Genomic DNA, 57,671 nt, shown 5'->3' with positions numbered 1-57,671 from the left:
GTTTTCCACAAAAAGCACTAACAGGATATTTACTTTTTGTAAAAATTGGTCCAAGAGGGAACTTTCTAATATCATCAACTGTATTATACTTTTCGACTTGAGCCCCTAAAACAGGTACCTGGCACTCAAAAAAAGCACCATCCTGATTCTTTATTAGCACTCCTGCTTTCCCACCCTCTACAGTCCAGGCACTATAAACTGAAGCATGCCTTTTAGTTTGTTGCAAACAGGTATGAATAGCTGGATATAAATCAGTAAAATTGGCAGACCAATCTTTATTATTTTCTAATTGAAACTGGCTTTGGTATTCATCTATAAAACGAATTGATGACGTCACACCAAGTAATGAAAATAACAACTGTTTTGTTTCATTAGCTTCGTTAATAAAGTTAACAACGGCTCTTTTTCCTAAAATCATATTATCAATCAGCCGATCAGCTTTATCTCTAGTCAACACAGTGTAATAAGATACATCCCCAAGCGGTTTAATCTCGTCCGGATAGTTTACATTGATGGCTTGTTTTTGATCTGTAACAAAAACTACTGACGAGCCTGCTTCAATACCACTATCTTTATTAACAACGGTTAGCTCTAAAGGTTGATTAAGCCGATGTTTAAATATTTTTAATTGATACATCTTTGACTGTTTATACTTCGACCATCTTGCTGAAGTCGTCATAGAACAACTTGGCTGGTCTGCCTCACACTGCACCTTCCAATCACGAAACACTCTAACCACTGGCTTGCTGGCAGCTTCTGCAGTAATACTGAACAGGCAGCATACAACAGTAAGATAGTATAAGCGCATCAACACTCTCCTTAGCCCTTAAATATAATGAAAACACACCCGACATAAGGCGGGTTAGCCCGAATACCCAGATCCGATGAAATATGCGGGCTAGTATGGCAATTTTTTATTAATAGCTTAAGGCCATCCTTTTAGAGTAGGAGAAATACATCACTCATTAAAAGTGATGTTTGCAATATATGTGCAAAATAAACAACCTGTGGCCAAAATGAATGGCCTATAAAAAGTCATTCACAAACAGTATGGCAGCTTTTGTCATTTTGAATACAACTCCAATAAAACAACCCACAAAATGCCGCTGCTCCAATAATTGTTAGTAGCATGTATTGCTGGGGCCACAGCAATAGCACACCACTTACTAATGCCATCAACCGCTGCATCCAGTTCAGTTTACTTTCTAAATACCCTTCTAATGCAGCAGCAAGTGCATAAATTCCAAGTACAGCTGTAATAAATATTGGCAACGCCTTGGTTAAGTCATTACTTAATAACGGTGTATAAGCAAACAACAAAGGCACAATATATAGGCCCTTAGCAATTTTCCAGGCAGCAAATCCAGTTCTCATAGGGCTGGTTTTTGCGATAGCAGCTGCCGCGAATGCAGTTAAACAAACTGGCGGTGTTACATTACTGTCTTGTGATAGCCAAAAAATAATCATATGGGCGGACAACAAAGCTAATGCTAACTGGCCAGGGCCAATTGCACCTTCAATCAAGGTATTTTTCATATCAACTGGAATCAGTGCCATTAAAGCTTGCGCTTCAACTAATGACATTGATGCCCCCAATTGCTGAATTTGATCAGGTGCCACAAGCATTAACATTGGTTTAATTTGTTCAGGTATTTGACCACTCACAAACAACTCAAGTAATTGAGCTTCAGCAATTAAATTATAAATTGCAGGAGCAGCCAACGTTGCAAGAATGATATAAGATGCTGTTACTGGTAATCCCATCCCAAGGATTAGCGATGCTAAAGCGACCAATACTAATGTGATCATTAAGCTGCCACCAGCCCACTCTGTAATCATTAATGAAAAAGTATTACCGACACCTGTCGTAGCAACTGCATTCACCACCAAACCAATGGTAACCAATAACATTGCTGTTGCAGCCATGTTTTTACTACCTAATACCATTGCTTGAATAACTTGAGGGAATTTCATTGGTTGGGAAGTTAGCCAAGTACTGGCAATAACAACCAAAATACTAAAGCCAGCAGCATATGTTGGGGTAAAACCATAGATTAACATAGCAACCAGGCTGGCAATAGGTAAAGTAAAATGCCAGCCAGACTTTAGCAACTTGCCAATCGGCTGCTGGCTTTTATCTCCCTCTATGGTTTCAGCTGTTTCCAAACCTTGTCGTTTGGCTTCTATTCGTACAAAAAAGGCGACAGATAAAAAATAGATTATTGCAGGTAATGTGGCAGCCCCCATTATTTCTAAATAAGACAGCTGGGTGTAGTTGGCCATAATGAAAGCACCGGCCCCCATAACAGGTGGCATTAGCTGCCCACCAGTAGAAGCTGCTGCCTCTACTCCTGCGGCAAAGCGTGCCGGAAAACCTGCCTGCTTCATCAAGGGAATTGTAATAACTCCTGTTGAAACCGTATTAGCCACTGATGAACCTGATACAGACCCCATTAACCCAGAGCCTAGTACAGCAACAAAGCCAGGCCCTCCAGTAAATCGGCCAGCCATTGAACGCGCTAACTTAATAATAAAATCACCAGCGCCAGACTGTACTAAAAAAGCGCCAAATAAAATAAACATAAAGACATAGCTCCAGGAGATTCTAGCAATAGGGCCAAACATACCTTCCGGGCTAAAATAACTGCGGTATAATAGGGTTTCCAAGCTTAAACCAGGAAAGTGAAATGGGCCAGAAATTAACTCCCCCCACCAAACTACGTAACTTAATGCAATTAAAGTTAATACAGGGATAAACCATCCCATGGTGCGTCGGGTTAATTCAAGCGCCGCTGCAATGGTTGCTAAGGACACCCACCAATCCCATTGGGATAACTCAACACCACGGGCATATAACTGATCTTCAAATAAAATTAAATAGGCAGCACTCATTACAACGATGCCAGCCAGAAAAATATCTACTATCCTCCAACCACTAACACTATTATCGACGTTTTTTACAATTGGCACAGTTAAAATACATAACAGGCCAAAACCTGCGAAATGAATGGCAGAAATCCAAAGTCCAGAAAGCGTGCTAAAAGTATTGAAATAAATGTGGGTAATTGAAAGCACTATAGCCAAACAATAAATAGCATAGTTGAGATACGATATCGAATCTTGTGTGGATACTCGGTATTGATCCAGGGGCTTATCAATGGCATTGTACATATATACACCTTAATTGGTACTACTGACCACTTATGCCCTTTTTGTAATCTACTATATCATTTGTAGTATTTCTGAGTATTTTATTTTTTTAACTAATTTAGGGCATTTACTAATAAATTAATAATAACTTCTCAATACTGGATACATTTTTAAAATGTATCCAGCTTACTATTTTTACTTTAAGTGATCAGGAATAGAAACCCCCTTCTCTTTAAAGTATTTTGCTGCTCCTGGATGTAATGGTATAGGCAGTCCATCAATAGCTTTATTTAAAGACATTACTGTGGTTGCTTTATGAATGCCATTTAAAAATGACAAATTTTCATAAACAGTTTTAGTTAACATATACACCGTTTGTTCTGGAACATCCTCTCTCACCGCCAAAAAGTTAGGTTGAGCAATTGTTTTTACTGGTTTAGATTGACCATGGTAAGTATTCGCGGGAATTTCATAACGGCTCCAAAGCTTATATTGGGCATTAATTTTCGCCAGCTGTTGATCAGAAACATCCAAAATACGCAAATCACTACCCAACTTTGCAAACGCTCTAGTAACAGCACTAACAGGCACACCCGCTGGTGTATTCATGCCATTAATTGAACCATTTTGTAAAGCATCAGCACTTGGTCCATACCCCATATAAGCTAAGGTAAAAGTGTTTGGATTAATGCCCAGCTGGCTCATAATATAGCGGCCAGAACCTTCAGTGCCTGAGTTTCGTTTGCCTATAGAAAACTTTTTCCCATTAAGTTGTTTCAAGTCTTCTAATGAGCCAGTTTGTGAAAGTTTTTTATCAACAATAAAATGCTCAACATTCTGCCATAACATCGTAATAGAGCGTAGTTTATCTTGTGGGCCTAATTTTTTAAGTTGTCCTTCACCTTTTTTTGCCCAAGCACCATATAAACCCTGCAAAATACCAAACTGCGCTTCATTATCATTCATTAGCTTTATATTTTCACCTGAACCTGCAGAGCTAATGGCAGATAAACTAATGTTATATTGCGGTTGTAATTTGACTTTAGTTAACGTTGCTAAAGCAACACCTACAGGATAAAAGGTTCCACCTGTTGAGGCAGTGGCTAAAATATAAGATTGACCTTTCTCCTCGGCAACAACTACACCTCCATGCAGTGCAAATAAGACAGCTACTGAAGTAACAGCTCTCTTTAAAAAACTCCGACGATCTGTGGACGCTTCTTTACAGAAGAAAACTCGCTTGTTAATTTTTATCATGTATCAACCTCTTTGTTATTACTTCCCAACTTCAAACTAAGGTACAGCTTTCGCTTTGCACAGTTGAAACTATGCTGTAGTTATATTAGGCATTTCTTACCAAATACCTATAACAAACATAGTAGGCAAAACTTACGCCAATCAAAGTCAGGCTATAACTAATTGAAAATTAAACAATTTTAAAGTCAGTCAAAAAGTATTGGCAAAATATTGCTGATAAACCCTCCTTGTATAAGCGGTTTTTTGCTTATGCTTAATTTCTATTGTTATACACAAATACTACTATTGTACTAACACAGGCCTTTATAAAAGTATAAGACAGCATAAGGTAGTTATAGGATTAATCAACTCATCAGCAAGTTTCTGCCTATCTATTAGCTTCTGGAGTGTTTAAAGAGGTGACGAGTAGTACTCTCAGTAGGCTTAAATGCATTTCGGTTGAATTTTATACACCATAGAGAGCGTTAGACCTGAAAGTCAGTTTCAATCAAAATACCAGGTCTTAATAGCAACTTTTAAATAGCTACAATTACTGAGGAAATTAGCATCAAGGTAATGTTTATTAATAGTTTTCAATATAAAAGCATTTAAATAAAGATCTGACTAATATCTAGACAAATATAGATGTAACAGATTGCAAGCTGCATTTACTTCTTTTGATAAAGCTCAGACCATGTAGAATCATTTAATTTTTCATCAAGATTTTTTTCAGGCGCGCATTGTTTACTGAAATAAGGGTGCTTTACATAATACTTTTCATAATAAATCAGTGCATTTCTTTTGGCAACATGGTCTGGCACCCCTAACAACTTGCCTGCTATGTAATCTCTTTGAATAGCTTGACAGTCGGTTTTTTGCTCATTAAGTTCTCCGCGCACATGCATAGACTCATGAGTAAACATATGCATGCTAAAGAGTTCTTTTTCTGTAGCGCTACCTGGGCTATCGAGATAATCCATTAAGTCATAGCACCAAGGATATTGAAAAACTATTTCTCCAGTCATTGGGTTTGCGTGTCCAGCTCTTCTAACAGAGTTATCGAAAATTGCATCCAAGGGACTATTACAATGTACATAGGCTGGACGAGGAAAAGAAAGGACAGATGCTTTTTCTGACAAGTACTGCTCAAATCGCCAGTGTTTAAATGGCATCCAAAATGAAGCTAATGCAAATAAGCATAATACACAGGTATAAATTAGAGAAAAATGATCGAAAGACTTAGGGCTTTTGAACTCTCGGTAAATTAGCCAGCAGAAAAATAGTCCGATAAGAGTTAATAGCATAATAGATTTAATTGTCAATAACAGGAATTCAATCCTAATTATATAAGGTTAGACCAGCTCTTTGAAATCCACCCTGTCGAATTAAAGCCTAAACCTCATACAAATACAGCTCCAGGACTTCCTTCTCTTCAATGCATAGGTATAATATTGATATCAGGACGTTATTGTCCTTGCGCTGACAGTAGCCCCACCCAGTATTGCATAGGATGTGGCTACCATATTTGCCCTTAGGTCCAACATTACGGCACCATTTGTTTACATTCGGTGAACGGCGGAAACGGTGATGAGGTCACGCAGGCCCTGGGGCATTCGCCCACTTGATCTAAGCTAGTGATAACAAAACATCACTGTATAGTATCAGTGACAGTTTAGTTTAAACAATACTTCTCAGTATTTTTTTGTATTCGTCTATTTATTCAAATAATCAAGACGATTTAATCCGTATTTTTGCATTTTTTGATTTAATGTTCGTCTTGGCAAATCGAGTTCAATCATTACCTGACTTATATTACCTTTATGTTGTATAAGTGCATTATGTATCAGTTGCCGTTCATATTGGTTAAGCTGCAGACTAAGTGATAGCAGCCCAGTTGATACTCTTTCGGGCTCTGTCACCAACTCTTTTTCACTGGGTGAATGAATTAAATCAACTACTGCTTTTTCCTTAGTTAATATAAAGCGAGTGGCAACATTTTTTAATTCTCGAATATTACCTGGCCATGCATAATGAGTAAGAACATCTGCATCACTTGGCGCTAATACTCTTACTGGCTGTTGATACTGCTCTGCAGCTAGTTGTGCAAAATAGGTAAATAACAGCGAAATGTCCACTGTTCGTTCTCTTAATGGCGGCAAAAATATTTCAGATACATTTAATCGATAATATAAATCCTGACGAAAATCCCCTGCATCTTTCAAGTTGATTTTCGTAGCGCTAATCACCCGAATATCCAAATTTATCAATCGGTTTGAGCCAAGCCGTTCTATTTCCCCTGACTGTAATGCTCGCAGCAATTTAACTTGTAGATGCAATGGCATGCTTTCAATTTCATCGAGAAAAACTACGCCTCCATCTGCATGCTCCAATTTACCTTTGCGTAGTTTTTGCGCACCGCTAAAAGCCCCTGCCTCATGCCCAAACAACTCACTTTCAAATAAAGCCTCTGGAATAGCGCCACAGTTTAAAGCAACAAATGGCTTATTAGCACGCTGACTATACTCATGTAAACATTGCGCCACTAGCTCTTTACCACAACCTGTTTCACCATAAATCAGTACTGGCGTATCAAGATTTGCAAGCGCTAGAATTTCATCATGAACCTGCTGTATAGCTTTACTTTCACCAATTAACTTGGCAGATATACCACTCTGCTCGGCTAATTGTTGACGCAATTGTTGGTTTTTTATTTTTAACTGGAGTTGTTCTTGAGCCCTTTGGATTCGCTCCTTTAAACGGTCAGGATCAAATGGCTTTTCAATAAAGTCATAAGCGCCTTTATGTAATGCCTCTACAGCCATACTGACATCTCCATGTCCTGTAATTAAAATGATGGGTAAGTCGGCATTAATTGTTTTAGCCTGTTCCAATAAAGCAAAACCATCCATGCCAGGCATTTTTACATCACTAATAACAATTCCAATAAACCCTTGCTGAAGTTCATTAATTGCTGCTTTGGCAGTATTACAGCAAATTACAGAAAAGCCACTTAACTCCAACCACTGTCTATTTGCCTTCAGTACTTGCTCTTCATCATCAACCAATAACACCTTGGGTGTAGTATTCATAACAATAGGCTCTTTTCGACTCATTAGAAGAGATTAACAAAATTTATGCTTGTGACAACCTACGATCCAAGATGAATGGTGACTTTCACCATAATAGTGTAGTGTTTGCCAGACTATTCGGGTGTCATGAAAAGCCTTCTGTTGTACAGGACGTTTAGCGAATGAATGTAAATCAAGCTCTAGCCAATGCACAAAAAGAGCTGGCTAACTTAGAAAAAGAAAAGATGGCTGAATTAGCTGTCACTGCTGTTGATGTGGCAGGTATGGTTGATCCTACCCCAGCTTCTGACTTGATTGGTGCTGGGATGAGTTTTGCTCGCGGAGATTTTCTAGGTGGCGCCTTATCATTAGTCTCCGTCATTCCCTATGTAGGTGATGCAGTTGCTAAACCAGCAAAAGCAGCCCGCACAGCACTTCGCGTTAAAAAAATTGCTGACAAAATAGCCAAAGCTAAAGCAAGGATTGCTCAGCTTAAAAAAATGGAAAAAGCTGCGAGAACCTCAAGCAAAGGGGCTGCTAAAGTTGGTGAGGCGGTAACCGACGCAACAAGTAAAGTCAAAAACCAATTCAAAAAACAAAAAAAAGGCAAATGTGAATCCTGCGATTTTAATGCGAAGCAATCTAAACAACAAAAAGCGGCGGCCGCCAAACAAAAACCGGAAGTAAAAACCAATAAAGCCTCGGGTGAAAACGGTAATGGCCAAAAAGTTCCCAGTAATGATAAAACCTGCACCAGTGGTTGTCCGATTAGTATGGTGGCAGGCGAAGAGCTGCTTGAGCAAACGGATTTTGTGTTAAGTGGGCCACTGAGTTTTGTTTGGAGCCGCACCTACCGTACCAGTAATAATAAAGCTGCCGAGTTAGGCACAGGTTGGACCACCCCGTTAGGTGAAAAGCTTCAACAAGCAGGTAGCCAACTGTTTTATTTCAATCAGGAAGGTCGCTCAATTCCCTTACCATTACCGCCAGCTAATGGCCAAAGTTATAACCAAACTGAAAAACTACGGGTTTTTGATTTAGGTAATGATTTAATTTCGATTAAACCCCAGCAAGGCCCAGAAAAAATCTTCCGACTTACCGGCGATGCTGCAAACAAACAGGGACAATTAATTGGACTGAGAGATGACTGTGATAACACCATTCATATCAGTCATGGTAATGCGGAACAGCGCACTAAATTGACCAGCAGCTGGGGGCAGGCCGTTTGGTTTTATCATGACCCACAAGGCCGGATTACGGCCATTACCCGAGGGCCAGATGCCGACACCCCACCAGATACCCAACCTGTCGTGCAATACCAATACGACAGTCATGGGGATTTAGTTGCGGTATTGGATGCCTTAGGCCATGGGGAAAAGTACGCTTATAACAATCATGTTATCACCCAACGTACCTTAAAAAGTGGCTTTAGCTTTTATTTCGAATGGGATCAATACACGCCACAAGGCAAGTGTTTACGCAACTGGGGGGACAATGGCATTTATGATTATCAATTTACCTGGTTCCCAGATGAAAACCGCAGCACTTCTACCGATAGTCGTGACGCCACCACTGAGTATCGCTATAACGACAATGGCCAGATTATCAGTGAAACAGATCCTCTAGGAGGGGTGACTGAACACCAATATGATGATGCCGGTAATGTCGTCAGCACAGTTGATCCGACAGGTAATACCACGCTTTATGAATATAGTCCTGATGGTTTATTGATAAAAGTCACCGACCCGGAAGGTAATAGCCACGCGATTGAATACGATGACGAAGGTCGGCCGACTACATTAACTGACCCATTAGGTAACCGTTGGAGCCGTCAATACGACGCGCGAGGGCTGTTAGTTAAAACCCTTGACCCAGATGCTAACCCAACCCAAATTGACTACAATCCCTTGGGCTTACCCGTACAAATTACCGATGCTATGGGGCATGTACGGCAACTACAGTGGAACGAACAAGCCCAGTTAATTAGCCAAACCGATGCAGAAGGTCAAATCACCCAATACCATTATGACGAACTAGGTCAGGTAGTTGCCAGCCAAGACAGTCAAGGGGCCCAAACTTATTATCAATATGATGCCTTAGGCCAGCCAATTGCGGCGCAACTACCCAATGGCAAACAGATTAAACTGGTTTATAACCCCGCAGGGCAGCTGACCGCTTTTACTGATGAAGTCGGTCGCACCACAAAGTATGAATATGAGGGGCTAGCTCAGGTTAAAAAACGCATTGACCCTGCTGGCCAAGTGTTTGAATACTTTTACGATACCGAACGTAATTTAACGGGCCTAAAAAACGAAAATGGCGAAACCTATCAATTAGTTTATGACCTCAATGAGAACCTGATTAAGGAGGTGGGTTTTGATGGCCGAGAACAACACTATGAGTACAACAAATCCGGTCAATTAATCAGACATATTGATGGGCCGAAAATCCCAACAACCGATGCAAATCCAAGGGAAGCAGCAAGCCCAACAAACCCCGAACAACCCAGTATTCCCATTACCGAATTTAAACGTAATAAACTGGGACTACTGCTTGAAAAGCACATCAGTGATGGTGAAGTCAGCACCTTTAAATACGATGCTGCTGGGCACTTAATTGAAGCCAATAACCCTCATCGCCAACTTAGCTTGGCATATAATGCTCTTGGCTTACTTACCCAAGAAAGTCAGGATAACCAAACCATCAGCCACCGTTATGACCCATTAGGCAACCGAATTAACACCACCCTGCCTGATGGTCAAAGTATTCATTACCGTTACAAGCCTGATGGTTTATTTACTGATGTAGCCTTAAACGACCAGTTAATCACGCAAGTAAGGCGTGATAACCAAGGGCGGGAAATCAACCGTATTCAAGGGGTAGTAGAAAGCCAGTTTGAATACGACATAATGGGAAGGCTTACCCGCCACCGAGTGGGTAGCCGAGAAACACGGCAGTTAATCATCCAGCGGGAATATGGCTATGATAGTGCAGGTAATTTAGCCTTAATCAAAGACTTGAAAAAAGGCGAAACCCAGTTTCAATATGATGCTCTAGATCGGCTAACCGTAGTTAATGGCATTATTAAAGAAAGTTTTGCCCATGACCCTGCAGGTACTATTTTAGCGCAAACAGATTACCTCAATGGTCAATCACAAGGTAACCGGCTGTTATTCCAAGGGGACCGCCATTTTGCTTACGACAGTCGCGGTAATTTAGCGGCCGAAAAACGCGGTAAGAACGGCAAACTGGTCACTCGCTACACTTACAATCACGCAAACCAACTCATTAAAGTTGAAAGCGCCAGCCAAACCTCTGAGTTTACATACGACGCACTCGGGCGAAGAGTCAGTAAAAAAGATAATTTTGGCGAAACCGCATTCCTCTGGAATGGGGATGTCCTGCTATCAGAAACCAGGCAAAATATCCATAAAACCTACCTATATGAACCAGAGTCTTTTCGACCACTTGCGTTAGTGCAGGATAACCAGGTTTATTTTTATCACCTGGACCACTTAGGCACTCCACAGGAAATCAGCGACGCCAGAGGCAACATCGTCTGGTCCGTTCAATACCGGGCTTATGGCAATGTTGTTAGAAAACAAGTGGAACATATCCAAAACAACCTGCGGTTCCAGGGACAGTACTTTGATGAAGAAACTGGCCTGCATTACAACCGGCACCGGTATTATGACCCAGGGTTAGGACGGTTTATTAATCAAGACCCGATTGGGTTATTAGGTGGTGATAATGTTTATCAATATGCACCTAATCCGGTAAGTTGGGTTGATCCGTTGGGATTGAGTAGTAAGCCAGAAGATTGTAATAGGTTTAAATATAGAGCTTTAACTAAGGATCAGGAACCCCAAGCATTAAGAAACCAACCTATTCAGCCAAAAGACTTAGATGCAAACTATTCTATTCAAGAGCACATTGACAATGGCTCATTAAAAACTCAATACAACTCTATGGGTAGTAAAAAAGCTGCTACTTTTTATGGAAGAGCAAATCCTAGAAGAGGAAAACATAAAAAGAGTGTGATCATAAAGGTTGATACACAAAAAATACCAAAAGAGAAAGTACATGATGTATCTAAAGGTATTGATCCTTCCACAGGGAAAGAATTAAATTTACCTGGAAAAGCCTATGCCCGAAAAGACAAAGAAGTATTAATTGAAGGTAGTATTCCTTCAAACGCTTATGAGGTTCTTGATGACTAGCAATATATCTAATATTTTAAAGTCTCTAAAAAAAGAAGTTGCTGAGAGTACAGTTTATTTGTCAGATGATGAGAATGAGCAGTTTTTTAGGAATAAAAATGCAAAATACAAAGTGCTGGACTTTATTCTTGAAAGGCATTCAATGTACCTTTCAAAAAAAGTCAATATTCATAATTTTGAAAGTGAATTTGATCAGGCAATAGAAATCTTACAGCTAAATACTGGATGTGCAGAAGATTTAGAGATATTAGAAATGATTCTAGATGAGTTATATGACAAAAAAATAATCAACGATAAAGAATATAATGATATAATTTCTGGAACAGCAGCAAGTAGATGGCTGTAACTGTCTTGTTGGCTTCAAGTCTACTACCTTTAGGTGATAAGTTGGTAACCTCCCCCTCATCCTAACCTTCTCCCACCAGGGGAGAAGGAATGTCCTCCGAAATATATATTGAAAGAGTATTACCCAAGTTTATTATTTTCCAAATATTTCTTAATTAGTGATGCATGAGACTAAAAAGGACTAAATTTTACCCACGGCATTTCTGCTTTTGAGGTCACATCAATAATCTGATAACCAGGGAATTCCTTTTCTATATTTTACAGTTTTTTCTCTTACTAGAGATATAAACTTTAGTTAACTTATTCATAAGAAGTCTTCATTTAATATCAAAGCAGGCTTAATATACAATAAATTTCACTTATAAAATACACCATAGTACTAACCCATACTTTTAAAAAATATAAATATAGGATAAAACACAATACCCTTTTTACTCTCCCATATATTTCTTCATTAATTCCTCAAGCTGGCCTTCCTTTATAATTTTATGTAACGTATTTTGAAACAGTTTAAACTGTTTCATATGCTCTGATTTTTTTGAAATACCAAAATAGAAAGGGACATCAGGCGTTGGTCGAAATAATGCCTTTTCAAATTTACCCTGAAATCCATTTTTATGGATTAAATAATCACCTTGTGATTCTGTATTCACAATGGCATCTATTCTACCAGCCTCTAACTTACGTAGATTTTGTATTACATCGGTGACGGGATTTTTTTTAATTTTAGCATCTTCATCAAACCTTTTAAAATACCTCACACCTCTTTTAACACCGACAGTTAATGGATAAATATCATCATACTTTTTAACTAAATGTCCCCTACCTTTAAGTAAATAGAATATTTTGGATGTTTTCTTATTAACGTAATACGGCTCTAAATATTGAATATAAACTTCCCTATCAGGTCTCTTTAACAGTCCAGTCATAATATCGACTAGGCCACTCTCCATTAAGGCAAGGCAACGCTTAAATGGACATTCAGTATATTTCACTTTTAAGTCTAAACGATGTGCCAACTCTTTAATAAGCTCACCATCAATCCCTTTTAATTCTCCTTTTTCAACAATCTTCCAAGGTGAAAACTCACTAGTAGCAACAACAAGTTCTTTACTCCATGCAGAGTAAGAAAGTGTAATAACAATAATCAAATTTAAAAAAACAAAAAATTTTTTCACAATCATAATATTTCCATCCTAAAATACGTCCATATATAGCAAGATATAATAGAACTTTTATATCAGCAACTCAACTGAGACTCCTTGTATACCCATCACAAGGCAAGCTCACTGTAAAACATGCCCCACCTTCAGAGTTATTAATTGCAACTAGTGATCCACCTAGGTCTCTGATAAAACTATAGGCAATTGACAAACCCAGTCCTAGCCCTACCCCAACTTCTTTAGTAGTAAAAAATGGATCGAAAATATGTTCGATAATATCACTATCTATACCAGGGCCATTATCCATTACTTGACATATAGCTTTCCCAGCTTGTTTATTTAATTTTATTTGAATATATGGGTTAGGTTTTTCTTTTACAGCACCTAAAGCGTTGCTAATTAAATTACTAACAACCTGCTCTAGTCGGGTTTTATCTCCCATTACAATTAGTTGCTGCATTTCTGGCATGATTTCTAGTTTAATTTTTTCTGATCCAGACTGTTGTTTAAAAATATTCATCACATTGTTCACTAATTCAACCAAATCAATTTTAGTTAAAGCAGAAGGCTGACTATAAGCAAACGTTTTTAGTTGTTTGGAAATATTGGTCATCCGTCCCGTCAATTGTTCTATTTGCAATAAATTATCTGCCAGTTCTATTGTTCGTTGATGTTTAAGCAATAAATGACAGCTTGATAAATACGTACGAATAGCGGTCAATGGTTGGTTGAATTCATGGGCTATAGCAGCTGACATTTCACCTAATGCTGCAAGCTTTTTCTTTTGCACCAGTTCTGCCTGAGCAACTTCCAATTTTTCAGTACGCTCTAATACTCGCTCTTCCAATTTTGCGTTTGCCTCCTGCAAAATTGCTTGCTGTCTGGCCAGATGTTCTTCCTGTGCTTTTTGCATAAACTGTTTTGCCAAACGTCGTTGTCTGATTAAAAACCCTATTAACAAAGCAAATAGCCCAAACAAACCCACCAAACCGGCAATTAGCCGACTATATTGTTTTGCCGAGGTAGTACTTGAAAGAAATACTAATGACCAGCTTAAATCCGGTAATTGCATTGACTGTAACAAGTAATCACCTGGACTGGTTGCTATTTTTACTCTTTTACCCTGTTTAGTTTCATTGACTATTGAAATAGCTAATGACTGTATTTGCTCATTACTAAATAATTGAGCCTCTTCAATTTCCTGCTTAACCTTGTTGCTTAAAGGCTTAAAACTGCGGTATTTCCAATTAGAGTTCGAGGCCAATACCACGATACCATACTGGTCTAACACCATTACCGATTCCTCTGCTTGACGCCATATGGCTTGTAATGGCTCTAAATCTACCTTTACTACAGCAACACCGATTAACTCAGCTTGCGACGACAGCACAGGAAAAGAGTAAAAATAACCTGGCTCACCAGTGGTTACTCCAATAGCAAAAAATTGGCCGGGTAAATTTTGTTGTGCAGCTTTAAAGTATGGCCTAAAACCATAATAGTTACCTATAAAACTCGACTCAGTCTTTGCATTACTAGCAGCAATTGTATAGCCGTCAGCATTTAGAATAAAAACTGCAGCAGCATTTGCAGCTTCTCCTATCCGATAGAGGTAACCATTGACCCATTGTTGCAAAGATTTACTCGTCGGGTATTTCAACAGCTGCTTAACTTGGCTCACCTGAGTAACCAAATAAGGTAAGTGCCTATATCTTGATAAAGCCCCATCAATACTGCTGTTATACAACACTAACCGGTTTTTCCCTACAGCTGCCAACTGTTGTAATTGTTGGTGAACAACCAGTTGATATACTATGACAACTAACAAGCCGCCAACCAATAGCGTAATAATGAGCCTAGCAGGTAAAATCCTAAAAATTGTACGGCGTAAGTCAGATTTGCTATAAACCACTCGAGGCGCCCTTGATTAATGCTCTTACTACCACAACAATGATACCCTAATGTTAACAGGTCCCATTTAGAGTTATTACCATGAGTGAGCCTTTTCCGCCACTACCTGACGAGTTTGTTAACCGCCTCGGCCAGATTATTCCTGAAACACAGTTAGCATCTGTACTGGCAAGTTTTCAACAAATAAAGCCCACTAGTTTTCGGCTGAATAGCCTTAAGGGCAACGCCGAAAACATAAAACAGCAACTAATGGCAGAGGGCTTTAGTCTACAACCTGTTTCCTGGTTTGATCAGGCTTTTACCATTCCTGATGAACAGCGCCGTGCCTTAACTGAGTCTGATGCTTTTTACCAAGGAGAAATATATATCCAAAGTTTATCCAGCATGTTAGTGCCAATTGTGTTGGCCCCCCAGCCAGGTGAAACAGTTTTAGACTTAGCTGCAGCCCCTGGTGGTAAAACACTGCAAATGGCTTGCATGATGAGTAACCAAGGAGCGCTTTCTGCAGTTGAGCCTGTTAAAAACCGGTTCTTCAAGCTTAAAACTAACCTAGAACAACAGGGTGCTTCTCTAGTCAAAACTTACCTGACAGACGGTCGCACTGTCGGTGGAAAATGCCCTGAACGGTTTGACCGGGTATTACTTGATGCTCCTTGCTCTAGCGAATCTCGCTTTAGTCAACTTGATCCTAGATCATGGAATCACTGGAGTATTAAAAAGGTTAAGGAAGTGGCCAAAAAACAAAAAAAACTATTACTTTCAGCATTATATAGCTTGAAGCCTGAAGGGATTATGGTCTACAGCACTTGCTCTTTTTCACCAGAAGAGAACGAATTAATTGTCAATCATGCGCTTAAGAAATTTGGTCCAGCAATCAGAGTAGAACCGATTCAGCTACCTGTTAACAATATACAACATCAAATGGATAGTGATATCGTCCAACCTGGATTAATAGAATGGAATAAAAAATCCTTGCATCCAGATGTTATAAATAGCATTCGGATTCTTCCAAATGATATTATGGACGGTTTTTATCTCTGTAAAATTAAAAAACTAACCAGCTTTAAGTAAAACTGCATTGATTCTAGCCAATACTGTTTTAATTATTATATAACATCGGCCAATCCAAGGATTAAAGTGCTGACCAAAAGCTTGGCTTTTCCGGGGGATTTCCCCCGGCAGCCTAGCCGAATATTTCAGTTGATATCAAAGATTCTAACTATTCAAGCTACAGTTTTTGCAGAATTCTACGTGCTTTAGCCGTTAGATAAATCAGCTTAAACCGCTTATCATCAGGGTATTGTTTGACCTTGATTAACTTGTCACCTGGATTTCCAGCTCTACCCTCCTCCAAACGACGTATAGTCGTGGCGACATTTTTTTCATTTACACCCATAAATTGAGACAACTCAGAAACTGAACAGCCTTCATTTTCACCAATTGCCATCAGGGTTGCCAGCGTCCGCACAGTTAGGCGGGGATATTGATTTGATAAGTTCACAAGCTTTTTCGTATTCATGGTATTACTAGTCTTGGCCCTTTAATAGTTTTTTAGAGTAGTGGTCTATCCCTTGCCTGTACATCATGAGTAGTATCCGCTCAACTCAACTTTTAGCTAATACACCGAACTATGCGTAATTAAGGTATTAACCAATTTACGCTGTAATAACTTTGCCGGCTATTCATTAACCATTGGCTATAACAAGCTTTTATCCTTATTTTGCTCTTGCTATCCTATTCACTTGTCCTTACCAAATGTTGCCTTATCCTTTCATATCCTTAGATAGGTATATCCCTCTTACCTAAATTGCTTTTCTATATCCCAACGCAATCTATAGCCAAATGCCTGCCTCCCCACAATTCGTCCTTTATACAGGCACACTCATGATACGTTCCAGTTTTCTCACAAGATGCTTCCTCACGACATACTTTCTCCATGCCAATAAAACTGGCAAATAATATTATAGCCGATTCAATACATGTAGTATGTTTAAAATTGCAAATAAACTGTTAGCCTTTCGTAGAAAGCTAGAAAACATCACATTCTTAACGCATTTGCAGTATTGATTTTTTACAAACAGGCGCAGACTGTCTTCTTAATAAACAGTAGATAGGTTGATACTGGCTTATAGGTTACCATTATTTATTTTTATATCGATCAATACCGTCTTTCAAATAATGTTGAAATGCTATTAACCATTATCAGCTTATCTATCAATTAGCTATAACATGTATTATTTTATTATTTACCGAGCCATCTTTATGCTTTTACATAACTAACCCAAAATTACTTTTTCCTTTAGGATTGACCATATGCAATAGAGCTAAGAATACAAGCAAAATAAATACGACTTATAATTCTTAATAAGCAGTATTGGTACTTGCTCAAGTTTTAATAGCCCGCTTTTCTTTAATCCCATATAGTAATCTCAACTCATAAGTACCACTACTAACCAATAACAGCAAAGTCGCAACCAGTAATACCTACTCACAGCTTACTAGCCTAAAACAATCTTCATAGATAATGGGGGTTTATAATGGAAGCAAACATCTGTACAAACATACAGTAAAAAATCTTGTGTAATAATTTAGGGCTCGCTATCTCATAAAGTTGAGACCAAAACATAAACGTAAACGTAGTTTTTGATCTGTATTGCTTATTAGTATTATATAACATGTTCGACCTTGGTTAGGGCTAGCCTACCTATACAGGTGATCAAATCCTGCTGGAGCCGCCGCGCCGTTTTACTTTTATTGTTTTTCTGTCAGTTGGCATCTAATTATTTGATGCTGATTGTAAATAATTATTTTTAAGTTAACAACTGTTGTATTTGAAATTTTAAGACTTCAAATACTGTGTGCAGCAAATAAAGTTTTTAAATAACCAATCAACTCATGAGCATTTGCCATAGTTATATTGGTTAATTTGTACAAGCTTTCAACTTAAAAGACTATGACATGGTAACCAAACTAGGTGCTGTATAACTTTAATTCGAGATACGACTATATATTCACTCCAGCTCATAGTAACTATATACAAAGCAGATACACGACTATAGTAGTATCTTAAGTATGGTACCAGACAATCTACATTAAAACTAAAGTATAAACTTGTCCAATAACCACTAAAACGGAAAGAAGACGAATGACGACTTTTATTTTCTAATGCTTTTGCGATAAAAAGAGTCCAACACTGTAGTTGCTCTCAAAGTCTAGGCCTTAAAGATCCTGTTCTCTATCCACTTATTTCAAGAATAACTAAACTTTTTTTGACTAATTAGTCACAAAGTCGTATAGGCGTATGGGAAAAAATAATATAAAACAATTACATAACAATAAAAAAGCACCTGCCAACAAACCCTAAATGTTATTCGCGAAGGGTGTATATAGGTGCTTTAACTAACGGAGTGACCCAATGTACCAACCTACTCGTGATCTATTTGCTGCCAGCATTCTATCCAGTTCCATGGTTTTATCGTTCGGCGTGCAATCTTCAACCAGCTTAGAGCCAACTATTACAAACGAGGCTTTTGGCCACCCTGGTAACCCTCACCAATGGACTTCGGCCCGAAAAGCTGGGGTAGGTACTGCTGTTAATGATCAATCTAAAGTTTGGTTTAGCCTTGTTGATGGTATCGTTTCTGAAGTCTATTGGCCTCAAATCGATATGGCCCAAATCACTGACTTACAATTGCTAGTTTCAGATAGCAAAAACTTCTTGCTTGAAGAAAAACAGCTACAACATCAAATTGACTATATCGACGATAAGTCTTTGGCTTACCAGTTAACTAATAAAGATTCACAAAACCGCTTCAGTATTACTAAAAAGATTATCACTGACCCTATCCGGGATGTTCTTATCCAAAACATAAAAATTACAGTAAATCAGCCCAATCTGAAATTCTATATATTACTAAATCCAGCAATCAGCAATACAGGTCTATATGATTATGCAGAAGCTACACAACAAGCCTTGTATGCTTGGGATGATAGAATTAAACACGCAGGCCAACAAGCACAAGCCGCTCAAGTAGTTGCTCTAGTCAGCGATATTCCCTACCGAAAAACGTCCAGTGGTTTTGTTGGTAAATCCGATGGCTGGCAAGACTTAGCTGATAATTTCCAAATGGACTGGCAATATCATACGGCCAATAACGGCAATGTAGCCTTAGTCGCTGAACTGGATTTACCAAGCAAACCAGGTAGCTACGAGTTTAATTTAGCATTAGGGTTTGGCCAATCTAAAAATGCAGCCAAATTGTTAGCCAAGCAATCATTAGCAAGTGGTTTTCAATCTCTATCTCAGCAGTATATTAATGGCTGGAATAATTACTGTGACAGTTTAGAAGACCTTAGTAGTATGAGTTTCGACAACGGCAAGCTTTATTATACTTCAGCCATGGTGCTTAAAGCTCACGAGGATAAAACCTATAAGGGAGGCATGATTGCTTCATTAAGTATTCCTTGGGGAACCTCTCAGTATGACTTTCAGTCAGGTGATGATCGTGGAGTTATACCTGGTTCCCCTGCTGATGGATATAAAGATGGCCCTGTTGGCTATCATGTAGTTTGGCCACGAGATTTATACCAGGTTGCGACTTCTATGATTGCCGCAGGTGATATTGAAACAGCAAAACGAGCCCTTAAGTACCTGACAGAAGTACAATTTAAAACACAAGATGGTAATTGGCAGTTTTGTGAAAATAGCGTTCCCAAGCATGGCTCATTTCCACAAAACTTTTGGCTATCTGGTAAGCCACACTGGTCGGGTATGCAGTTAGATGAAACAGCCATGCCAATTATTTTAGCTTGGCGTTTATGGCAATTAGGTGAGCTTTCTCCACAACAGTATTATCAATCATTTGTTAAACCTGCTGCCTCTTTTATAAGTCGTGTAGGACCCTGGACCCAACAAGAGCGTTGGGAAGAAAATAGTGGGATTTCTCCCTCAACCACCGCTGCAGCCATTACTGCATTAATAGCAGCAGCTGATTTTGCTGATGCAATAGGTGATAGCAACACCGCCAACCAATATCGACAACAGGCGGACAAATGGGTAATGGGAATGGACTATTGGTTCTTCACCCGATCAGGAATGTATGGTAATGGCAGCTACTATGAGCGAATTGATAGTAGTCAGCAATGTGCCAAAACCGCTAACCCTAATGATCAACAATTGCTTTATATTGCAAACGGTGGAGGCCAACATCAAGAACGAGCCATTTTAGATGGTGGCTTTTTAGAACTTGTTCGCTTTGGCATTAAGTCCCCACACTCTTCTCAAGTTTTAGATACCCTCATAGAATACGACAAGTTATTACAGGTAAGGACACCAAGAGGGCTTGGTTATTACCGATACTCCCATGATGGCTATGGGGAAACTTTAGCAGGCAAAGATTATACAGGAGAAGGTAAAGGAAGATTATGGCCATTACTCACTGGAGAACGAGGCCACTATGAATTAGCTAAAGGTAACAATGTTGATACATACATAAGATCAATGGAAAACTTTGCTAATGAAGGCAGAATGTTACCTGAACAGGTATGGGATCAATACACTGGCCCCTATAAAATGGGAAAAGGCACAGGTGGTGCAACGCCTTTAGCCTGGAGCCACGCTGAGTACATTAAATTATTAGCTTCAAAACAGGCCAACCAACCATTAGATACTATCAGTAGTGTCGTAGATCGTTACCAAGGGTGTATAACCACTATTAATGTTAATGCTGATGTAGGTTTTAACCATCAAATTACTATTCGTGGTAATCATGGACCTCTCAATTGGGATAACGGAATAGCCGCACATTGGCTACCTGGAAATACTTGGCAAGTTACATTATTTGGTATCAACGAACAGTTTAAGTTTAAAGCTTTAAAGGACGACACACATTGGCAATCAGGAGATAATAATATTGGTAAACCCTGTGAGGTAAATACAATTAATCCAAGCTTTTAAATTAATCTAGTTTGTAACAAAAAACAGCTTGGTCATGCTACAAACCAAGCTCTTTATCTCAAACAGACACCAGGACAAATAATTTTATTACATATAATTACTCATACTCTTTTTCAACAAATATTACAGCTACTCCCAATACTAAAAACACACCAATGAGTATTTGCAGCAATAATGGTAGATTCATAGATCCTCCATTGCTTTGTTTTACTACTGCCCTCAGTTGAGTATCTGTAATTTAATTATAGGGGAGGCATTAAACTGTACTATATTAATTCGCTCTATAGCCTTATCAAATAAGTTTTATAAATTTAATTGAGAGATTTTTAATAATAAACTTTGCAGTTTTTCTGAATCAGTATCCATTACTGCTAATTCTGCCTTAGTCAATATTTCATTTAATGGTGTATTAAAATATTTACACATATCTTTTAAATCCTCCAAATAAGATAGCAAAATATCAGTTTTATAAATAGACACACTCTCTAACTCCAGTAGTGAATTCCTTATTTTTCTCTTTATTTTATCTGACATTGGATTATTATTTTCTGTCTGTTCGCTTACATCTTTTTTTAAATCAAAGTCATCAACATGTTTTAAATATTTATGTAGTACTTCTGAAAGTTGTTCAATACTGATCGGTTTAGTAAGATATTCATCAATACCAGCATCTATTACCTGTTGCTGTTGTTCACGAAATGCCTCCGCAGATAATGCAACTATAGGCACCATTGTTTCTTTTAGTATTTTCCTAATAGAACGAGTAGCATCTAACCCACTCATTTCAGGCATATGCATATCCATTATTATTAGGTTATAGTGAGTAGATTTAAGCTGACTCTTCATCACTTTATCAATAGCAGCTTGGCCATTGTTCACACACTCTATTGTCAAGCCAAATTCCTTGAACATTGCTTTCATTACTTCTTGATTTAATAATGTATCTTCAACAACTAATATTTTGTTTTCTTTCACAAATTTTAAATTATAACTTTTGCGGGTTGACGATAGTGAATGCTTTCCATCAGCTTTCAAATAAGGTATTTTAACCTCAAAGGTGGATCCAGATCCCAATTCACTTTCTACAGAAATAGTACCACCCAACAACTTTACTAATTTACTGGTAATTGCTAGCCCTAATCCAGTTCCACCATAGTTTCTGGTAATCGAGTTATCAGCTTGCTGGAAAGATTGAAAAATTTCCTTTTGTTTATCTTTAGGGATTCCAATTCCTTCATCTACTACTTTAAAAATTATTTGGCTATTAGAAGAACTTTCCTTTTCAATAAGGACCATTATTTTTATGCTTTTATAACTTGGTGTAAACTTAATGGCATTACTGATTATATTAGTTAGTATTTGGTTTAACTTTGTCCTATCTAACCTCACAAACTCTGGCAATGACTTACCAAAGCTATAGCTATAGTTAAGCTCTTTACTATGCGCTGCGATTTTATTTATATGAAATATACCTTGAACCAACAACTTCAAGTTAACAGATTCATAATTAACTTCCATACGACCAACTTCAATTTTAGATAAATCTAAAATATTATTTATTAGCTCTATTAAGTGTTCACCACTGGACTTAATATGTGATATGAACTTATTTAATTCTTTATTCTCTTGATACTTTTCAAACCGTAAGGCCAATATCTGACTAAAGCCTATAATTGCATTAAGTGGGGTTCTTATTTCATGGCTCATATTAGCTAAGAATTGGGACTTAGTTTGACTAGCCTTCTCTGCTTTTAATTTCTCATGAACTAGTTTACCTTCTATTAGCTTTCTATTTTCAAACTCCTGCCTCAGTTTATTAACCATACTAGAAAAGCTTATTTCAAGTTCTTTCAACTCATTATTACTTGTTACTACAGAAATTAGTTTAAAATCATTCAAATTATCAAAGTTAATATTTTTAATACTAGCAGTGAACTTCTTTAATGGTTTACCTAACAATCTATCAGCAAAAAAAACTATTATAAAAAACAATGCAATCGTTTTAACTAAACCATTTATAATCAATAAAATAAAACCATATTTAACTTGATCAAGTATTATTCTATTACTTGAGTACAGTGTAAGATAACCCAGTAATTGTTCTTGCTCATCAATCAAAGGAAGTTGATAACTATATAATCTATCTAAAATAGTTTTACCTGAGTCAATATCAGCCTCTATCCCATCAACATTAACTGTTAATTTAATATCTCTTGAAATATCAGTATTTCCAACAATACCAATAAGTTGATTTTCGGTATTTTTAACTTCTATCCCAACTACTATTGGAATTTGTATTATACCAAACAGAGTTGAATATATTTGTTCATTGTTTAAGTGCCATAGAGCCTGAGTAAGTACAGGAGAAAAAATGTTTGTGTATTTAACTAAATCATTCTTAACATTTTCTTTAACTTCTTGATATTGGGTCACCAACTGAAAAAGTGTTGTAACTACTGCCACTATTACATATACACCAAATACAGACCTAATAAGAGAGTAACCAACTGTATTTTCACCATTTCTAGTTAGTAACCTCAACATTTAATTACCTACAATATTTAGTAATCATGCTAGAATGTATTGCTATCAGCTATTCATAGTGACTAATTTAGCTACAAACTAGTTTTTTGCAAATCCATATTTTTTTATTATTTCATTCCACTTATAATTATTACTAAAAGCAATTCTAGTTAAGAATTCTTCTATATCTTTTCTATTTTTTGGAATTAAAAACATACGATGGAATGTCGTATGTTTTTTAGGAGCAAGATAAACTTGATCATGTAATGATAACTCTTTAACTAAGTAATTAATTGTTGAGGTCGGTAATAATGTAAAGTCAACTCTACCTCTAAGTAATATCTTTAAGTTATTACGTTCATGATCACCATCAATTCTTTTCCTAATTATCACTATACCTAAGCCATTAACTGCTGTATATTTGAACAGCATGGAAACTTAATTGAGAAGGTATAAATAATGGCTATCAACAAAGTTCAATTTCAAAAAGGCCTGAGTTTAAACGAGTTTCTCAAACAATATGGTACAGAAGAACAATGCTTTAATACCTTATACAAATTGCGATGGCCAGAAGGTTTTCAGTGCCCCAATTGTGGATACGACAAATGCTGTCAACTCACTACTAGAAAGCTTCAGCAGTGCTATAAATGTCACCAGCAAACATCTGTAACTGCAGGTACTATCTTTGAATCAACCAAATTACCATTAAAGACTTGGTTCCAAGGGATGTATTTGATCTCCCAAGACAAAAAAGGTATATCAGCCATAGAATTACATCGCCATTTAGGTATTTCCTATCAAGCTGCCTGGAGAATGAAACATAAGCTCATGAAAGTGATGCAAGAAAGAGAAGGCACCAAGCAATTGTCGGGTTTTATTGAAATTGATGATGCCTATCTTGGTGGTGAGCGTACAGGTTGCAAAAGAGGTAGGGGAGCAGATGGGAAAATACCTTTTGTAGCAGCCGTAGAAACAACAAAACAAGGTCAACCGACACGAATTAAACTGAGCATTTTAAAAGGGTTTAATAAAGAAGAGATAACGGCTTGGAGTAGGCAGAATTTGGCCAAGGGCAGTACCGTAATCTCCGATGGACTGGCCTGTTTTAATGGTGTCATAGAAGCAGGTTGTCTTCATGATAAAATTGTATGCGGTGGTGGTCGTGCATCAGTAGAGGAACCTGAATTTTATTGGGTTAACACCATCCTTGGAAACTTAAAAAGTGCTTTACGTAGTACTTATCATGCTATTCGCGCTAAATATGCACAACGTTATCTTGCTGAATTTCAGTATCGATTTAATCGAAGATTTAGCTTAGTAGAATTTATTCCTAGGCTAGCATTTGTAGCACTGAGAACACCTCCACTACCAGGTAAGCTACTAAATATAGCTTAGGTATGATGATAATTAGGATTCTTTTTATTTCTCCTTTTCTAACAAGTTCATCTATTCCTAAATATTTATGCCCTGCCATAGCGCCAAATGTTAACCCCTTTAGCGATTGAGGGCCTTTATATTCGATAGAATCTTCTACACGAGAAATAACTGTACTAGCATCTTCTAGTATAGATAACCAACGGTATTTAGTTTTATAGTGATCATTAAACCATTCTGGATTAGCCCAAACTACTGTCCACGATCCATCATTAACAATTTTTTTATCCAATCGCTTTCTTGGAAGTACTTTTAATGTGAAGAGATATTTACCTTTGGACTCGATATTGAGTAAATTTACCAAATCATAGGTTAACCCATCATCTATACCATTAATAAACGGTGGATGATTATGATATGTATAAAGAGAGACAACTTCTGGTTTAGCTAAAATATGTGGAGATAGAATGATAAAAAATATCAAAATTAATTTATTTTTCACCAATCTCTCCTTACAGTATTCTTATAAAAAATATTTTTTACTATCCCAATAAAGAATAAAGTATCGAGTAAATTTTATCCTTATTGACTGGTTTAGTTAAATAGTCAGTACAACCCGCATCAATGCATTTTTTATCATCACCATCTAGTGCATAAGCAGTCATTGCTACTATAGGAGTTTCTTTTATATTTTTATTACTTTCCCATAATCTGATTCTACGGACAGCTTCATAGCCGTTTAATAAAGGCATTTGCATATCCATAAAAACAATATCCCATTTATTTATTTTAAATTTTAATAATGCTTCTTCACCATTAGTTGCCACTTCTACATTATTAAATTTTTTACTTAAAAGTGTTTTTGCAATTAATCTACTTGCTGGGTCATCTTCAACTAAAAGAACATGATTCCATTTTTGATCTTGTTTAAAATTTTCATTTACATCAGAAAGAACAGATTCCAATACTAAATTAGAACTATCAACAACAAGATTTCTTTGATCGTTAGTTTCTTTATTGCTTACAACCTCGCAAGAAATAGTAAAATAAAAGTTGCTTCCTTTATTTATTTCACTCTCAACCCATATTTCACCTGATAACATTTCGACAAGTTTTTTGGTAATTGCCAATCCCAGCCCAGAACCTTGATAATTTCTTGTTGTTGAGTCTTCTACTTGTGTAAATACTTCAAATATATTATCTTGCTTATCTTTCTCAATGCCTATACCAGTATCACTGACAGCAAAAACCAACAATATCTTATTATTTTCAAACTTTTCTTTTTTTACATCAAGGCTAACCTTGCCATCTTTAGTAAATTTAATTGCATTTCCTAGAAGATTGGCAATAACCTGATTAATCTTATTTGGATCACTTTTAACAACAGCAGGAACCTCTGGACCAATTGAGTAACTTAATAAAATACCCTTATCCTTTGCCTGTGAAGCAAATAGTTTAAAACTAGAATCAACAAGCTGGTGTAAGTTAAATTCAGTACTTTTTACTTCAAGTTTACTTGCTTCTATTTTTGATAAATCCAAAACATTATTAATTAAATTAAGAAGCCTCTCACCACCACTTTTTAGGATATCAATTAAATCCTTTTGTTCTCGATCAACACCAGTTTCTTCGAGTAGCTGAACTGTACCTAAAATTGCATTCATTGGAGTTCTCAGCTCATGGCTCATATTTGCCAGAAACTCCGATTTTGCCATATTTGCACTATCTGCTTGAACTTTTGCGTTTATAAGATCTTTTTCGTAAGATCTTCTTGTTTTTATTTCACTCATTAACTGTTGATTAATAATTTCCAAATCTCGTGTTCGCTCTAGCACACTATATTCAAGAGAATCTCTTGCTTGCTTCGCAGCTAGAGCACTACTTAGCCTAGCTTCTAATATGAGATTATTAATAGGTTTGTTTATATAATTTACAACACCTAATTTATAACATTTAGCGATTATCTCATCATTGTCTTCAGCAGTTAGCACAATGGTTGCTATCTTGCTAAATTCCTCTATTGCATTTAATTTTTGTAACAGCTCTATACCATTTATTCCTGGCATATTTAAGTCTAATAAAATTAAATCAAATTTTTCTTCCTTAAGCCTGGGTAACAAGTTATTAGGGTTAATAATAAAGCCACAATTATAGCCAAATTCTTTAATTAAATGCTTAAGTTGTTGGCAAGCTTTTATGTCATCATCAACAACAAGGATATTAGGTGCTGTTATATCAAATATCATATCATATGCTACTTGCTCTTTATCACCTTTTATATATTCCTTAGTCACTTTATCTTTGATGATCATAGCCACTTACCCAATCTATTCAATTTCTTTTATTACATAAGATTTCCATGGGCAAGCCTGCTACTGTATGACTTGCAATAACAATTTTAAATAATGACTGAAATATCTCAATTAACATATTCCAGAGAAAATCTTTATAAAAGTTTATATTATCATTGGCTATATAAGCCTAAAAATTTTATTATCACGGTATATTTTAAATATATTTTTCATAAATATTCAACTATAGTACATTACTTTATGTGTATTAAAAAGTGTAGCAAGCGGATTATTAATTGACTGTGTTTTTTATATTCGCTATCAAATAGCCATAAAAACTCACAAGTTAATAATTAGGTTTATATAAAATTCAAGCTAGTCTTTTATAAATATTTTTGTAAAGAAACTCATGTCAGACTATCTCTAGTGTCAACTCCCATTTCGTGCCTTATCCAGTTAGCAAATTGTTGTATCCGTTTGTATTTTGGTGAACTATCATCGTATAGTAACCAAACACCTGCATACTCCACTGTATCACTAAACAACTGAACAAGCTCGTTTTGTTTGATTAATTGTTCAGCTATTAAGTTACTCATTAACGCAATGCTTTTACCAGCTAACACTGTATTTATTGCCAGCCCCACACCATTGACTTGCATTATTTGTAACTTTTTATCCTCAATAGTCAAACCTACTTTATCAAACCAGCTTTTCCACCCTTCTGAAAATAAAGGTATATTTTCAATTAACAAATAATTAAGTAAATCTTCTGGTTTATTAATGTTTTTGGCTATACTTGATGACGCAACCACAATGCCTTCGCTGGCTGCTAGAAGTTCATTAACCACTCCAGGATAATCTCCTTTGCCATAACGGATCGCTATGTCAGCTTCATCACGCTTTAAATCCAAAATATCTACAGTGGGAATCAGGTGAATTCGTATTTCTGGATGGCTTTCAGTAAATTTCCATAACTTAGGCATCAACCAATGGGAAGCAAAAGCAGGGCTTAAGGTCACCTTAAGTTCACCTACCAGCTCTTCTTGCTTAATTCGGTTAATACCTTCACGGATCAAGTCTAACGCTTGATTAGCATATTGAAATAAACCTTCTCCCGCCTCTGTTAGCTGCATAGTACGGCCAACCCGGATAAACAATCTCACCCCCAACGCCTGTTCAAGGTTACGAATCTGCTGGCTTACGGCCGACTGGGTGATTGCCAGCACATCTGCCGCCTTTGAATAACTTGATAGTTGTGCAGCCGTTACAAAGACGCGCATGGCTCCAAGATGTTGCAGGGGGTCAGCCACTTTCAGTTCTCCACAAGCTATTAGTTTAGCTAATAGTTTCTCAGAATTTATCGTTCGTAGTTAATGGGCAAAGCCTTTAAATTGCTGTTACTTAGATTCTAATTGATGAGTAAAAAGAGCAGTAGTGATGGAATATCTATTAATTATACTGATAGTTTGTGGTTTGTCGGTATGTTGGTGGTATCACCATAAATCGAAGGCAAACCAAATACCGCCCATGCCTTCCAAACCAAATCCACAGCTTAGTTATGACATGGGCTTAAGTGATGTCCGACCAATCATCAAAAAACCTGAGAATAAAAAATGAAAGTGCAGAAAAAAATTACCCCAGCTACTTTGGGGGGGAGATTAACGTAGCCGGGGCAGATTATTATCTCCGTTAACTTGGGGGCTTAACGGAGTAAATGCCAACACTAAAACACATAAGGAGTAGTTAGAGTAACCATCGCGGCCACTCGTAATATATGACAACCCCCTATTCAGGAAAGTTCCAGTAGCTGAAAATTTTTTTCAATAAATCTAGAAAAACCACGTTAGTGGGCTTGGTCCCAGTTATCACCTATCCCCGCATCCACAATCAACGGCACTGATAAATCTGCAGCTGCTACCATCCGTAGCTTCAGGCCAGTTACCACTTTATCAACCTGTGACTCAGCTACTTCTAGTACTAATTCATCATGTACTTGCATAATCATTTGTGCATCCAGTTGGCTCTCAGTTAACCACTGATCAACACTGATCATTGCCTGCTTGATAATATCAGCCGCCGTACCCTGCATAGGAGCATTGATTGCCGTGCGTTCTGCCGCCTTTTTCCGCATTTGATTGCGAGAACGAATCTCCGGCAAGTGCAAGCGCCGACCAAACAGCGTTTCTACATATCCCTTGTCAGCTGCTGACTGGCGGATATTATCCATATAGCTCAACACTCCAGGGTAACGCTCAAAATATAAGTCGATGTATTCCTGGGCTGATTTTCTGGATACGCCAATTTGTTTCGCTAAACCAAAGGCTGACATACCATAAATGAGGCCAAAGTTGATAGCTTTTGCATGACGACGCTGGTTATCGGTTACTTCGTCAATGCTTACTCCAAAGACTTCTGCTGCAGTTGCTCGGTGAACATCCTGCCCTTCGGAAAAGGCATTCAGCAAGCCCTCGTCATTGGAAAGGTGTGCCATAATCCGCAGCTCAATTTGAGAATAATCAGCAGCAATCAGCTTATAGCCAGGGGAAGCAATAAATGCCTGGCGAATACGTCTGCCTTCTTTAGTTCTGATCGGGATATTTTGTAGGTTTGGATCTGACGATGACAGTCGCCCCGTAGCAGTCACCGCTTGATGATAAGAGGTATGCACCCGCTCCGTTTCTGGGTTGATCATTTCAGGTAATTTATCGGTATAAGTAGACTTAAGTTTACTTAAACTGCGGTATTCCAAAATCAACTTAGGAAGGGGATAGTCCAGTGCTAATTCTTGTAAGACAGGTTCGGCAGTAGAAGGTTGGCCTTTTGGGGTTTTCTTAACCACTGGCAAATCCAGTTTATTAAATAGAATTTCCCCAAGCTGCTTAGCTGAACCCAAGTTAAATTCTTCACCTGCCAGGTTGAAAGCCTCTTGTTCCAGCTCATCAATGCGCTTGGCCAGCTCACCACTTTGTTTTTTTAACAAACTTGGGTTAATCAGTGCCCCATTACGCTCTATTTTAGAAAGCACACTGATTAGTGGCAGCTCAATTTCCTTAAACACTTTCATCAAAGATGGATGATCAGCCAGTTTAGGCTCTAAGGCCTGATGGAGCTTTAAGGTAATATCGGCATCTTCTGCCGCATATTCTGCTGCCTGCTCAATGGCTACCTTGTCAAAAGTAACTTGCTTCGCCCCTTTACCAGCAATGTCTTCATAATGAATCGTTTTATGGCCGAGGTATTTTAGTGCAAGGCTATCCATATCATGACGGGTTGCAGTAGAATCCAATACATAAGACTCCAGCATGGTATCAAAAGCGATGCCTTTTAACTCGATATCATAACGAGCCAACACACTTTGATCATACTTCAGGTTTTGTCCAACTTTTTTCTGTTTTGGGCTTTCTAGCAGTGCCTTTAATTGAGCCAACACGTTATCCCGATCAAGTTGCTCAGGTACATCCTCATAACTGTGGGCCAATGGGACATAAGCCGCTTTACCTGGTTCCACCGCAAAAGACACCCCCACAATTTCAGCTTTCATATAGTCCAAGCTGGTAGTTTCAGTATCAAAAGCAAATAGCTTTGCTTGCTTTAACTGAGCGAGCCAGTCATCAAGCTGCTGCTGAGTAAAAATAGTGTCGTAGTCAACATCTGCCGTCTGTTCTGAGCTATCACTCGCTACATCATCAGACAATAGCTCTTCAGTCCAGCCTTTAAACTCTAGTTTTTTAAACCACTCAAGCAACGCCGCTTTATCAGGCTCAACTGGCTTTATATCAGCTGGCCCCATTTCCAACTCTACATCGGTTTTAATAGTGGCTAGCTCTTTTGAAAGCAGTGCTTGATCTTTATTCTCTTCAAGCTTTTTCGGCATGGTTTTCGCGCCACGAAAACCAAGGGCAGGCACTTCATCCAAACGCTGATAAATAGACTCTATACTTCCTAAGCCTTGGATTAAGGCTAATGCAGTTTTTTCACCCACTCCAGGTACACCTGGAATGTTGTCTACTTTGTCGCCCATTAAAGCTAAAAAGTCGATGATCAACTCTGGGGGGATACCAAATTTCGCCTTCACTCCTTCCGCATTCATAAAAGCGTCATCATCTTTCATTGTGTTAACCAGCGTAATATGCTGATTAACTAACTGGGCCATATCTTTATCACCAGTGGAAATAATTGTATCAATCCCGGCTTCTGTCGCCTGTTTGGCTAAAGTACCAATGACATCATCAGCTTCAACCCCATCAATAACAAAAAGTGGCAGCCCCATGGCTTTAATAATGGCGTGAATAGGCTCAATCTGTTCCCTTAATTCATCTGGCATTGGCGGGCGATGAGCTTTGTATTCGCTATAAATCGTGTTACGAAAAGTAGGGCCTTTGGCATCAAAAATAACCCCTATTGGACTGTCGGGAAAATCTTTGATTAAGCGCCGCATCATACTAATGACACCACGAGTAGCACCTGTTGGCTGACCATCCGAGGCACTTAAGGTAGGCATTGCATGATAGGCTCTAAACAGGTAAGAAGAACCATCCACAAGAATTAATGGGGGCTGCTTTTGTTGTTTCGTCATAGGCCAGTACATTTACAATTAAAATATAAGAAGGCATTGCGGACCTGTTAACCTTTACTTGATAAGCAAAAGTCAACAGGCCCTCATTGTATCAGTTATAAAGTGAGCCTGACCCATCAATTATCAATAACTAACAAAAAAATGACCGATACAGCTGTGCTAGGAATAAAATTTAAGGTACCGTTTAGCCGCGATTATTGTCAGAATTAATATATAGCCTTCATGAAAGGTAACTTGTTCTGTGACAATACCATTACAATAGCGGGCAACATAAAATTCAGGATTGGAGAGTAAAGTCTGTTGAAAGCTCTACAAGTTCACTACTTCAGGAAGCGTCAACAGCTCTATGGCTTAATTGAACCAACCAGGTGACTACTATGAAACAGCTCATTTGTTCAGCAGCTCTAATCTCAGCATTATTCTGTGGCTGGCAGACAGCCTTGGCGGAAGATCCCATTCGTCCTGATACTGAGGTGGTCATTAAAGAAGGTAAAGACCGCACTATTCAGGAATACCGACATAATGGCTTTGTCTATGCCATTAAGGTTATTCCAAAAGAAGGCAAACCTTACTTTTTGGTAGCTGCGGATAGTGAAGGTAACTTTATTCGCACTGATAAACACCACCAAATGTTGATCCCATCCTGGAAAATTCTTGAGTGGTAATTTTTGAGTCGTATTTATGTCGGTTTATACCCATCTAACTTTTGATGAAATAGTACAGTTATTAACTAAGTATGATATAGGCACCCTCAAGCATTTTGAGGGCATTGCCGCTGGGGTGGAAAATACTAACTACTTTATTGATGTCGTTGCAGCTAATGGGCAACCCACTCGATACGTACTCACTTTGTTTGAGTTCTTACCGGTTGAAATTATTCCCTTTTTCACTGCGATTACTGATCACCTGGCAAACCACCATTTGCCAGTACCATTGGCAATCAAAGACCAGCAAGGGAAATCATTACACCGAATAAAGAATAAGCCTTGCCTAATTCAACGTTGCCTGGCAGGTAAACAAGTGGAACTCCCTTCGGTCAGCCACTGTGCTGCTGTGGGGGAGATGTTGGGCAAAATGCATAAGGCTGGTCTGCAAACCAATATCAGCCAAGCCAATCAGCGTGGGCTAGACTGGGTAAGAGAACAAGCACACAGGCTGCAAAGCTTAGTAACAACAGAAAATGCGGGGTTACTAAAACAGCAAGCAGACTATTTTACTGCTTTTTTCCAGCAACATAGCCACTTGCCTCAAGGGATCATCCACGGCGACCTATTCCATGATAATGTACTATTTACTGGCAACAGCATCAGTGGCGTAATCGATTTCTACAACGCCTGTACTGACTACTTGTTATATGACTTAGCTGTCACAGCAAACGACTGGTGTCGCCTGCCTGATCAAACTCTTGATATTGAAAAAGTGAAGGCTTTAGTTAATGGGTATAACCAAATAAGACCTTTTAGTGACAGCGATAAATCAGCATGGCCCGTTATGTTGCAATTTGCAGCATATCGTTTCTGGGTTTCTCGAATTATTACTTTTGAACACCCAGAGGAGCATTTACCTCAAAACGAAGATGCTGTAGTTAAACCCAAAGACCCAAATGAGTTTAAACAACTAATGCTGCATCATAAAAATAATTCCAATCTGTATTCGCTGTAACCTCTACTTTTTCCAGTCCTATGCCCTCACCTTATCAAGGAAGTAGTATGATTCGTAACATATCGATGTAAATGTTATATGTTTATTAGGGCCTTTAATGGCCCTAATTTATTTTAGACATAATATCGCCTGATAAGAGATACTCAAAATGCCAAAACAATTTATAGATCTTTCAATTTGTATTGAAAATGAGGTGAAGTCGGACCCAATTCCTTTTAACCCAAAAGTGACCTATATGGATCACCAGTCCACTTTTAGCCAAATGGCACCTTTTTTTCCAGGCTTAAAACAGCAGGACCTACCCGACGGAGAAGCATGGGCAATTGAAAAAGTAGAACTCATTACCCACAATGGCACTCATCTTGACTCATCTTGACGCACCTTATCACTTTCATTCCACTATGAATAAAGGAGAAAGAGCTATTACTATTGATGAAGTACCATTAGAGTGGTGTTTCCAAAAAGGCGTTAAGCTAGATTTTCGACATTTCGATGATGGCTATGTCGTGACTGCCGATGACATCAAAAAAGAATTAACAAGAATCGATTATGCCATCGAGCCACTGGATATTGTTGTAGTCAACACTCGTGCAGGCAGTCGCTATGGTTATGAAGATTATATCCACTCAGGTTGTGGCATGGGGCTAGAAGCCACACTGTTTTTACTCGAACAAGGTGTACGGCTAACTGGCACTGATGCCTGGAGCTGGGATGCTCCTTTTTCACATACAGCAAAGAAATATGCAGAAACTAAGGACCCAGCTATTATTTGGGAAGGACATAAAGCAGGCAAAGATATTGGTTATTGCCATCTAGAAAAGCTACACAACTTAGAGTCACTACCTGATCATGGTTTTACTATTTCATGCTTCCCAGTGAAAATTAAAGGGGCTTCTGCTGGATGGACAAGAGCAGTAGCCTTATTTGATGAATAAGCTCTTATTTTTGCTCTCGTAGCTGTTTTTGAGCTATTTCCATTATTAGCAATACCTCACAAGGTGAATACTGGCCCAATAGTGAAATTGAACGGTAGTTAGTCCACTCAGCAATAGGATCGAACTGCCGTTTTCTTTTAAAGTTGAGTCTTTTTAAACCAACTAAACACTCCCCTTGCATTTTTGCAGCCTTAACCTTTTTAGCAGTTAAAGCTGTATCACTATAGCGTTTAGCAATTTTTTGGTAGGAATAATCGTTTGCCAGAGTGTAGTTCGACAAGATAAGTGTGAATAATAAAACTGCTTTTTTTACCATATACCCTTCTTAGAAATGTTAGGCTCAATAATTTCAGAAAAAATAAAGAGTTTATACTTTTATTTCAAACTAAGACCTAAGGTTATATACCTAGCATGAGTCATCGTTAGGTGCACGAACTAGGCAAGCCTACTGCAGTGAAACTCGCAGTAGCGACTTGGACTGAAATAGAAAGTATTACTGTAACCTATCACTAAACAAACATACTTAAAAATTCGTATTAGGTATATAGACTACTGCTTTTTTTCTTGCTCTCCATCGAGAATGTGCATATGCAGGAATCCATAAGCTAGCTAAACAGCATCCAAATATTATCATTTGTACAAAAAAGTTTAACTCACTAATCTGCGTCCTAAATAAAGTTAACATATAAAGGAAGATTATATGATAAGCAAATACATATAATGAGTGTTGACCTAAATAGATTAATATTCTTTGACTGAAATAGTCTGGAAATTGAATAGCAACTCTAAATAAAATATATGCCAATGCAGTTGTATTTAATAATCGTAACGGACCTAAAGATGAAATACTTGTCCAACTTTCTTGCAAAAGCATAGCTTGTTGAAGACTTAACGAATGACGATGATACAACATGAAAACAGTAAAGAGTAATGAAATTACAAACAAGCTTTTAGACTTAGGTATGCTCAAGGTACCTTTTACTAAATAACAACCAAATACAAGCCCTAATATAAAAATAAATTGCCAAGCAAAAATTTCAAAATACCCAAAATTCCAAGGAAATTGCGGATACCAGTATTTTAGCTCATTTAATAAAATTTCCTGCGGTCTAAGCTGGGCTAAACCCCATAAAATAAAACTACAAAAAAATACAACCTTGAATTTACCAAACAACAGCCACCTTAATATATATGGCGTTACTATTAAAAACAAAACATATACTGGTATAATATCAAGAAGATTCGGCAACGATGAAAAAAAAGCACCCATAATCAAACTTGTTATAGGACTTTCAACAAACTCAGTCATATATGAATTTTTCGCCCAATCCGATGTTATAGTTGGGAAACAAAAAATAATTAAAGCAGCTGATATAAAGCATAGCATATGCCAAAAGTATAACTCCCTTGCTCTATACCATAACTTACGCCGAGCATATTTAAATGACTTATTTTCAATAACCTTCGTAAATACCATGCCAGAGACTAGTCCGGATAGAAGAAAAAATCCTTCAGCAGCAGTAACATATCCAGCAAAACCATAAGTAATATCAGACCAACCATTTAAATATGCAAATGGTAAAAATAAAAGATGATCGACTGTCATAATTAGAAGCATCCAGCCTCGAAAACAGTCTATTTGAGCAATTCGACTCATAATGGCACCTAACGTGAATCTAACAATATTGAGTTATAAGCTAAATATATAATTTCACAAAGATGCAAGCTATAAATAATTATTTTGTAAATACTTACTTTAAATCTAAAAACAACAGGCTATTTTCCTGATCCATATTAAAGCGGAAGTTTCGCAAAAAATTCATTCCTAGCAAACCTTGCGATGCTTCCATTGAAGGTAAGTCCATGACTGCAAATTCAATATCATTGACTGCTCTGCCTGCTATCTCAAATTTTTTAAACCGGTACACAGGTACTACCAACTGGCCATTAGCTGTACTCATCATAGTATTATGTAAAAACTCAGCCTGACTACTATTTTCCAATTGCTTAAAAAATCGGGTAGAAATTACTGAAAGGGTAGCCCCAGTATCAATCAATAATTTTACTTGATGACTATTATCAATAACCCCAGAAACAATATAGTGACCATTCTGTTGGGTAAGAGCAATGCCTTCTTTAGCCCTTATTTTGGTATCAATTTTACGTTTAAGTTGCTGGGCAACTTTGCCCCATTTTAAATCAGATAGCAAATAATCCAGCAGCGCCAAGGAACGAGAATAGTCATGCAATTGATAATGTATTTCGGCTTGTTTAAATATATAGTCGTAGTTATTTGGATCCAGTATGGCCAACTCTTCATAAAACTTCAGTAATAGTGGCCATTGTCCCTCACCACTACTATCATTAATTACTTTATTATGGTAAGCCTGTACCAAAGTATGAATTTTTGCTTTGATATTATCTATTTGGTCAAAATCGTATATATATTGCTCAAGATGATAGTATGCTTTGATAGCGGCAGGTAAGTTACCTAGAGCGCGATAGCTTTCGGCTAGAATATAGACTGCCTGATAATCACCTGTATTTAATTGCAAGTAATGGTTAATTAATTTAATTAACCGTCGGTATTTAGCTTGCTCAAAACCCTGTTGTAGCTTTTGAATAAAAGCTGTATTAGCAAATTTTTTATGCTCTTCGTCAAATAGGGTAAGTTGTCGGTATTGATCTACGATCTTTGCAGTATTCCAGTCAGCCAGCAGCTCTTTAAAAGTTTGCATTGGCACTGTCAATTTAGAATCAACTAGTGACTGACTCTTATTAATGGATGTAACAGGCTCGACTGTTGTAACACTCCGTGTTTGCTCAGACATGCCACCATTGAGTACAACCTGCTTTATATCATACCAATACTGATGGCCATACCAACCACTTACCAATCCAATAGAAAACACACTCAAGACAAAAATTGTTTTTTTCACAACAGTATGTTACTCAGTCTTCACTTATCGATTCGATCTCACTTCTGGTTAATATAACAAAACTGTCAGGTATTCTGTATCAATAGTTTTCTATGTTTGCAAGTGAGTATAACTATCGACAAACCGTTTATACTTATGCTGCCCACAAGTATAAGACTGATATTTCACGGATGTGTCCGCATCCCGACAAGTCGGAACCACCTCAACTTTGGCATCATAATCGAGATCAATAAAAAAAGGTAAGGAATAACGCTCTTTGCCACTGGTGTTAATTACCCGATGCAACGTTGAAATATAACGATCGTTAGTAAATGTTTGCACTAAATCGCCAATATTTACAATTAGGGTTCCATCAACGGGAGGGGCACTTACCCAATCGCCATTTCTATTCTGCACTTGTAACCCACCATTGGCATCCTGAGATAAAATCGTTAAAAAACCATAATCGGTATGTGCACCAATGCCAAATTCTTCTTTGGTGATTTTTCCTTGTTGGGGAGGATAGTGTAACAGGCGTTGGATAGTGATCGGTTTGGTTTGTAGTTTGGCAAAATAATCGGCGTGTAAACCTAAGCTTAATGCAATCGCACGAATTAACTGTCTGGCCAAATCCATCATAGCATGATGATACTGCTCAAAAACTACTTTAAAACGTTCAGGCTGTTGTGGCATTAAATTTTTACCAAAAAAAGGACTGACTTCTGCCGTTTCCCGCCCAAGATCAAAACATTCTTTAAAGTCTCTGGTATTCTCAGGGTCAACATTTTCTGCATACATGGGAATATATCCCCGTAATGTTTGACCGGAATGGATAATATTCAGCTTATTCTTTTCTTCAAACGACAGAGCAAAAAATGCCTCGGTCAGCTCATAGGCTTCTTTAATTAATTGACCATCAACACCATGGTTTTTAATATACAAAAATCCAATATGCTCACAGATATAACCTATTTCCTGCACCACTTTCATGGGATTACTGTTATCAAGTAATGGGGCAATATCAACAATCGGAATTTCATTAAAAGAAGTAGTTTTACTTCGTAGACTATCTTCGACTGTTACACTCATGAACTTATCACCTTCTTCTCAGGCCATATCAAATATTACACTTCACATCCAGCACGCCATTCTTTCCAACGTAAGGCTGCATTTGCCCCTAAAGACATAAAAGGCTCAGGTGGTAAACGGCTTGGCGCATCATAAGCCATAAATTCTTTTAAAATGGGGGAATCCAGATTGGTAGCCAATTCCACAGCCATCATTCCCGATAAAGTCCCTTTCACTGTGCCCAAGCCATTTTGACATGCAGCTGCATATACCCTCTCTTCCAACTCACCAAATGCAGGCACAGAATTTAACGATAAACATAAGCGGCCGCCCCAGCGATATTCTATCGTTACATCATTTAACATGGGAAAACGTGCTTTAAATACCTGGTCATGATTTTTTGCCACATTTCTCAACTCAGCTTCAGAAACTTCCATCGACTGATTTAAAGTGAAGTGATTGCGTATCGTCAGTCGTTCGCCGCTTCCCTTCCAATTAGACGTACGCCGCACTGTAGTACCCATCGGGTCAGCAGGTAATAGTCCCCAATTGGCAGTCCCCCCAAGCCGCTGAATCTCATTCCGGTTTAATGATCGGGTCATAGAGGCATAAGTAAAAATATGCATCAATTGTTGCTTAAAATAACCAAACGACTGGATATGTCCATTTACCGCTAGAATCACCCGCTTAGCTTTAACCCTGCCTTTAGGAGTTTTTAGGGTGTGTTCAGGTCCCAACTGCATTTCAATGACTGGGCTATTTTCATAAATAGTAATATCCTTACTCAACCCTTGAGCGATTAAGTGAATAAATGCCGCTGGTTGAATCATTGCAGTACCTGGAGTAAATAATCCTTTACTGTAATAATCAGAGCCGGTTAATGCCTTCATTTCTGCTTGATCTAACAGCCGATATTGTTCATCCAACGCCTTAATATGTTTTAAATAACAGTCAATATGCTTTTCACCGCGAGAAGAAGCAGCGCCTGTCACTTTACCAGATAAGTCAAACACCTCTTGTGGTATTGCAAAGTCGCGGGCCATTTGCCTGGCAAAATCAATGGCAACTCGGTTTAAGCGAATTTGTTTTTTATCTTGATCTCGCCCTCCTGCGTAACTTTTTGAATTCAGCTCGTGGGGTAGATCAATCATAAAACCACTGTTACGCCCCGCAGGACCTTCTGCAAGATGACTGGCTTCTAACATGACAACTTTGTCGTCAGGAATCAATTGACTTAAATGACGTGCTGCAGCCATTCCGGTAAAGCCACCACCGACAATAACCCAGTCTGCCGAAACAGTGTCTGTTAGCGGTGGATAGGATTGCGCAGGACTAAGTATGCGATTCCAAGCAGCAGGCCCTGTATCTTTTGGCATCCGGTTAACATGAATGACTTTTGTCATAATTCAGGTCCAGCCATCACTACGTACCAATTAATCCACACAGGCCTCATCAACCGGATCACTGAGATCCAACCAAATAGTTTTTAGCTCGGTATATTGGTCATGGGCATGAATGGAATTATCTCGGCCACCAAAGCCAGATTGTTTATAACCACCAAACGGTGTGGTGATATCACCTTCACCAAAACAATTAACCGTTACAGTACCAGCCCGAACAGCCTGTGCTGCACGTAAGGCACGTTTAGCATTAGCTGTAAAAACAGAGGCCGCTAAACCATAATCGGTGTTATTGGCCACTTGAATGGCTTCGTCATAACTGGACACAGTAATAACCGATAGCACTGGGCCAAATATTTCCTCCTGGGCCAAACGGTCTTGTGAATCCACCCCATCAAAAATAGTGGGCTGAACATAAATACCATCCATAGTTTCACCGCCCAGAATCACTTCTTTGCCAGAGTCTTTTCCATAATTTAAATAGCTGGCCACTTTTTTAAAATGGTTTTGGTCTACTAATGCACCCAAGTGATTAGCGGGGTCTAATGGATCACCGGTACGCCATTCACGGGCATGAGCTTTAACTCTTTCCAGTAATTGCTCTTTAATTTTTTTATGCACTATCAGTCGTGAACCTGCGGAACAGTTTTCACCCATATTCCAAAATGCTGCATTCACCACCTGAGCTGCGACTCGATCTAAATCTTCAGCATCTTCCAGAACAATACAGGGGTTTTTCCCGCCACATTCCAATACGACTTTTTTCAGGTTAGAGTCAGCAGCATAACGCAAGAAACATCGGCCAGTTGCGGTAGAGCCGGTAAAACTCACCATATCCACATCCCGATGTATACCTATTGGTTCACCAACGTCTTTGCCAGTGCCAGTCACTATATTTAACACGCCTCGGGGTAATCCTGCTTCCATAGCTAATTCAGCAATGCGTAATGCCGTGAGTGATGTCTGCTCCGCTGGTTTGACTACCATTGAGCAACCTGCCGCTAATGCCGGCCCCATTTTCCAAGCCAGCATTAATAAGGGAAAGTTCCATGGTAATACTGCACCAACCACACCAATGGGCTCCCGAACAATTATTGAAATCGCATCATTACCGACAGGTGCCGTTTGATCGTAAATTTTATCAATGGCTTCCGCATGCCATTTAATGGTGTGAATTAACTCTGGAATATCAATGGATTCGCAATCTTTAATTGGCTTGCCAGAATCAAGGGACTCCAACACGGCTAATTCACGTCGATTACGAGTAATTAATTTACATAAACGAATTAATACATCTTTACGTTCACTGGGATGAAGACAGCGCCAGCGACCATCATCAAACGATTCACGAGCTTTTTCCACCGCAAAATCAACATCTTCCTTGTCACATGCAGCAATGTCTGCCAGTTTTTTCCCAGTGGCAGGATTCATAGTGGCTAAGGTTTTACCCGATTTTGCCGGACGAAATCGACCGTCAATAAAACTCATAGAAGGTGGGTTTAAATCAGCGGCAATAGCAAGATATTCATCATGAGTGAGCAAATCAGACATAGCTTATATTTTCCTTTTCCGTGGTATTCGTTGTTCTTGGAGCTTGCTTATTGGAGGTAGCTTCAACCACCGAGCCTTGCTGCTGAGGCGCTTCTATAATGCTGGCAATAGTCGTTTTAACTGTACGAATCACTTGCTCTAATGCACGTTTTTCATCTTTATTCAGACCATAAAGTGGTTTTCTGGTAATACCCGCTTTAAGCCCTTCAAGGGTTACTCCATATTTAACACTCTGAATAAACTTGCCACCCTGCTCTAATATTCGCATTAATGGCATCATTGCTGACATAATGCGACGGCCTTTCTTGAAGTCACCTTCTACGACACAAGCCTGATATAACGCGAAATGCTCACTAGGTAAAAAATTAGAGCCAGCACAAACCCAGCTACTAGCCCCCCAGGCAAAAAATTCCAAGGCCTGGTCATCCATACCACAGGAAAGCTGAATATGCGGGTAATCACGAGCTAATAAATGCAATCGATTTGGGTCACCAGAGCTTTCTTTAATGGAACAAAAGTTTGGCGAACGACCCACTCGATCTAAAAATTCCACCCCCATCATCACCCCCATTCGACCAGGGTAGTTGTACAACATAATGGGTAGATTCGCGGCCCGGTCTACAGCCAAAGCATGTCTGGCCAATTCACGTTCAGTGGGCAAAGAATACGGCGGTGTTGCTACTAATAAAGCATCAGCCCCCTGTTTCACTGCAGCCTCTGCCAATAAAATGGAGTCGTTTGGGTTAAGTGACCCGGTACCAAATACGACGGGTATTCGTCCTCCAACACATTCCATTGCTATTTCCAACAAGCGTACCCGTTCTGCATTACTTTCAACGTAATACTCACCGGTCGTGCCACCTACAATAATACCATTAACATTAGCATTGACTAAGTGCTCAACCATCGCCGAAAAGGCATCATAATCGATTGAATAGTCATCACTAAATGGTGTGATAACTGGCGTATAAATCCCTTCGAATTGCATTTAACCCCCTTACACTTAATATAATTCTTCTCCAGGGCATCATTGTAGCTGACAACCTTTATAACTGAGTTACAGACTAGCGAAGAAGCAGAAAAAACCACAGCAACATTTATTTCGGAAAAAACATAACGTTGGGTTATCAAAAGTGGTTGTTTTTAACTAGGGATCTTATACCTAAGCAAAGAATGATCCTAATACGCTTCCATGACGTGTTTACTTCCACAATAGCCTTTTCGTCAACACAACACCTTCCGGCCGGCTTAGCAAACTTGGCCAAGCAGAGCACCAGTCCTCTGCACCATCTCTACACATCACCAGCAACTGTCTTGGATACAATGACTTAAACGCTTTAACATCGAAATTTTCTGGTTTGCTCACTATCAGGGACAAGTCCGCATCATTACTTGTATCTGGCGCCTGTTGAAGACTTCCTTCTATATTTTTATTATACTTAAAAAAATAATCTTAATTTCCCTATAATGATATATTTCATTATAAATAATACCAGGCTAGTTATTGATCATTCGAATGTTAGAATATCGACTAATTTCTGAGTGATTAAGTATAAATTATCTAAAGGGCACCTCTAATAATTGTTTACTAATTTTCTTTACACCAAGATTCAGTTTGATAGTCACTAGTTTTATATACGGCATGAGTGTGTTTTTTATAATTAATAAAATATCAAAATCAACACGACATTTATATTTCGAATATTTCAAAGACATTGACCAGACAGCCCAGTATTTATTGTGCAATAAAACACAAACAGATACTGACAAAACAACCGAATTTATTTATACATCGACTATTTTACTTAATGCGATCACAATTTAAATAAAACATAATTTAAATCATCAAACCAATTTTTATAATGAAATTTTTAACTATCCAACCCAGGCAATATTGTTTATATGTAGGGTTGTTTGTGAACAAAATAATTTCAACATAATATACGAGGAGAGAAAATAAATCACTAAACTTTATATAAACAAAAAACAGAGCAGGTATAAAAATTCAACTATCAATAGGATAAACAGCATATGAACAATGTCGTTAAACGTTTTATAAAACCAAAAGTAACTTTTGGTTTATTACTTCCCCTAAGTATTCATGCCAACATTGCATTAGCAGATACAAACTCAATAGCTAATAATTGTCCTGATACTTTGGTAAATGCTGAAGGAAATAGTGTTTGTATCACGTCAATTAATAGTCCCTTGAAAGCACTTATTTTTGCCAATTCTTTATATAGTAAGCAAACAGGTAACAAGAAAATTGTTTTATCAGATAAAATGTTTGACAGGCTTTTCTTTAACAACTTACCTAAAAATCCAGCATGGTTTGTGGGCCTTTATACCGATATTCGCTCAATTGACGAAATACAAGGTCAACTTAAACCATTTGCAGAAACCGTTGTTTTTGCTGAAGCTGCAACATTATGGAATCGTTACACCGCCACCCAAAGTGGCTACCCTGCTAATAGAAACTTATATACAGAACTAGCTAGGCAGCTTGGTTATGAAAAAATGCGTACAATGGAAAACCACGCCCAACCTTGGAATGAAATTGCTAAAGGTATAGCTACTATTGACCGCGATATTTATACCACTGCTTTAAGAATTCATAGAACCAGTACTACTATGAAAGCGAAGTTTGCACTTGCAGCTCAATACCTTCGTGAAGATCTAAAAGCATCACAAGGTAACTCATGGGTAAGTTCATATCAGGCTATACTTGACCAATTTCTAGAAGATCCCACTCAGTTAACAAACAGCGAGAAAGGTATTTTACTTGATACCTTAAAAGCTAACCTTCATTCAGATGAATACCGTTGGAACAAGCCTATCCCTGGTGTCTTTCGTCTGGCACGGTTAGCATTTGACATGAAGTTTGCTGAAGCCAGTGATTACAATTATTTCCAGCGCCCCTTCCCCTACTCCGGTGCAGCTTGTTTACCCGATACCGGTAAGCATAAATTCGATGATTCATATACCACCAGGCTTTGTACTCCTGATATTTCCAATAAACTACTTTATCAACGCTGGTATCTTCACACCTATGATAGAGAATACATAGAACTAACTCGCCCCAGTGAGCCTAAAAAAACGAGCGGCCTAGCAAAATTAATTGGACTATTGTTTGCGTTTGAAGGACTAGGTGGGCTTGAACTTTTTGAAGCACTAGAAGCTGAAGCACTGGCTGAAGAGGAAGTAGTAACAAGTGAAGAAGCCGCTTTAGCTGAAGAAGAATATGCAGCTTCTCTTTGCAGATTATAGGAGACTTAATTATGTATAAAATTATTAGTGTATTTTCTTTAGTAATAAGCCAACTAGCATTCTCGGCAGTAGAATATCCCCAAATTACAGACAGTAGCTCTGAAGGAATAAAAAATAGAATGTTTAACAATTTACGACAAGCCTCCAGCTATACAGGTGAGGAACTAGCCTTAAATAAGGCTACACCTGAAACATGGACCCAAGCAAGAGAAGGGACTGTTGCCTACTGGGAAGTTCTTGACAAAAATACAAATGAAGTTGTAGACCAATTTTATAGCCGAAATGGTAGAGTTCCTAATCAAACCCTAAAAAGTCCTGAAAACCTTAATGCTCTAACTCAAGAACAACGTACTCGATTCGCTAGGTTCAACCCTAACTCAAAGATTCAACAAGATGTGGTGGTAGGTGATGCAAATAGGAAATTTGATGCAGAAATTAAAGCAATTCATCGGGTAGAGAGAAATGTTAATAATTTTGGTTATAAAAACAAAGCTGGTAAAACGTTAACGCAAGCTGATATTAAGTTAAGAGGAATGATAGATAAGTCCTCCTGTGTTGCCTGCCAACAATCCTTAGCAAAAGCAGAAGGCAAAGTTGCTAGTAAAATACAGGTATATACACCACAGGATGGAACTGAAATTAAAGCTAAAATTCGAACTGCTCGTATAGATGAACTTGAAGCAGCAGAGTCTGGCCAAGGAAGTATTACCAAAGGAGCTGTTTGTGAGTAAAGTTATTTATACTACCTTCACTACTTATACAGTAAGTGAATTTTAAACTGTTAGTAGAAAACCCCATTGGGAAATATCTCAATGGGGGTTGAGCGTTTAATACTGGTAGATAGTGTTTAACAGAAAAGTTACCTATCTTACCATTAGAGTTGAATTATGTTGGCCTTAAATTAGTATCACTAAGGTAAGGAGGGTTCATAATAGGCTATATTCTGGTTATAAAAATTGGTCTTAGCTTGGAAGCAATTGTCGTATTTATGCTTTATACAGTCGTATTGAAGCACTACTCAATACGACTATTGTCTAAAGATAGCTGCTCCAGGGATACTTTTTATAGGAAAAAAAGTAAATGAAAATGTTAGCTAAAGCAGCTGTTTTCGCTGCAGTAATAACCAGCACAAGTGCCTTCTCTTCAAGTTTTGTACAGTTAGGCAAGGAAGCAAATGACGCAGTTTACCATTTATCAAAATACTGTGCTGTAGAAATGGGGCAACTAAAACAAGCGTACCCTAGTTCTTGGATTGGCTCTGGCGGCAAGTGGTATAACGAAAATAATAATTATGGGTTTAGTTTTGACGTATTTTATGCCCCTTATTATTTTTCAACTGAGCGATTGGCAACTCTCTCTCTAAGCGCCAAATATATACCAAACCCACCAGCTGATGCACCAAACTATGAGTATACTTGTACGGTAAACTACAATTAAGTATACCCTTCACGAATGATTTCTAGGTTTTGTTATCTTCATTCCTCGCCCCAATCACCTATTATTTATAGGCTCATGGGGCTCGTCACTCGATAACCTCACCTAAAAGCCATTCGTATTGGGTATCTTAGTGTATCCAAATAATAGGGACAGGGTAGGCCATCCTGTCCCTAATCAATTAACTTAAAGATGACAATAGCCAGTCTCTAAATCGGCTAAATTCGTCATTATCTTCCTTGTCTTCCGTATAAGTTAAATAATGGAGTTTTTCCTTAAATATCACTTCTTGCTCAACTGGCCTGACTAATAGCCCCTGATCAACTAACGGCCCAACTAAATGATGCCAGCCTAATGACACGCCTTGGCGGCTTAATACCATTTGAATCAGCATATTATAGTCATTGGCATTAAATAAATGTTTGCCAGTGCGAGGGCGTTTATTTAATTGCATATCATAAAATGCAAACCACACAGACCAATCCACATGCTCAGCTATCTGGGCTCTACCATAAGGGCTTAGATTTAACAGAACCGTATCACTTAGCCCTACTAATGTATTAATATCGGGGTTTTCCGCTAAAAACTGTGGTGTACATACTGGGTAAATTATATCGTGAAATAATGGAACCGATCGATAGCCTTCACGAGGGTCAGTTACTTTATTAATAAAAACATCAGGATACACTCCAGGTTCCATTTTCAAAAAGTTTTCTGTGGTTACCACATTAATATCAATTTCAGGATTAGCGGCAAAAAAATCAGGCAATCGACGAGATAACCACAAGGCAGAAAATGCTGGCGAACAACAAATAGTAAGTACTTTTTTACTTGAATGAGCAGACTTAATTCTGTCTGCTGCCTGGGCAATATTCACAAACGACAGGTAAGCCGCATCATAAAAAATGGTGCCCGCTTCAGTGAGCTCCACTGCACGGCCTGCTCGTTTAAACAAGTCTACTCCCAGAGCAGCCTCTAGTTCACGAATCTGGCGGCTAATTGCTGCTTGGGTAACACATAATGCTTCTGCTGCACGGGTAAAATTTTGGTACTTGGCAGCAGCAACAAAAGATTTTACCGCTCTCAGCGAGGGCATTTTTACCAGGATTTTGTCGGGTTCTACATGTTTAACCATAACTTCTTGTTGTTAATATATTTGATAAAAAATCGTTTTGCTTCAACTATCAGTACCTCTAGACTGCAAGGCTAAACAGTTAGCCCGATATTTGATAATAAAAAACGCATGCAATACACGCTGCATTAGGAGTATCAAGCATGACTAGTAAATCAGCAACGCTGTCTCTGATCAACCAAAGAAAACCCCGCCACGGGCTTAGCCGTGAGCTGTATCTTAGTTCTGCGGTGTTTCAAGATGACTTGGAGCAGATTTGGCATCAAGAGTGGATTTTTGCTGGTCATACCTTTGAAATTGAAAAGCCTGGTGAATACATCACTTTACAGATAGGTAACTACCCTATCGTTGTTGTTAGAGATAGTAGTGGCGAAGTTCGTGCCTTCCACAATGCCTGTCGACATCGGGGATCGCGGGTTTGCTCAAAAGCCAAGGGAAAAGTGGCTAAGCTAGTCTGTCCCTATCACAGCTGGACCTTTGAACTAGATGGTAGGCTATTGTTTGCAGGCAATATGGGAGAGCGATTCAATAAAGATGACTATGGCTTATTACCAGCTCATTGTGAAATAGTTAACACCTATATTTATATATGTGTTGCTGAGCAAGCACCGAATTTCAGCCAGTTTCGTGATGCGGTTTCACCCTTTCTGTCACCCCATCAGTTGGATAACTGCAAAGTGGCTTATGAATCTAACCTAGTTGAGAAAGGTAACTGGAAGCTGGTATTTGAAAATAATCGCGAGTGTTATCACTGTGACGCCAACCACCCTGAATTATTAAACTCATTCGTTGAAAATCTCAGTGTTGCCGGTGTTGGTGGTGACGAAGACCCAGAGTTAAAAGTCCATTGGGAGAGCTGTGAAGCAGCTGGATTCCCTAGCCGTATGGTAATGGATCAACAGGGTCAATACCGCATGACTCGTATCCCACTTTTTAATAACGCCACCAGCTATACCATGAACGGTAAACCTGCTGTTAAAAAACGCTTAGATAATTCAAGTGAGCCAAATATTGGCGCACTACTGTACTTTAACTATCCATCAACCTGGAATCATTTCCTTGGCGACCATGCGCTTAGTTTTCGGGTTTTACCCTTAAACCCAGGCGAAACTCTGGTAACCACCAGATGGTTAGTCCATAAAGATGCCAAAGAAGGGATAGATTATGATCTGGAAAACTTAACCAAAGTTTGGCTTGCCACCAATGATCAGGACCGCCAGCTAGTCGAAGAAAGCTATCGCGGAGTAAGTTCACCTGCCTATATTCCAGGGCCTTTTTCTGATATTGCTGAAAATGGGGTGTGCCAGTTTGTTGATTGGTACTGCGATACCATGAAAAGCAAGCTAACAGATTAACCATAACGATATGTTATGGTTTTCACCCATCAAATGTCGTTGGACGCTTTGGGCGTAAATGAATAATTTATTACAAAAGCAACCAGCCTGATTGTAAGGCAGCACATGGAACACTTAATGTCAGTCGTTAAGTAATTTAGTGCAATAAGCAAATATAGGGTATAGCTACAGAATAATCATAACAATAGAGGGCAGCATGGCGGATTCCAGCGAAATACTCTCGATTAATAATATCTTCAAGGTATACGGCAATAAGCCTGCTGTTGCCATGGAAATGCTGAAGAATGGTGCAGATAAAGACGAAGTTTTTTTATCAACTGGGCAAACTGTCGGTGTTTTTGATGCCAGCTTCACTGTTAATAAAGGCGAGATATTTGTCATTATGGGGTTGTCTGGCTCCGGCAAATCTACGTTAGTACGCTTACTTAACCGACTGATAGAACCTACCTCTGGCACCATTAACCTCAATGGACGAGATATAACCCAACTGTCAGCTAAAGAATTACTGGATGTGCGCCGCAAAGAAATGAGCATGGTTTTTCAATCATTTGCGCTAATGCCCCATATGACGGTGTTAGAAAATGCGGCTTTTGGCCTTGATATATCTGGTATTTCAACGAAGGAAAAAAATACTCGTGCAGCGGCTGCACTAGAACAAGTTGGCTTGGCTGAACACAAAACCAGCTACCCCCATCAATTGTCGGGTGGTATGCAACAACGAGTTGGCCTGGCCCGCGCTTTAGCCAATGACCCCACCATCCTGTTGATGGATGAAGCCTTCTCTGCCCTGGACCCACTTATTCGCACTGAAATGCAGGATGAGTTAATTCGTTTGCAGCGGGAACAGGAAAGAACAGTTGTATTTATTTCCCACGATCTTGACGAAGCCATTCGCATTGGTGACCGCATTGCCATTATGGAAGGAGGACAGGTTGTTCAGGTAGATACACCAGAAACCATGCTGCGCAACCCAGCAAATGAATATGTTGCCAGCTTTTTTAACGGGGTAGATGTATCCAAAGTATTAAAAGCAGGCGATATAGCTGAAACAGACCCAAGAAGTATTATTAAACTAAACGGTAAAATTCACCCCCACCATGCTTGTGACAATATTCGCTTTGGTTACCTGGTTAATGAACGGAACAAGCTTCAAGGGATAATTTCTACAAGCGCCTTAAAACCAACTCTGACTGACTTTGAAAAACTATATCAACACCGAATGGATAACCACCTGACGGTTTATACCGATACCCCGCTAAAAGACATGTTTAATACTGTCGCTGATGCCCCTTACCCTGTGCCAGTCATCGATCGGCATGGCGTTTTTTACGGGACAATTTCCAAGCAACAGCTGTTACAGACGTTAAGCAAACAATAAAAAATTAAAATACAACATTCATAGTCAAAGCGAATGGTTTTTGGGGGCGGCCGTCGAGCGATGAGTTCCTGTAGCACTTTTATATAAATTAAGGCAGCTACCGCAAGTCTTGCTGTATCAGACTTGCCCCTATGAGTTTATGTTTTTATAAATGATTAGGGTGAAGAGCGACGACAACAAACCCTAAAAATCATTCGCGAAGAGTATAAAAAGGGAGAATCCATGTCAGACTGTAGTTTATTAGATCCCTTTCAGTGCCTGAGTATCCCCTTGGGAGAATGGGTTGAAGCAGCCCTTAACTATCTGGTCGATAATTTTCGTGGTTTTTTTCGCGGTATTCGTTGGCCCATAGACCAAGTATTAGATAGCATTGAATCGCTTTTACAAGCAGTTCCCCCTTTAATTAGCATTATTATTGCCTCGTTGGTTGGCTGGCAATTAGCAGGCAAAAAAATGGGCGCTTTTTGTGGTATTACACTTTTTTTATTAGGCCTGATTGGTGTTTGGTCTGAGTCTATGACCACCTTATCCCTGGTATTAACTGCTGTATTTTTCTGCACATTATTTGGCGTGCCCTTGGGAATACTCTGTGCCCGTCATGATCGGCTGGAGAAGATTATTCGGCCAATTCTAGATGCCATGCAAACCCTACCCGCCTTTGTATACCTGGTACCTGTTGTAATGCTGTTTGGTATAGGCAACGTACCTGGGGTGTTGGTGACTATAATCTTCGCTTTACCACCGCTGGTACGCTTAACCAATTTAGGTATTCGCCAGGTGCCAGCAGATAAAGTGGAAGCAGCCCTTGCATTTGGTTGCACACCTCGCCAAATGCTTTTCAAAGTGCAATTACCACTAGCCACACCCACCATTATGGCTGGCATGAACCAAACCTTAATGCTATCGCTATCCATGGTAGTGATAGCTTCAATGATATCCGTTGGTGGTCTTGGGCAAATGGTGCTACGAGGTATTGGCCGGCTAGACATGGGCTTAGCCACTGTAGGAGGAGTCGGGTTGGTATTGCTGGCGATTTTTCTTGATCGGCTAACCCAGGCAATTGGCGAACGCTCTGACGCTAATAACACCCTGCACTGGTATGAATCTGGCCCCATTGGCTGCCTGGTTTACTTGTATCGCAACAAACTCAGAAGTAGCTATGGCAACAAACTCAGTAACAGCCCTAGCCAATAAAAATAAAGCAACCACATATAGCCAAAGCGAATGGTTTTTAGGGGCGGCCGTCGAGCGATGAAGCCCCATGAGTTTATGTTTGTATAAATGATTGGGGTGAAGAGCGACGACAACAAACCCTAAAAATCATTCGAGAAGGGTATAATAAATTAGGAGTTATCTAATGCAGTATTCAATTAATAAATTATCTTTTAACCCACTACCGCTTTTAAAGCAGTGTACCAAAACAATCATAAAAACTACGGCAATCGCCGTATTACTTAGCCTGCCATTTACTACCATTCAGGCTGCTGAGCAACCAGGTGAAGGTAAATCAGTTACCCCAATCTTTCCTAATATTGCTGAAGAGCGTTTTCGTGGTGAAATTGTTATAGCAGGCTTGGAAGAGCTAGGTTATGAAGTGGAAAAACCCAAGGAAACTGAATATGCTGCCATGATGCTAGCGCTTGCCTACGGCGATGCAGATTTTAGTGTGCACCTTTGGGATATTTTACACGACAACTTCTACCAAAAAGCAGGAGGTGACAGAAGGCTGATAAAAGCCGGCACCACCATTCCAAGTGTGCTGCAAGGCTATTTAATTGATAAAAAAACCGCTGATAAATACAACATCCGCTCTCTGGCAGACTTCAAAAAACCTGAAATCGCTAAACTGTTTGATACCAATGACGATGGCAAAGCTGACCTGACAGGCTGTAACCCTGGCTGGGGTTGCGAGCAGGTTATTGATCACCATATCAAAGCTTATCAATTAAACAAAACCGTCAGCCATAACCGAGGGTCTTATTTTGCCTTAATGGCCGATACTATTGCTCGTTATAAACAGGGTAAACCGGTTCTGTATTACACCTGGATGCCACAGTGGATTTCAGGAGTGTTAGTCCCCGGAAAAGACGTGGAATGGCTGGAAGTGCCTTTTACTAGCCTACCAGAGGGAAATAATAATGCTAATACTCAATTTCAGGGGAAAAACCTAGGCTTTGCTGTTGATAAAGTCATGGCTGTCATGGGTAAAGATTTCGCTGCTGAAAACCCTGCTGCTAAAGCCTTTATTTCTCTAGTACAAATTTCTGCGAACGATGAGAGTGCTCAAAATTTAAAAATGCAAAACGGCGAAAAATCAGTTACCGACATTAAGCGCCATGCCAAAGAATGGATCACCGCACACCAAACTACGTTTGAAAATTGGTTAAAACAAGCACGCTTAGCAGCTAAAAAATAATGCATCTGTATCAATTTATACGTCAATTACAATTTAGCAATGTACCCCATCATACCCGGCAAATTATCAATCATTCATTGCTTGATATTATTGGGATCGCTGCGGGTGCTAGCCACAACCAAACCGCTCAACAGATAAAAAACTATGCGGTAAAGCACTATGCCCCTACTCATCTTTACTCTCGGTTATTATTTGATGGCCGCGCAGTACACCCCTTAGGGGCTGCCTGGGCAGGTGGCTTTATCGTTGATAGTTTGGATGCCCATGAAGGTCATTTCACATCGAAAGGTCATGCTGGGGCAACAGTGGTTCCGGCTTTATTTGCATTAGCAGATGCCTGCTGTAATCAAGGTCAGCAAATCAGCGGAAGTGAATTACTTGCAGCAATTACCATTGGATATGAAACAGCACTTCGAGCAGGCATCGCACTGATGAATAGCACAGTAGAATACCATGCTTCCGGTGCTTTTTCAGGTTTAGGTGTTGTCTGCGGTGGTGCTCGCTTGTTGAATTTAACTGAACAACAGTTTCAGCATGCCCTTGGTATTGCTGAATATTTCGGCCCCCGTTGTCCAATGATGCGACTTGTTGATTTCCCCTCAATGTTACGCGATGCCCACGGTGCCGGTGCTTACGCAGGAATCAATGCATTACTGCTGGCCCAAGAAGGTATAACTGGAGCCCCTGCAGAAACAGTTGCCATGAAAAATGTACAACACTACTGGGAAAATTTAGGCCAACACTGGGAAATTGATACTCAGTATTTTAAACCCTGGCCTGTCTGCCGCTGGGCACAACCTGCTTTAACTGCCACTACTCAGTTAATGAGTCAACATCCTGAAATTAATGCCAATAATATTGAAAATATCCGAATAGAAACTTTCCACGAATCCATGCGTTTGCAAGGGCATTTTCCAGTCAATGCAGATGAAGCTCAGTATAGCCTGGCATTTCCTGTCGCTGCATTAATCAGTCGAGGCCAGCTCGGACCATCTGAAGTAACCGGTGATGCTATTTATGCTGAAGATATTTTAGCTATCAGCCGTCGTATTGAAATTATCGAAGCAGATGATCTATCGGCGTGCTTTCCAGAAGCAATGCTATCACGAGTACACATTTCGCTAAAAAATAGCCACCAATATAGCAGCTCAAATACACCTGCCAAAGGCGATCCAAACACAGCGATGACTTCAGTAGAGTTTCATGAAAAATTCCAGTTATTAACATCCTGTCAATTCCCACAAACTCGTATTAATGTCATTAAAGAAGCTATAACCAACCTGGAACAAGCCAAAGACTGTAAAGCTTTACTACAACAAATTCTAAACCCTTAACTTACTTTTTATTAGACAATAGCCAAAGAGTGATTAAACCTGATAAGGTTATTAATTGAGTAGTCCTATAATGAAAAAAATTTATTAGTCATAGTCTAACAATGGATATCTATTCTTTTTTAGTAGAACAGCATGTTCGTTTTGAGCAATACGATCACCCACCTTTATATAGCTGTGAAGACGCCAATCGATTAACCTCTCACATTCCTGGAGCTAAAACCAAAAACTCGTTTTTGCGTGACCGTAAAGGTAAACGACATTTTTTGCTTGTAGTGAGCGACGACAAAACCATCAGTCTGGAAAAGTTAGCAACTCAACTGGCAGTCAATAAACTTAGTTTAGCCTCACCTGAACGCTTGAAAAAGTACTTAGGTATTAAGCCTGGTGCAGTTTCATTACTTAGTTTAGTGCACGACCCTTGTCATGTTGTTGAAGTGTTGATAGATGAAACCATATGGGCTTATCCAACAATACAGTGTCATCCACTAGTCAATACTGTAACACTCGTTATACCCAAACAAGATATTGAGAAATTTATGCATGCAACAGGACACAAATTAAAGTTAATTCATATATGTGAGTAACTCTAGTTTTCAAATATATAAAACTAATAGCAGCCCTAGCAAGACTCCATTTAAGACAAGCTATAATTATGAAGAAGTGGATAACAACTCGACTATAGAATGAAACAGAGCCTGAAAGTTCTTTTACTTATATCACTGCTGTTGACTTTCTCACATTCATCATTTTCAAGCAATCAACCAATTAAACTAGTCGGTGATTCCGCTTGGGAACCTTTTTACGGACCAAACTTACCTGAAGGGGGCTTTGTAATGGCACTAGTAGCAGCTGCATTTGCCGAATCAGACAGCAAGGTAAAAATAGCCTATGAACCCTGGTCCAGGGCACTATTATCAACTTTGAAAGGTTCTCATGATGCTGTTGTCGGTGCTTATTTTACTGAAGAACGAGCAAATCAGTTTCATTATTCTGAGGCATTTTACACTAATGAAATTATTTTACTTAGTCTAAAAAGCAAAAAGGTTAAATATAATGGAAACCTAAAAAGCTTAACTGCCTATAGAATTGGTATCGTACAAGATAATGCCTATACCCCTCAATTTGATAATGCTGATTATCTCCATAAAGAAGTCGTGGTACATCCTATTCAAAATATTCAAAAACTATTTTTAGGACGCATTGATATTTTGGTAGAGACTAAAGCCATTAAAGCCATTACTTTATATCTTACTAACAAGCACTATCCCAAACGCCTTCCTGAAATTCAGATTCTACAGCCGCCACTCTCTCAGAATGAATTACACCTGATTGTAGCTAAGAATAATCCTCATGCTCAGCTAATACTTACACATTTTAATCGTGGCCTTAAGAAAATACTTAAAAGTGGACAATATAAACAAATTCTACGAAGGTTTTTAGTCTCTTCTTAGCTCATCATATAACCGTGTCACCAACACAACTAACCACATCAATCGAAGTGTAGCAAAAGCCCTAAACGACTGATTTACGCCAAGAGAAAAGGCTATTTTTTATACAAAGATTAATGATAGTACGTGGACTCACAACTTGACTTACCTATCATAAGATAGTTTTCACAGTCGTCATTAGGCCTGTTAATTCTAATTTGGCTAGACTGCTTCACCTAATTAACGTAGTATCAATGTCCTATTCAACTTATTTGTATTCTATATAAAGTTAGACGTTTATTATGTATGTATTCTTCTGAGCAACACTAACTGAAAAAGTTTAGTTGACAAGCTCAACAAGCTAAGCTGTAGGCATCTTTAGTGAAACTAGAAACTAAAGTGATGTCTTCAAATAGTGCCGTTATTCGATATGACAGGTACTTTAGTTTTATTGCCTGAAAAAGTATAGGGCACCTAACTACGCTTCTGCTGACAACTAAACCTCCTACAAACACCTTGCTATAAATCCAAGGTGTGTATTGCATTTTTTCAGTTATTTTAGGTGTTCAAAAATATGGATACAAATGTTTTACTTTCATATGCACTGGTATGTGTTATTTCTGCTGCTACACCAGGACCTGGAACGTTAGCAGTATTAACTCAAAGTATTCGTTTCGGTTTAAGACAGACTTTGCCTTTAATTATAGGCATTCAATTAGGGCTGTTTCTTATTGCCATAGCAGCTGTAAGTGGATTAGCTGTTGTTTTGAAGAAATCAATAGTTTTATATAATGTTATTCAATTTGCAGGGTTAATTTACCTCTTATATCTCGGCGTTATTTCATTAGTCGCAGCATATAAAAATACTAAGGTATCAGAGCCTACAATGAGTAGCTTTTCGTTAAGGCATGGACTAATTATTACCTGTTTCAGCCCTAAAACCTTGTTATTCTTTGCTTCTTTTTTTCCTTTATTTATAAATAAAGAATTTGCTTATTTAGAGCAAGTTTCATGGCTTATTAGTATTTTGTTAATTATAACACTATCAGTTCATATACTTTACTCTATAGTTATGGAAAAAATCTCATGGATGGTTTATGAATACTCCCAAATTTTTAACTTAATAGTTGGAATTTCTTTTATTATTTTAGTAATTCTTCTGTTTATTAGTTAAATAAAAGGTAAAGTCCAGGGCCTGTAGTAAATACATAATCAGGCCCATCCAATTATTTCCTGCTCTAATTGAGACTTACTTCTTATTTAAAAACAAGTGATAATGTCAGGAGACGGTAATTATTGCTTATCAGGCATATTAGACTATCAAATCCTGTTATACGTACTTTTATTCCTATATTGGCCAAGTTAGATATGGATAAACAAAAGTAGCCCACAGCTCTAGGAATACATATAGCCCCTAACTTAACAGCTTACTTACCGCCTCTGCTAACTCTTCATCATGCACCATTAAGGGTTTTAATCGCTCTGCCCGTAGCCATAAAATATCAACTAACGTCATCGCTTTATAATCACCAGGACTGACCCCTGTTAACAGTGATAGTGCCGTTACATGTTCACCAGGCCCTAATAGTTTTTTATATTTTTTACCTTTATGCTCTTCCTGTACTTGAACAGATCCACGGGCAATAATACCTAAAGCAGAAAAAGGCTTACCTTGTCTTAATATCCATTCACCACTGCTATATAAACCATGTTCCATGGCATTATTTAAGTTATTTCGAGTGGTTTCAGATAATTCCTTGCACCAGGATAATTGCCCTAATAACTGGCCCGGTGTGAATGGAGCAGAAAAACTTGACATTTTCTGCAGAGTTTTCATCCTTGCTTCTACATGCTTAATCATCCGTTTAGCTTCAGGAGAGTCTAGGACAGCTTGCTTAAGTTGCTCTCGTATAACTGCACGTTCTCGATTTAATAACAAACGAATGGCTGAATGGGTTTCCAGGGTATGAACAATTTCTGGAAAAGTTTCTCTTAGTTGCTGAATATATTCAAGGGTTTTCTTTTTATTTTCTTTCACTAGTAAGTTCACTTTAGTAGCTTCTGCTTCGTCAGGTGCTAGGCTGTTAATATGGTTTTCTAAACTATCTTGGGCTTGAATAAATCCTCTAGCAATTTCATAACCCAGTGCCAAGCGTGAAAAGCTTAATCTCAACGCTAGTTTCTTTAAACCTTTTACATTACGTAGCATATGCAACAAAGGTGGAGTATCCCATACTTTGTATAATGACTCCCGAGGTGCAATTACCGGCTCACCATCCAAAGCATGCTCGACTGCTTCAACTAATTTATTAGTTGACTGTTTACCTAAAGTACCTTGCTCAAACTGATGCCAATAGTGACGGCGCTCTGTTTCAAGTAGTCGTCTTCTGAAAGCAACTGATAAATCACTATCACTGATTGTATCTGATTCTTTTTCAGGTTCAGCTATTTCTGTTGGCTTTAACAAACCAGTAGTATGTTTTACTTCATCCCAATCAGCACCTTTTAAAAATTCATTTTCAACTAGCACAGGTAACATGCTAGTTAATTCTTCATTAATTTTTGATTGGGCTTTATCTACCGT

Annotated in this window: 44 protein-coding genes (2 of these 44 only partly in view); 20 read left to right on the top strand and 24 right to left on the bottom strand. The window is 38.6% G+C overall.

What is annotated here, in order from left to right; genetic code table 11:
• From G4Y78_RS01110 to G4Y78_RS01090, 5 genes are all read right to left on the bottom strand, one after another.
• Positions 1-808: the 5' portion of a hypothetical protein gene (locus G4Y78_RS01110; RefSeq protein WP_163830866.1), read on the bottom strand. The gene continues 65 nt to the left of window position 1, outside the view; 808 of the gene's 873 nt are visible here — the first part of the coding sequence; the start codon lies at positions 806-808; the stop codon falls past the left edge of the window.
• A 227-nt stretch (positions 809-1,035) separates the two neighbouring features.
• Positions 1,036-3,171, bottom strand: a complete 2,136-nt coding sequence (locus tag G4Y78_RS01105; protein WP_163830865.1) for a TRAP transporter permease — start codon at positions 3,169-3,171, stop codon at positions 1,036-1,038.
• Positions 3,172-3,345: 174 nt separating this feature from the next.
• A complete protein-coding gene (locus tag G4Y78_RS01100; protein ID WP_163830863.1) occupies positions 3,346-4,407 on the bottom strand; it encodes a TAXI family TRAP transporter solute-binding subunit in 1,062 nt (353 codons plus the stop codon).
• Positions 4,408-5,054: 647 nt separating this feature from the next.
• The gene (locus tag G4Y78_RS01095; RefSeq protein WP_222937617.1) at positions 5,055-5,558 is read right to left on the bottom strand and encodes a hypothetical protein; all 504 of its coding nucleotides are present in this window, start codon (positions 5,556-5,558) and stop codon (positions 5,055-5,057) included.
• A 540-nt stretch (positions 5,559-6,098) separates the two neighbouring features.
• Entirely contained in the window at positions 6,099-7,475 is a 1,377-nt protein-coding gene (locus tag G4Y78_RS01090) for a sigma-54-dependent transcriptional regulator (protein ID WP_163830861.1), read from the bottom strand.
• Positions 7,476-7,636: 161 nt separating this feature from the next.
• On the opposite strand from G4Y78_RS01090, the gene G4Y78_RS01085 reads away from it, so the two are divergent.
• Together G4Y78_RS01085 and G4Y78_RS01080 are read left to right on the top strand one after the other, a co-directional pair.
• Positions 7,637-11,674 (top strand): RHS repeat-associated core domain-containing protein, encoded by a 4,038-nt coding sequence (locus G4Y78_RS01085; protein ID WP_163830859.1) that lies wholly within the window; start codon positions 7,637-7,639, stop codon positions 11,672-11,674.
• On the top strand, positions 11,667-12,020 hold the full coding sequence (locus G4Y78_RS01080; protein WP_163830858.1) for a hypothetical protein: 354 nt from the start codon (positions 11,667-11,669) through the stop codon (positions 12,018-12,020). The genes G4Y78_RS01085 and G4Y78_RS01080 overlap by 8 nt, the downstream gene beginning before the upstream one ends.
• A 170-nt stretch (positions 12,021-12,190) precedes the next feature.
• Here the strand turns inward: G4Y78_RS01080 and G4Y78_RS31590 are convergent, their stop codons facing one another.
• The 3 genes from G4Y78_RS31590 to G4Y78_RS01070 form a co-directional block, all read right to left on the bottom strand.
• On the bottom strand, positions 12,191-12,274 hold the full coding sequence (locus tag G4Y78_RS31590; protein WP_408022088.1) for a DUF6939 family protein: 84 nt from the start codon (positions 12,272-12,274) through the stop codon (positions 12,191-12,193).
• Between the two features lie 176 nt (positions 12,275-12,450).
• A complete protein-coding gene (locus G4Y78_RS01075; RefSeq protein WP_163830857.1) occupies positions 12,451-13,203 on the bottom strand; it encodes a substrate-binding periplasmic protein in 753 nt (250 codons plus the stop codon).
• 64 nt (positions 13,204-13,267) lie between these two features.
• Positions 13,268-15,091 carry a sensor histidine kinase gene (locus tag G4Y78_RS01070; protein WP_163830856.1) on the bottom strand — a complete coding sequence of 608 codons (1,824 nt, stop codon included), beginning with the start codon at positions 15,089-15,091 and terminating at the stop codon, positions 13,268-13,270.
• 80 nt (positions 15,092-15,171) lie between these two features.
• Between G4Y78_RS01070 and G4Y78_RS01065 the strand changes: the two genes are divergently transcribed.
• The gene (locus G4Y78_RS01065) at positions 15,172-16,161 is read left to right on the top strand and encodes an RsmB/NOP family class I SAM-dependent RNA methyltransferase (protein ID WP_163830854.1); all 990 of its coding nucleotides are present in this window, start codon (positions 15,172-15,174) and stop codon (positions 16,159-16,161) included.
• A gap of 157 nt (positions 16,162-16,318) precedes the next feature.
• Here the strand turns inward: G4Y78_RS01065 and G4Y78_RS01060 are convergent, their stop codons facing one another.
• Positions 16,319-16,609 (bottom strand): MarR family transcriptional regulator, encoded by a 291-nt coding sequence (locus G4Y78_RS01060; protein WP_163830853.1) that lies wholly within the window; start codon positions 16,607-16,609, stop codon positions 16,319-16,321.
• A 1,896-nt stretch (positions 16,610-18,505) separates the two neighbouring features.
• On the opposite strand from G4Y78_RS01060, the gene G4Y78_RS01055 reads away from it, so the two are divergent.
• Positions 18,506-21,046: a glycoside hydrolase family 15 protein gene (locus tag G4Y78_RS01055; RefSeq protein ID WP_163830851.1), complete on the top strand. Its 2,541-nt coding sequence runs from the start codon at positions 18,506-18,508 to the stop codon at positions 21,044-21,046.
• Positions 21,047-21,349: 303 nt separating this feature from the next.
• On the opposite strand, the gene G4Y78_RS01050 is transcribed toward G4Y78_RS01055, so the two are convergent.
• Both G4Y78_RS01050 and G4Y78_RS01045 read right to left on the bottom strand, forming a co-directional pair.
• Positions 21,350-23,590 carry an ATP-binding protein gene (locus G4Y78_RS01050; RefSeq protein WP_163830850.1) on the bottom strand — a complete coding sequence of 747 codons (2,241 nt, stop codon included), beginning with the start codon at positions 23,588-23,590 and terminating at the stop codon, positions 21,350-21,352.
• 78 nt (positions 23,591-23,668) lie between these two features.
• Positions 23,669-24,001: an amino acid ABC transporter substrate-binding protein gene (locus G4Y78_RS01045; protein ID WP_163830848.1), complete on the bottom strand. Its 333-nt coding sequence runs from the start codon at positions 23,999-24,001 to the stop codon at positions 23,669-23,671.
• A gap of 27 nt (positions 24,002-24,028) precedes the next feature.
• On the opposite strand from G4Y78_RS01045, the gene G4Y78_RS01040 reads away from it, so the two are divergent.
• Positions 24,029-24,964, top strand: coding sequence for an IS1595 family transposase (locus tag G4Y78_RS01040; protein WP_163830705.1), 936 nt, complete (start codon positions 24,029-24,031; stop codon positions 24,962-24,964).
• Here G4Y78_RS01040 and G4Y78_RS01035 read toward each other — a convergent pair.
• From G4Y78_RS01035 to polA, 4 genes are all read right to left on the bottom strand, one after another.
• The gene (locus G4Y78_RS01035; RefSeq protein ID WP_163830846.1) at positions 24,900-25,445 is read right to left on the bottom strand and encodes a hypothetical protein; all 546 of its coding nucleotides are present in this window, start codon (positions 25,443-25,445) and stop codon (positions 24,900-24,902) included. The two genes, G4Y78_RS01040 and G4Y78_RS01035, sit on opposite strands and share 65 nt — an antisense overlap.
• A 40-nt stretch (positions 25,446-25,485) precedes the next feature.
• Positions 25,486-27,255, bottom strand: coding sequence for a response regulator (locus G4Y78_RS01030; protein WP_163830844.1), 1,770 nt, complete (start codon positions 27,253-27,255; stop codon positions 25,486-25,488).
• A 386-nt stretch (positions 27,256-27,641) separates the two neighbouring features.
• Complete coding sequence (locus tag G4Y78_RS01025) at positions 27,642-28,544, bottom strand: LysR substrate-binding domain-containing protein (RefSeq protein ID WP_163830843.1); 903 nt, start codon at positions 28,542-28,544, stop codon at positions 27,642-27,644.
• Between the two features lie 533 nt (positions 28,545-29,077).
• Positions 29,078-31,810, bottom strand: a complete 2,733-nt coding sequence (polA, locus tag G4Y78_RS01020; RefSeq protein WP_163830841.1) for a DNA polymerase I — start codon at positions 31,808-31,810, stop codon at positions 29,078-29,080.
• A 377-nt stretch (positions 31,811-32,187) separates the two neighbouring features.
• On the opposite strand from polA, the gene G4Y78_RS01015 reads away from it, so the two are divergent.
• The 4 genes from G4Y78_RS01015 (at position 32,188) to G4Y78_RS01005 (ending at position 34,407) form a co-directional block, all read left to right on the top strand.
• Complete coding sequence (locus G4Y78_RS01015) at positions 32,188-32,475, top strand: DUF2782 domain-containing protein (protein ID WP_163830840.1); 288 nt, start codon at positions 32,188-32,190, stop codon at positions 32,473-32,475.
• Positions 32,476-32,491: 16 nt separating this feature from the next.
• Positions 32,492-33,472: a homoserine kinase gene (locus G4Y78_RS01010; protein ID WP_163830838.1), complete on the top strand. Its 981-nt coding sequence runs from the start codon at positions 32,492-32,494 to the stop codon at positions 33,470-33,472.
• Positions 33,473-33,620: 148 nt separating this feature from the next.
• A complete protein-coding gene (locus G4Y78_RS30900) occupies positions 33,621-33,848 on the top strand; it encodes a cyclase family protein (RefSeq protein WP_230425674.1) in 228 nt (75 codons plus the stop codon).
• Complete coding sequence (locus G4Y78_RS01005; protein ID WP_230425673.1) at positions 33,835-34,407, top strand: cyclase family protein; 573 nt, start codon at positions 33,835-33,837, stop codon at positions 34,405-34,407. Before G4Y78_RS30900 ends, G4Y78_RS01005 begins: the two co-directional genes overlap by 14 nt.
• Before the next feature lie 4 nt (positions 34,408-34,411).
• On the opposite strand, the gene G4Y78_RS01000 is transcribed toward G4Y78_RS01005, so the two are convergent.
• The 7 genes from G4Y78_RS01000 to G4Y78_RS00970 form a co-directional block, all read right to left on the bottom strand.
• On the bottom strand, positions 34,412-34,723 hold the full coding sequence (locus G4Y78_RS01000) for a hypothetical protein (protein WP_163830837.1): 312 nt from the start codon (positions 34,721-34,723) through the stop codon (positions 34,412-34,414).
• Between the two features lie 207 nt (positions 34,724-34,930).
• Positions 34,931-36,064, bottom strand: coding sequence for an OpgC domain-containing protein (gene opgC, locus G4Y78_RS00995; RefSeq protein ID WP_163830835.1), 1,134 nt, complete (start codon positions 36,062-36,064; stop codon positions 34,931-34,933).
• Positions 36,065-36,158: 94 nt separating this feature from the next.
• Positions 36,159-37,346, bottom strand: a complete 1,188-nt coding sequence (locus G4Y78_RS00990; protein WP_163830834.1) for a retropepsin-like aspartic protease — start codon at positions 37,344-37,346, stop codon at positions 36,159-36,161.
• Positions 37,347-37,436: 90 nt separating this feature from the next.
• Positions 37,437-38,414: an isopenicillin N synthase family dioxygenase gene (locus G4Y78_RS00985; RefSeq protein WP_163830831.1), complete on the bottom strand. Its 978-nt coding sequence runs from the start codon at positions 38,412-38,414 to the stop codon at positions 37,437-37,439.
• A 35-nt stretch (positions 38,415-38,449) separates the two neighbouring features.
• Positions 38,450-39,796 (bottom strand): NAD(P)/FAD-dependent oxidoreductase, encoded by a 1,347-nt coding sequence (locus tag G4Y78_RS00980; RefSeq protein ID WP_163830829.1) that lies wholly within the window; start codon positions 39,794-39,796, stop codon positions 38,450-38,452.
• 30 nt (positions 39,797-39,826) lie between these two features.
• Complete coding sequence (locus G4Y78_RS00975; protein WP_163830827.1) at positions 39,827-41,344, bottom strand: aldehyde dehydrogenase; 1,518 nt, start codon at positions 41,342-41,344, stop codon at positions 39,827-39,829.
• On the bottom strand, positions 41,337-42,332 hold the full coding sequence (locus G4Y78_RS00970) for a dihydrodipicolinate synthase family protein (protein ID WP_163830825.1): 996 nt from the start codon (positions 42,330-42,332) through the stop codon (positions 41,337-41,339). Before G4Y78_RS00970 ends, G4Y78_RS00975 begins: the two co-directional genes overlap by 8 nt.
• A gap of 1,043 nt (positions 42,333-43,375) precedes the next feature.
• Between G4Y78_RS00970 and G4Y78_RS00965 the strand changes: the two genes are divergently transcribed.
• The 3 genes from G4Y78_RS00965 to G4Y78_RS00955 all read left to right on the top strand — a co-directional run bounded on the left by G4Y78_RS00965 (position 43,376) and on the right by G4Y78_RS00955 (position 46,048).
• The gene (locus G4Y78_RS00965; protein WP_163830823.1) at positions 43,376-44,611 is read left to right on the top strand and encodes a hypothetical protein; all 1,236 of its coding nucleotides are present in this window, start codon (positions 43,376-43,378) and stop codon (positions 44,609-44,611) included.
• A gap of 11 nt (positions 44,612-44,622) precedes the next feature.
• Positions 44,623-45,342 carry a hypothetical protein gene (locus tag G4Y78_RS00960; protein ID WP_163830821.1) on the top strand — a complete coding sequence of 240 codons (720 nt, stop codon included), beginning with the start codon at positions 44,623-44,625 and terminating at the stop codon, positions 45,340-45,342.
• A 349-nt stretch (positions 45,343-45,691) separates the two neighbouring features.
• Positions 45,692-46,048: a hypothetical protein gene (locus tag G4Y78_RS00955; RefSeq protein ID WP_163830820.1), complete on the top strand. Its 357-nt coding sequence runs from the start codon at positions 45,692-45,694 to the stop codon at positions 46,046-46,048.
• A gap of 178 nt (positions 46,049-46,226) precedes the next feature.
• Here the strand turns inward: G4Y78_RS00955 and G4Y78_RS00950 are convergent, their stop codons facing one another.
• Positions 46,227-47,180, bottom strand: coding sequence for a LysR family transcriptional regulator (locus tag G4Y78_RS00950; RefSeq protein ID WP_163830818.1), 954 nt, complete (start codon positions 47,178-47,180; stop codon positions 46,227-46,229).
• Positions 47,181-47,320: 140 nt separating this feature from the next.
• On the opposite strand from G4Y78_RS00950, the gene G4Y78_RS00945 reads away from it, so the two are divergent.
• From G4Y78_RS00945 to G4Y78_RS00910, 8 genes are all read left to right on the top strand, one after another.
• Positions 47,321-48,532, top strand: coding sequence for an aromatic ring-hydroxylating oxygenase subunit alpha (locus G4Y78_RS00945; protein ID WP_163830815.1), 1,212 nt, complete (start codon positions 47,321-47,323; stop codon positions 48,530-48,532).
• 196 nt (positions 48,533-48,728) lie between these two features.
• The gene (gene proV / locus G4Y78_RS00940) at positions 48,729-49,910 is read left to right on the top strand and encodes a glycine betaine/L-proline ABC transporter ATP-binding protein ProV (RefSeq protein ID WP_163830814.1); all 1,182 of its coding nucleotides are present in this window, start codon (positions 48,729-48,731) and stop codon (positions 49,908-49,910) included.
• Between the two features lie 222 nt (positions 49,911-50,132).
• Positions 50,133-51,104, top strand: coding sequence for a glycine betaine/L-proline ABC transporter permease ProW (gene proW, locus G4Y78_RS00935; RefSeq protein WP_163830813.1), 972 nt, complete (start codon positions 50,133-50,135; stop codon positions 51,102-51,104).
• 163 nt (positions 51,105-51,267) lie between these two features.
• A complete protein-coding gene (gene proX, locus G4Y78_RS00930; RefSeq protein WP_163830812.1) occupies positions 51,268-52,326 on the top strand; it encodes a glycine betaine/L-proline ABC transporter substrate-binding protein ProX in 1,059 nt (352 codons plus the stop codon).
• Positions 52,326-53,660, top strand: a complete 1,335-nt coding sequence (locus tag G4Y78_RS00925; RefSeq protein WP_163830811.1) for an MmgE/PrpD family protein — start codon at positions 52,326-52,328, stop codon at positions 53,658-53,660. Before proX ends, G4Y78_RS00925 begins: the two co-directional genes overlap by 1 nt.
• A gap of 101 nt (positions 53,661-53,761) precedes the next feature.
• On the top strand, positions 53,762-54,244 hold the full coding sequence (locus tag G4Y78_RS00920) for a prolyl-tRNA synthetase associated domain-containing protein (RefSeq protein ID WP_163830810.1): 483 nt from the start codon (positions 53,762-53,764) through the stop codon (positions 54,242-54,244).
• Between the two features lie 99 nt (positions 54,245-54,343).
• Positions 54,344-55,111, top strand: a complete 768-nt coding sequence (locus G4Y78_RS00915; RefSeq protein ID WP_163830809.1) for a substrate-binding periplasmic protein — start codon at positions 54,344-54,346, stop codon at positions 55,109-55,111.
• 550 nt (positions 55,112-55,661) lie between these two features.
• Complete coding sequence (locus G4Y78_RS00910; protein ID WP_163830808.1) at positions 55,662-56,261, top strand: LysE family translocator; 600 nt, start codon at positions 55,662-55,664, stop codon at positions 56,259-56,261.
• A gap of 240 nt (positions 56,262-56,501) precedes the next feature.
• On the opposite strand, the gene G4Y78_RS00905 is transcribed toward G4Y78_RS00910, so the two are convergent.
• Positions 56,502-57,671: the final stretch of a cation:proton antiporter gene (locus G4Y78_RS00905; protein WP_163830807.1), read on the bottom strand. 1,296 nt of this gene lie beyond the right edge of the window; only the last 1,170 of its 2,466 coding nucleotides appear in the window; its start codon lies beyond the right edge, outside the window; it ends in the stop codon at positions 56,502-56,504.

Source organism: Spartinivicinus ruber, assembly GCF_011009015.1.
Lineage (GTDB): Bacteria > Pseudomonadota > Gammaproteobacteria > Pseudomonadales > Zooshikellaceae > Spartinivicinus > Spartinivicinus ruber.
Note: the sequence above shows the minus strand (reverse complement) of the source record. Positions and strands in the feature narration are given on the sequence as shown.

Bases quoted from the DNA above. Each gene is read 5' to 3' on its own strand.
- G4Y78_RS00980 (WP_163830829.1), bottom strand. From the start codon at position 39,796: ATGACAAAAGTCATTCATGTTAACCGGATGCCAAAAGATACAGGGCCT.
- G4Y78_RS00945 (WP_163830815.1), top strand. From the start codon at position 47,321: ATGACTAGTAAATCAGCAACGCTGTCTCTGATCAACCAAAGAAAACCC.
- G4Y78_RS01095 (WP_222937617.1), bottom strand. From the start codon at position 5,558: ATGCCATTTAAACACTGGCGATTTGAGCAGTACTTGTCAGAAAAAGCA.
- G4Y78_RS00970 (WP_163830825.1), bottom strand. From the start codon at position 42,332: ATGCAATTCGAAGGGATTTATACGCCAGTTATCACACCATTTAGTGAT.
- G4Y78_RS01000 (WP_163830837.1), bottom strand. From the start codon at position 34,723: ATGGTAAAAAAAGCAGTTTTATTATTCACACTTATCTTGTCGAACTAC.
- G4Y78_RS00950 (WP_163830818.1), bottom strand. From the start codon at position 47,180: ATGGTTAAACATGTAGAACCCGACAAAATCCTGGTAAAAATGCCCTCG.
- G4Y78_RS00975 (WP_163830827.1), bottom strand. From the start codon at position 41,344: ATGTCTGATTTGCTCACTCATGATGAATATCTTGCTATTGCCGCTGAT.
- G4Y78_RS00960 (WP_163830821.1), top strand. From the start codon at position 44,623: ATGTATAAAATTATTAGTGTATTTTCTTTAGTAATAAGCCAACTAGCA.
- G4Y78_RS00965 (WP_163830823.1), top strand. From the start codon at position 43,376: ATGAACAATGTCGTTAAACGTTTTATAAAACCAAAAGTAACTTTTGGT.
- G4Y78_RS00985 (WP_163830831.1), bottom strand. From the start codon at position 38,414: ATGAGTGTAACAGTCGAAGATAGTCTACGAAGTAAAACTACTTCTTTT.
- G4Y78_RS00910 (WP_163830808.1), top strand. From the start codon at position 55,662: ATGGATACAAATGTTTTACTTTCATATGCACTGGTATGTGTTATTTCT.
- G4Y78_RS01015 (WP_163830840.1), top strand. From the start codon at position 32,188: ATGAAACAGCTCATTTGTTCAGCAGCTCTAATCTCAGCATTATTCTGT.
- G4Y78_RS01060 (WP_163830853.1), bottom strand. From the start codon at position 16,609: ATGAATACGAAAAAGCTTGTGAACTTATCAAATCAATATCCCCGCCTA.
- G4Y78_RS01040 (WP_163830705.1), top strand. From the start codon at position 24,029: ATGGCTATCAACAAAGTTCAATTTCAAAAAGGCCTGAGTTTAAACGAG.
- G4Y78_RS01030 (WP_163830844.1), bottom strand. From the start codon at position 27,255: ATGATCATCAAAGATAAAGTGACTAAGGAATATATAAAAGGTGATAAA.
- opgC (WP_163830835.1), bottom strand. From the start codon at position 36,064: ATGAGTCGAATTGCTCAAATAGACTGTTTTCGAGGCTGGATGCTTCTA.
- G4Y78_RS01065 (WP_163830854.1), top strand. From the start codon at position 15,172: ATGAGTGAGCCTTTTCCGCCACTACCTGACGAGTTTGTTAACCGCCTC.
- G4Y78_RS01045 (WP_163830848.1), bottom strand. From the start codon at position 24,001: ATGCTGTTCAAATATACAGCAGTTAATGGCTTAGGTATAGTGATAATT.
- proX (WP_163830812.1), top strand. From the start codon at position 51,268: ATGCAGTATTCAATTAATAAATTATCTTTTAACCCACTACCGCTTTTA.
- G4Y78_RS00920 (WP_163830810.1), top strand. From the start codon at position 53,762: ATGGATATCTATTCTTTTTTAGTAGAACAGCATGTTCGTTTTGAGCAA.
- G4Y78_RS01080 (WP_163830858.1), top strand. From the start codon at position 11,667: ATGACTAGCAATATATCTAATATTTTAAAGTCTCTAAAAAAAGAAGTT.
- G4Y78_RS01010 (WP_163830838.1), top strand. From the start codon at position 32,492: ATGTCGGTTTATACCCATCTAACTTTTGATGAAATAGTACAGTTATTA.
- G4Y78_RS00955 (WP_163830820.1), top strand. From the start codon at position 45,692: ATGAAAATGTTAGCTAAAGCAGCTGTTTTCGCTGCAGTAATAACCAGC.
- proV (WP_163830814.1), top strand. From the start codon at position 48,729: ATGGCGGATTCCAGCGAAATACTCTCGATTAATAATATCTTCAAGGTA.
- G4Y78_RS01105 (WP_163830865.1), bottom strand. From the start codon at position 3,171: ATGTACAATGCCATTGATAAGCCCCTGGATCAATACCGAGTATCCACA.
- G4Y78_RS01085 (WP_163830859.1), top strand. From the start codon at position 7,637: ATGAATGTAAATCAAGCTCTAGCCAATGCACAAAAAGAGCTGGCTAAC.
- G4Y78_RS01100 (WP_163830863.1), bottom strand. From the start codon at position 4,407: ATGATAAAAATTAACAAGCGAGTTTTCTTCTGTAAAGAAGCGTCCACA.
- G4Y78_RS00915 (WP_163830809.1), top strand. From the start codon at position 54,344: ATGAAACAGAGCCTGAAAGTTCTTTTACTTATATCACTGCTGTTGACT.
- G4Y78_RS01055 (WP_163830851.1), top strand. From the start codon at position 18,506: ATGTACCAACCTACTCGTGATCTATTTGCTGCCAGCATTCTATCCAGT.
- polA (WP_163830841.1), bottom strand. From the start codon at position 31,810: ATGACGAAACAACAAAAGCAGCCCCCATTAATTCTTGTGGATGGTTCT.
- proW (WP_163830813.1), top strand. From the start codon at position 50,133: ATGTCAGACTGTAGTTTATTAGATCCCTTTCAGTGCCTGAGTATCCCC.
- G4Y78_RS01090 (WP_163830861.1), bottom strand. From the start codon at position 7,475: ATGAATACTACACCCAAGGTGTTATTGGTTGATGATGAAGAGCAAGTA.
- G4Y78_RS01075 (WP_163830857.1), bottom strand. From the start codon at position 13,203: ATGATTGTGAAAAAATTTTTTGTTTTTTTAAATTTGATTATTGTTATT.
- G4Y78_RS30900 (WP_230425674.1), top strand. From the start codon at position 33,621: ATGCCAAAACAATTTATAGATCTTTCAATTTGTATTGAAAATGAGGTG.
- G4Y78_RS01050 (WP_163830850.1), bottom strand. From the start codon at position 23,590: ATGTTGAGGTTACTAACTAGAAATGGTGAAAATACAGTTGGTTACTCT.
- G4Y78_RS00925 (WP_163830811.1), top strand. From the start codon at position 52,326: ATGCATCTGTATCAATTTATACGTCAATTACAATTTAGCAATGTACCC.